The sequence below is a fragment of the Streptomyces sp. NPDC002309 genome, from assembly GCF_053593375.1.
Map to the genome: position 1 here is coordinate 1 of NZ_JBSFCI010000025.1, position 57,193 is coordinate 57,193.

The window sequence follows — 57,193 nt, forward strand, 5'->3', positions numbered from 1 at the left end:
GCCCGACCGCCCGGCGGGCCGACGACGCCCCGGCCCCGGCGCCCACCCGGCACGCGGGCCCGGCCGGCCTCGTCCGGACGCCCCGCGCGCGCTCCGGCTCGGCAGTCCGCGCCCCCGACTGCGTCTGATCGGCTTCGCGCTGACCCTCGTCATGCTGGTCTTCGTGGTCCGGCTGCTCCAGGTGCAGGCCGTCGACGCGAGCGCCTACGCCGCCAAGGCCCAGCAGAACCGGTACGTCGTGCACACCCTCGCCGCCCAGCGCGGCGAGATCACCGACCGCACCGGCGTGGCCCTGGCGACCAGCGTCGACGCGTACGACATCACCGCCGACCCCACGCTGTTCACCCGCGAGCAGCTCAAGATCGGCGACGCCCCCGAGCAGGCGGCGGCGCTCCTCGCGCCGATCCTCGGCAAGGACCAGGACGAGCTCACCGGCAAGCTCCGCCCGAAGGACAAGAAGCTCCGCTACGTCAGGCTCGCCACGCGGCAGACCCCGCAGGTCTGGAAGCAGATCAAGGACCTGAGGACCGCGCTGGCCGCCAAGGCGGAGACCGACAGGAGCACCGTCAACGTCCTCGGCGGCGTCCTGGCCGAGCCCAGCAGCAAGCGCGTGTACCCCAACGGCGACCTGGCCGCCGGGATACTGGGCTGGGTCAACGCCGAGGGCAAGGGCGGCGGCGGCGTCGAGCAGCAGCTCGACGAGGAACTGGCCGGCGAGGACGGCAAGATCCGCTACGCCCAGTCCGGCGGCCTCCAGGTGCCGACCGCCGGCTCCAACGAGACGCCCGCGGTGCCCGGCTCGGACATCGAGCTGACCATCGACCGCGACATCCAGTGGGCCGCCCAGAACGCCATCGCGGAGCAGGTGGAGGAGTCCGACGCGGACCGCGGCTACGTGATCGTGCAGGACACCCGCACCGGCGAGATCCTCGCCATGGCCAACTCGCCCGGCTTCGACCCCAACGACCTGACGAAGGCCGACGCGGCCGCGATGGGCAACGCGGCCCTCCAGGACGCGTTCGAGCCCGGCTCCACCGCCAAGATCGTCTCGATGGCCGCGGTGCTGGAGGAGAACGTGGCCACGCCCCGGACCCATGTGGTGGTGCCCAACCGGCTGCACCGGGGCGACCGGCTCTTCCAGGACGACATCGACCACCCGACCTGGTACCTGACGCTCAACGGCGTGCTGGCCAAGTCCAGCAACATCGGCACCATCCTGGCCACCGGGCAGCTCGGCAGGACCCAGTCCGAGGCCAACCGGGTGCTCCACAGGTACCTGCGCGCGTTCGGCATCGGCGGCTACACCGGGCTGGGCTTCCCCGGCGAGACCAAGGGCATCCTCGCGCCGCCCGACCAGTGGTCGACCTCGCAGCAGTACACGATTCCTTTCGGCCAGGGCGTGTCCATCAACGCGATGCAGGCGGCCTCCGTGTACTCGACCATCGCCAACGGAGGCATGCGCGTCGACCCCACGCTCGTCCGCGGCACCAAGGGACCGGACGGACGCTTCACGCCCGCCCCGAAGCCGGACAGGACACGGGTCGTGAGCGAGAAGACGGCCACGACGCTCGCCCGGATGCTGGAGTCCGTCGTCGACGACGAGGAGGGCACCGGCACCAAGGCGCGCATCCCCGGCTACCGGGTCGCGGGCAAGACCGGCACCGCCAACCGCGTGGATCCGGACACCGGCAAGTACCGCGGCTACACCTCCTCGTTCGCCGGATTCGCGCCCGCGGACAAGCCCCGCGTCACCGTCTACTGCGCGATCCAGAACGCCAAGAAGGGCAGCTACTTCGGCGGACAGATCTGCGGACCCGTCTACAAGCGGGTGATGGAGTTCGCCCTGAAGACCCTGCAGGTCCCGCCGACGGGAGCCGGGCCCGCAAGGCTCCCGGTCACCTTCAAACCCTGATCAGCACCGAGCCCCCAGGAACCATCCGTGACGACGATCACCCCCGATCCCGGGAACCGGCGCGGCCCCCGCACCTCGCCCACCCGCCACCCACGACCCTCGACGGACCGCGCGGCGGGCGGGCAGCCCTCATTTAGCTCCGGAGCGGGTGCGCCCGGTACGCTCACCGCCGTGCCACACCCTGATCAGTCCCAAACCACCCAGAAGGACGTTCCCGTGACCTACCCGGGACCGCCGAGGCCGGAACGGGTCTCCGCCACACCCCTCGCGGAGCTCGCCGATCAGCTGGGTGTCGCCGCCCCGGAAGCGGCCGCCACGGTCACGGGCATCACCCATGACTCGCGCGCCGTCCGCCCCGGCGACCTGTACGCCGCGCTGCCCGGCGCCCGCGTGCACGGCGCCGACTTCGTCACGCAGGCCCTCGGTCTCGGCGCCGCCGCGGTGCTGACCGACCCGGCCGGCGCCGAGCGCGCCGCGGCCACCGGACTGCCGGTGCTCACCGTCGACGACCCGCGCGCGGAGATGGGCGAGCTGGCGGCGACGATCTACGGTCACCCGGGCCGCGAGCTGCTCCAGATCGGCATCACCGGCACCTCCGGCAAGACCACCACCGCCTACCTCGTCGAGGGCGGCATCAGGACGGGCCGTTCCGCCGGCCTGATCGGCACGGTCGAGACCCGGATCGGCGACGAGCGCATCAAGTCCGAGCGCACCACGCCCGAAGCCACCGACCTCCAGGCCCTGTTCGCCGTGATGCGCGAACGCGGGGTCGACGCGGTCGCCATGGAGGTCTCCAGCCACGCGCTGGTGCTCGGCAGGGTCGACGGCTGCGTCTTCGACGTCGCGGTCTTCACCAACCTCAGCCCGGAGCACATGGAGTTCCACTCCGACATGGAGGACTACTTCCGGGCCAAGGCGCAGCTGTTCACCCCGGAACGCAGCAGGCTCGGCGTGGTCAACATCGACGACGAGTACGGCAGGCGGCTCGCCCGCGAGGCCGGCGTGCCGGTCGTCACCTACTCCGCCGAGGGGCACCCGGACGCCGACTGGCGCGCCGAGGGCGTCGAGGTCGGCCCGATGGACTCGTCGTTCACGGTGGTCGGCCCGGACGGGGAGCGGATCGCCGCCAGGTCGCCGCTGCCGGGCCCGTTCAACGTCGCGAACAGCCTGGCCGCGATCGTCTCGCTGGCCGCCGCCGGCTTCGACCCGCAAACCGCCGCCGACGGCGTCGCCGCCGTGCCGGGGGTGCCGGGCCGTCTGGAGCGGGTGGACGCCGGCCAGGACTACCTCGCAGTCGTCGACTACGCCCACAAGACGGACGCCGTCGAGTCGGTCCTGAAGGCGCTGCGCAAGATCACCAAGGGCCGGGTGCACGTCGTGCTCGGCTGCGGAGGTGACCGGGACACCACCAAGCGGGAACCGATGGGCGCCGCCGTGGCCCGGCTCTCCGACACGGCAGTGCTGACCTCCGACAACCCCCGCTCCGAGGATCCCCTCGCGATCCTCGCCACCATGCTTCAGGGCGCGGCGACGGTGCCCGCGCACGAACGCGGAGAGGTGCTGCTGTTCGAGGACCGGGCCGCCGCCATCGCCGCCGCCGTCGGCAGGGCGCAGCCGGGGGACACCGTGCTGGTCGCGGGCAAGGGCCATGAGCAGGGCCAGGACATCGCCGGGGTGGTCCGTCCCTTCGACGACCGCCAGGTGCTGCGCGAAGCAATCCAGAAAACCCAGGGATGAAAATCCAGAAGACCCAGGGGATGAACTTGTGATCGCCCTCTCCCTCGCCGAGATCGCAGAAGTCGTCGGCGGGCAGACGCACGACATACCGGATCCGTCGGCACAGGTGACCGGACCGGTCGTCCGGGACTCCCGCGAGGTCGTGCCCGGCAGCCTGTTCGCCGCCTTCGTCGGCGAACGCGTGGACGGCCACGACTTCGCGGCACAGGTCGTCGGGGCGGGCGCGGTCGCGGTGCTCGCGTCGCGCCCCGTCGGCGTGCCCGCGATCGTCGTGGACGACGTCCAGACGGCCCTCGGCGCCCTCGCCCGGCACGTCGTGCGCGCGCTCGGCACCACCCTCGTCGCGCTCACCGGCTCCGCGGGCAAGACCAGCACCAAGGACCTGATCGCGCAGGTGCTCCAGCGCAAGGCACCGACGGTGTGGACCCCCGGATCGTTCAACAACGAGATCGGGCTGCCGCTCACCGCACTCACCGCCACCGAGGAAACCCGGTTCCTGGTACTGGAGATGGGCGCGCGGGGCATCGGCCACATCCGGTACCTCACCGGCCTCACGCCACCGCGGATCGGCCTGGTGCTCAACGTCGGCACCGCCCACATCGGCGAGTTCGGCGGCCGCGAGCAGATCGCCCAGGCCAAGGGTGAACTCGTGGAGGCACTGCCGCCGGCGGAGGACGGCGGTGCCGCGATCCTCAACGCCGACGATCCCCTCGTCCGCGCCATGGCCTCGCGCACCAAGGCGAAGGTGGTCCTCTTCGGAGAGACAGACGAAGCGGACGTACGCGCCGAGAACGTGCGTCTGACGGACTCCGGCCAGCCCTCTTTCACCCTTCACACACCCTCCGGGTGCAGCGATGTGACCATGCGCCTGTACGGTGAGCACCACGTGTCGAACGCGCTCGCCGCGGCCGCCGTCGCCCATGAGCTGGGCATGTCCGCGGACGAGATCGCCACCGCGCTCTCCGAGGCAGACTCCCTCTCCCGCTGGCGTATGGAGGTCACCGAGCGCCAGGACGGCGTGACGGTCGTCAACGACGCCTACAACGCGAACCCCGAGTCCATGCGAGCCGCCCTGCGCGCCTTGGCGGCCATGGGCAAGGGGCGTCGTACGTGGGCGGTGCTCGGCAAGATGGCCGAGCTCGGGGACGAGGCGCTCGCCGAGCACGACGCGGTCGGGCGGCTCGCCGTCCGGCTCAACGTCAGCAAGCTCGTCGCGGTCGGGGGCAGGGAAGCCGCCTGGCTGCAACTGGGCGCATATAACGAGGGTTCGTGGGGTGAGGAGTCGGTGCACGTGTCCGACGCACAGGCGGCGGTCGACCTGTTGCGCAGCGAGTTGCGCCCGGGGGACGTCGTCCTCGTGAAGGCGTCCCGTTCGGTCGGCCTGGAGAGCGTCGCGGAGGCGCTGCTCGCCACGGGTGCCGAGGGTGAGGTCGCGGCCCGATGATGAATCAGATCCTGTTCGCGGGCGTCATCGGCCTGTTCCTGACACTGGTCGGCACGCCGCTGCTGATCAAGCTGCTGGCCCGCAAGGGCTACGGTCAGTACATCCGCGACGACGGTCCGCGTGAGCACGCCAGCAAGCGCGGTACGCCCACCATGGGTGGTATCGCCTTCATCCTGGCCACGATCGCCGCGTACTTCCTGTCGAAGGTGATCACCGGCAAGCCGCCGACCTTCTCCGGTCTGCTGGTGCTCGGCCTGATGGCCGGCATGGGTCTGGTCGGTTTCCTGGACGACTACATCAAGATCGTCAAGCGGCGTTCGCTGGGTCTGCGGGCCAAGGCGAAGATGGCCGGCCAGCTGATCGTCGGTATCGCCTTCGCGGTGCTGTCGCTCCAGTTCGCCGACAACCGCGGCAACACCCCGGCCTCCACCAAGCTGTCGTTCATCACCGACTTCGGCTGGACGATCGGCCCGGTGCTGTTCGTCATCTGGGCGCTGTTCATGATCCTCGCGATGTCGAACGGCGTGAACCTCACCGACGGCCTCGACGGCCTCGCCACCGGCGCCTCCGTACTGGTCTTCGGCGCCTACACGTTCATCGGCGTCTGGCAGTTCCAGGAGTCCTGCGCCAACGCGGGCACCCTGACGAACCCGGGCGCCTGCTACGAGGTGCGCGACCCGCTCGACCTCGCCGTGGTCGCCTCGGCCCTGATGGGCGCCTGTCTGGGCTTCCTGTGGTGGAACACCTCGCCGGCCAAGATCTTCATGGGTGACACCGGCTCCCTGGCGCTCGGCGGTGTCCTCGCCGGTCTGGCCATCTGCTCCCGCACGGAGCTGCTGCTGGCCATCCTCGGCGGTCTGTTCGTGCTGATCACCATGTCGGTGGTCATCCAGGTCGGCTCGTTCCGCCTCACCGGCAAGCGCGTCTTCCGGATGGCGCCACTCCAGCACCACTTCGAACTCAAGGGCTGGTCCGAAGTCCTTGTCGTGGTCCGCTTCTGGATCATTCAGGGCATCTGTGTGATTGTCGGACTGGGCCTCTTCTATGCGGGATGGGCAGCGGAAAAGTGACCTCCTCGGAGCTCAAGGGCAAGCACGTCACCGTCGCCGGGCTCGGCGTCTCCGGCGTCCCGGCGGCCAAGGTCCTGCACGGCCTCGGCGCGCACGTCACCGTCGTCAACGACGGCGACGACGAGCGCGTCCGGGCGCAGGCCGCCGAGCTGGAGACGCTCGGCGTCACCGTTCGCCTCGGCGACGGCGCGACCCTGCCCGAGGGCACCGAGCTGATCGTCACCGCGCCGGGCTGGAAGCCCGACAAGCCGCTGTTCACGGCGGCGGCCGAGGCGGGCGTCCCGGTCTGGGGCGACGTCGAGCTCGCCTGGCGGCTGCGGGGCCCCGACGCGGCCCCCTGGCTCGCCGTCACCGGCACCAACGGCAAGACCACCACCGTCCAGATGCTCGCCTCGATCCTGCGGGCGGCCGGGCTGCGCACCGCCGCCGTCGGCAACATCGGCGTCTCGCTGCTGGACGCGGTGCTCGGCGAGGAGCGCTACGACGTCCTCGCCGTCGAGCTGTCCAGCTACCAGCTGCACTGGGCGCCCTCGCTGCGCGCCCACTCGGCCACGGTGCTGAACCTCGCCCCCGACCACCTCGACTGGCACGGCTCCATGGAGGCCTACGCCGCCGACAAGGGCCGCGTCTACGAGGGGAACCGGGTCGCCTGCGTCTACAACGCGGCCGACAAGGCCACTGAGGACCTGGTGCGCGCCGCGGACGTCGAGGAGGGCTGCAGGGCCGTCGGCTTCACGCTGGGCACCCCGGCGCCGTCCCAACTCGGCGTCGTGGAGGGCATCCTGGTCGACCGCGCCTTCGTCGAGGACCGGCACAAGAACGCCCAGGAGCTGGCCGAGGTCTCCGACGTGAACCCGCCGGCCCCGCACAACATCGCCAACGCCCTCGCGGCGGCGGCCCTCGCGCGCGCCTACGGCGTGCCCGCCCGCGCCGTGCGGGACGGCCTGCGCGCCTTCACCCCGGACGCCCACCGCATCGCACACGTCGCCGACGTGGACGGGGTGGCCTATGTCGACGATTCCAAGGCCACCAACACCCATGCCGCCGAGGCCTCGTTGGCGGCGTACGAGTCGATCGTGTGGATCGCCGGCGGACTGGCCAAGGGCGCCACCTTCGACGAGCTGGTCGCCAGGTCGGCGAAGCGGCTTCGCGGGGCCGTGCTCATCGGCGCCGATCGCGCCCTGATCCGGGAAGCCCTGGCGCGACACGCCCCGGAGGTACCCGTCGTCGACCTCGACCGGACCGACACTGGGGCGATGCTCGCGGCCGTCCGGGAGGCGCGGCACCTCGCCGTCACCGGAGACACGGTGCTTCTGGCACCCGCCTGTGCCTCCATGGACATGTTCGCCGACTACAACAAGCGAGGAGACGCGTTCGCGGAGGCGGTTCGCGAACTCGGCGCGGGCGCCTGACGGCGGGTCTCGGCCACAGCGGGCGCTGTGGGGACCCTTGAAGGGACAGGTGACTCGGATGAGGCTCGCGTTCGGCCGGCTTCGGCTCCCCGCCGGTGGGAGCCGCTGATGCCGGGCAGCCGCACCGGACGTCCTCCGGTCCGACGAACCGTCCGTGCGCCCGCCGCCGGCCGTCAGCCGCGCGAGAACCGGGCCGTGCGGGCCTACATCCGCGTGCGCCGGGCCTGGGACCGGCCGCTCACGGCGTACTACGTCATCCTCGGCGGCAGTCTGCTGATCACCGTGCTGGGTCTGGTGATGGTCTACTCGGCGTCCCAGATCACCGCGCTGCAGAATTCCCTGTCGGGGTCGCACTTCTTCCGCAAGCAGATGCTGGCCGCCGTCATCGGCGCGGTGCTGCTCTACGTCGCCTCCCGGATGCCGGTGAAGCTGCACCGGGCGCTCGCCTACCCGATCGTCGCCGGCGCGGTCTTCCTGATGGCCCTGGTGCAGGTGCCGGGGATAGGGGTGGCGGTCAACGGCAACCAGAACTGGATCTCCCTCGGCGGCTCCTTCCAGCTCCAGCCCAGCGAGTTCGGCAAGCTGGCCCTGGTGCTGTGGGGTGCGGACCTGCTCGCCCGCAAGCAGGACAAGAACCTGCTCGCCCAGTGGAAGCACATGCTGGTGCCGCTGGTGCCGGTAGCGTTCCTGCTGCTCGGCCTGATCATGCTCGGCGGCGACATGGGCACCGCGATCATCCTGACGGCGATCCTGTTCGGCCTGCTGTGGCTGGCGGGCGCTCCGACCCGGCTGTTCGTCGGCGTGCTGGGGGTCGCCGCGGTGCTCGGCGCGATCCTCATCCAGAGCAGTCCCAACCGGCTGGACCGGTTCCGCTGCATCGGCGCGACGGAGATGGGCCCCGACGGCTCCTGCTGGCAGGCCGTGCACGGCATCTACGCCCTCGCGTCCGGCGGGATCTTCGGTTCCGGACTGGGTGCGAGTGTGGAGAAATGGGGGCAACTCCCCGAAGCGCACACCGACTTCATCTTCGCCGTCACCGGTGAGGAACTGGGCCTGGCGGGGACGCTGTCGGTGCTCGCCCTCTTCGCCGCTCTAGGCTATGCGGGTATCCGCGTGGCCGGGAGCACGGAGGACCCCTTCGTCAGGTATGCCGCGGGAGGTGTGACCACCTGGATCACGGCCCAGGCCGTGATCAACATCGGTGCGGTGCTCGGCCTGCTGCCGATCGCCGGAGTCCCCCTCCCGCTGTTCTCCTACGGGGGGTCCGCCCTGCTGCCGACCATGTTCGCCATCGGGTTGCTGATCGCCTTCGCGCGCGACGAGCCCGCTGCGCGGGCGGCGCTTGCGATGCGGCAACCCCGCTTTGGTAGAAAGCGGGGGGCAGGGGAAACCGGTTCGAACCGGAGCCCCCGGAGATGGAACACGATGCGACGGCGCGCCACGGCGCGCTCGTCCGGAGAGCGGTGAATTTCGGTGCATGTCGTACTCGCTGGTGGGGGGACCGCCGGCCACATCGAGCCCGCGCTCGCCCTCGCGGACGCCCTGCGCAGGCAGGACCCGACGGTGGGGATCACCGCCCTCGGCACGGAGCGCGGCCTGGAGACCCGGCTCGTCCCGGAACGCGGCTACGATCTGGCGCTGATCCCGGCCGTCCCGCTGCCGCGCAAGCCCACTCCCGAGCTGATCACCGTCCCGGGCCGGCTGCGCGGCACCATCAAGGCGGCCGAGCAGATCCTGGAACGCACCAAGGCGGACGCCGTGGTCGGCTTCGGCGGCTATGTCGCCCTGCCCGGCTATCTGGCCGCCAAGCGGCTCGGCGTGCCGATCGTGATCCACGAGGCGAACGCCCGCCCCGGCCTCGCCAACAAGATCGGCTCCCGGTACGCCGCCCAGGTCGCCGTCTCCACCCCTGACAGCAAGCTGCGCGACGCCCGCTACATCGGCATCCCGCTGCGCCGCTCCATCGCCACCCTGGACCGGGCCGCCGCCCGCCCGGAGGCCCGCGCGATGTTCGGCCTCGACCCCAACCTGCCCACGCTGCTGGTCACCGGCGGCTCGCAGGGCGCCCGGCGGCTCAACGAGGTGGTCCAGCAGGTCGCCCCGTGGCTCCAGCAGGCCGGGATCCAGATCCTGCACGCGGTCGGCCCGAAGAACGAACTGCCGCAGGTCCACCAGATGCCGGGGATGCCCCCGTACATCCCGGTAAGTTACCTGGACCGGATGGACCTCGCGTACGCCGCGGCCGACATGATGCTCTGCCGCGCCGGCGCGATGACCGTCGCCGAACTCTCCGCCGTCGGACTGCCGGCCGCCTACGTCCCGCTGCCCATCGGCAACGGCGAACAGCGGCTGAACGCCCAGCCGGTGGTCAAGGCGGGCGGCGGCCTGCTGGTCGACGACGCGGAACTCACCCCGGAGTGGGTGCAGCAGAACATCCTGCCCGTGCTCGCCGACCCGCACCGGCTGTACGAGATGTCCCGTGCCGCCGGTGAGTTCGGCCGCCGGGACGCCGACGAACTCCTCGTCGGCATGGTGTACGAGGCGATCGCCGCCCGCCGTGCACAACGTTAGGCACATGTGAACGGAAGGCAGGGAGCGTGGCCGGACCGACCACCGCCGAGCGCGGTGCACGCCAGCAGGAGACGTCCGGCCCGCCCCCTGTCCGGAGGTCGCGGCCGCCCAAGCTTCGTATGATGATCATTCTTGGGCTTGTCGTGATTCTCCTCGGCGCCGGTACCGGCTGGCTGTTGTACGGCTCCCAGTGGACGCGTGTGGAGCGCGTGACCGTCTCCGGGACCGACGTCCTGACGCCCGCCCAGGTGCGCGAGGCCGCCGACGTACCGCGCGGCGCCCGGCTGATTTCCGTCGACACCGATCGGATCGAGACGCGACTACGGCGAAAATTGCCCCGGATCGAAGAGGTTCGGGTGGTCCGCTCCTGGCCGCACGGGATCAGTCTGAAAGTCGTCGAGCGGACCCCGGCCCTGCTCATCGAAAAGGGCCGCGAGTTCATCGAAGTGGACGACGAAGGTGTCCGTTTCGCCACGGTTTCTGAGGCGCCAAAAGGTGTTCCCCTGCTGGAATTGACGATCTCCCGGTCGGGTTCGGCCGCGCCCAGCCACCGCCGTTTCGGAGAGCTCCGACTGGTGCGCGAGGCGGTCCGCGTGGTCGGCGCCATTCCCGCCGCCGTCGCCCGGGACGCGCGGGTCGTCAAGGTCCGCTCCTTCGACGAGATCTCACTGGAGTTGACCGGCGGACGCACCGTCGTGTGGGGGAGCGGCGAGAAGGGCCGGGCGAAGGCCCGTACTCTCACGGCTCTGATGAAAGCCGCCTCGGGCGCCCGGCACTTCGACGTCAGCGTTCCCACGGCCCCCGCGTCATCAGGCAGTTGACGCGCATCAGTGCAGGCCAGCACCCTGGTTGGGCAGCGCTACGGCTGATCACATAGGGTGAAAAGAAAAACGGGAGGTTCGGCGTGTTCGTTGAACGCGCGCCACTTGTCGACTTAGTGTCCTGTTCAGAAGACTCCAGGGAACAGACACACTGGTAACCCTAAACTTCAGCGTTAGGGTTCGGGTCGGCGTTACGGACCGTCCCATTCGGCATCAGTCGTCGGACCGCGGGCACCGCGAGACGACGGCACGTAATTCGAGGCGAGAGGCCTTCGACGTGGCAGCACCGCAGAACTACCTCGCAGTCATCAAGGTCATCGGTGTCGGCGGCGGTGGTGTCAATGCCATCAACCGGATGATCGAGGTCGGTCTCAAGGGTGTCGAGTTCATCGCCATCAACACCGACGCACAGGCACTGTTGATGAGCGACGCCGACGTCAAGCTCGACGTCGGCCGGGAACTCACCCGCGGACTCGGCGCCGGCGCCAACCCGGCCGTCGGCCGCAAGGCCGCCGAGGACCACCGCGAGGAGATCGAGGAGGTCCTCAAGGGGGCCGACATGGTCTTCGTGACCGCCGGTGAAGGCGGCGGCACCGGCACCGGCGGCGCGCCCGTCGTGGCCAACATCGCCCGCTCGCTGGGCGCCCTCACCATCGGCGTCGTCACGCGCCCGTTCACCTTCGAGGGACGGCGCCGCGCCAACCAGGCGGAGGACGGTATCGCCGAGCTCCGCGAAGAGGTCGACACCCTCATCGTCATCCCGAACGACCGGCTGCTGTCCATCTCGGACCGCCAGGTCTCGGTCCTCGACGCCTTCAAGTCGGCCGACCAGGTCCTCCTTTCCGGCGTCCAGGGCATCACCGACCTCATCACCACCCCCGGCCTCATCAACCTCGACTTCGCCGACGTCAAGTCGGTCATGTCGGAGGCCGGTTCGGCCCTCATGGGCATCGGCTCGGCCCGCGGCGACGACCGCGCGGTGGCCGCGGCCGAGATGGCGATCTCCTCGCCGCTCCTGGAGGCGTCCATCGACGGCGCCCGGGGTGTGCTGCTCTCCATCTCCGGCGGCTCCGACCTCGGACTGTTCGAGATCAACGAGGCCGCCCAGCTGGTCAGCGAGGCCGCCCACCCCGAGGCCAACATCATCTTCGGCGCGGTCATCGACGACGCTCTCGGCGACGAGGTCCGGGTCACCGTGATCGCGGCCGGCTTCGACGGGGGCCAGCCCCCCGCCCGCCGGGACAACGTCCTCGGTTCGACCGCCCCCAAGCGCGAGGAGCCGGCTCCGGTACGGCAGACCGAGAGCCGCCCGTCGTTCGGCGCCCTCGGCAGCGTCAAGCCGAAGGAGGAGCCGGAGCCCGCGCCCGAGCCGGTGAGCGAGATCCAGGCGCCGCCGCCGGTGCCGCCGTCGCGCAGCTACACGGACAGCGCGGCCGAGGAGCTGGACGTTCCGGACTTCCTGAAGTGATAGGACAGCGCGACACCGTGAACGGCGCGCACTTCGCTTTCACCGACAGGTGGGGCGGGGTGAGCGCCGTTCCGTACGAGGAGCTCAACCTCGGCGGGGCCGTCGGGGACGACCCCGAGGCGGTACGGACCAATCGTGAGCTGGCCGCCAAGTCGCTCGGGCTCGACGCCGACCGGGTCGTCTGGATGAACCAGGTGCACGGCGACGACGTGGCCGTGGTCGACGGACCCTGGGGTGCCGCGGCCACGATCCCGTCGGTCGACGCGATCGTGACCCGGCAGCGTGGCCTGGCCCTCGCCGTCCTCACCGCCGACTGCGTACCCGTCCTGCTCGCCGACCCCGTCGCCGGGGTCGCCGCGGCGGCCCACGCGGGCCGCCCCGGCATGATCGCCGGGGTCGTCCCGGCCGCGCTACGCGCGATGATCGAACTGGGTGCCGAGCCGGAGCGGATCGTGGTCCGCACCGGACCCTCCGTCTGTGGCCGGTGCTACGAGGTGCCGGAGGCGATGCGCGCAGAGGTGGCCGCCGTCGAGCCGGAGGCGTACGCCGAAACGAGCTGGGGCACGCCCGCGGTCGATGTGGCCGCCGGGGTGCACGCCCAGCTCACCCGGCTCGGGGTGCGCGACCGGGAGCAGTCGCCGGTGTGCACGCTGGAGTCGGGGGATCACTTCTCGTACCGCCGCGACCGCACCACCGGTCGGCTCGCGGGCTACGTGTGGCTGGACTGATGGGACATGACGGACCGTAAGGACGAACTCGCCGTAAATCTGGCGAATGTGGAAGAGCGCATCGCCGCCGCGTGCGCGGCCGCCGGACGGCGGCGCGAGGAGGTGACCCTGATCGTGGTCACCAAGACCTACCCCGCGACCGATGTGCGGATTCTGGCCGAGCTCGGTGTACGCCATGTCGCCGAGAACCGGGACCAGGACGCGGCACCCAAGGCCGCGGATTGCTCGGATCTGCCCCTTACTTGGCATTTCGTCGGCCAGTTGCAGACCAACAAGGTGCGGTCCGTGGTCGGTTACGCGGGCGTCGTACAGTCCGTTGATCGTTCCAGGCTTGTCACGGCTCTGTCCAAGGAGGCCGTGCGCGCCGGACGCGAGCTGGGGTGCCTGATCCAGGTCGCGCTCGACGCGGGCGAGAGCGCGCGGGGGGAGCGGGGCGGAGTGGCTCCCGGCGGGATCGCGGAGTTGGCCGATCTGATGGCCGGGGCGCCGGGGTTGCGGCTCGACGGGCTGATGACCGTCGCGCCGCTCACCGGCCGGCTCGCGGGACACGAACTGGCGGCGTTCGAGCGGATGATGGATTTGTCGACTGACATGCGCCGGACCCATCCGGCTGCCACCATGGTCTCGGCAGGGATGAGTGCGGACCTCGAACAGGCCGTGGCCGCCGGGGCGACACATGTGCGCGTCGGCACTGCGGTACTCGGAGTCCGACCCAGGCTCGGGTAACGTCGCCAAGAAGTCGGACCACAGCAGAAAATATGGTCATTTCCGCCGCAGGGCGGGTGTAACGACCTCGTGGATCGCGGGCACTTGGCAGTCGTCAGCCGATCCACCACAGAGCGGAGGACTCAGAGCATGGCCGGCGCGATGCGCAAGATGGCGGTCTACCTCGGCCTCGTGGAGGACGATGGGTACGACGGCCGGGGATTCGACCCCGACGACGACTTCGAACCCGAACTCGACCCGGAGCCCGAGCGGGACCACCGGCGCCACGAGTCGTCACACCAGTCTCACGGTGCACATCAGTCCCAAAGGGATGAACCGATGCGAATGGTGCAGCCTCCGGCGCCTCGCGAGCCGGTCGCCCACGCCGCTTCGCTAGCCGCGGAATCCGGACGTCCGGCGCGCATCGCGCCCGTGGCATCCATCACACAAGAACGTCAGAGCCTGGAGAAGAACGCGCCGGTGATCATGCCCAAGGTCGTGTCGGAACGAGAGCCGTACCGGATCACCACGCTCCACCCGCGGACGTACAACGAAGCCCGTACCATCGGGGAACACTTCCGTGAGGGCACCCCGGTGATCATGAACTTGACTGAGATGGATGACACAGATGCCAAGCGACTTGTCGACTTTGCGGCGGGTTTGGTGTTTGGTCTTCACGGCAGTATCGAGCGGGTGACGCAGAAGGTGTTCCTGTTGTCTCCTGCTAACGTCGACGTCACGGCGGAGGACAAGGCCCGCATCGCAGAGGGCGGGTTCTTCAACCAGAGCTGAGACGTACGACCGGAAACATCAGTACAAGCATCACCGAGCAGTACCCAGAGCATGGATCAGGGGAGAGGGAAGCAAGGGTCATGAGCGTGGTCCTGGATGTCGTCTACATCGCGCTGATGTGCTTCCTCATCGTGCTCATCTTCCGGTTGGTCATGGACTACGTCTTCCAGTTCGCCCGCTCATGGCAACCCGGCAAGGCGATGGTGGTCGTTCTGGAGGCCACCTACACTGTCACTGATCCACCGCTCAAGCTTCTGCGGCGGTTCATTCCGCCGCTGCGTCTCGGGGGCGTGGCGCTCGACCTGTCCTTCTTCGTACTGATGATCATCGTCTACATCCTGCTCTCGATCGTGAGTCGGCTGTGAGCGATGTGAACTACGGTCTTGCCGAATGCCGACGACTACGTTGAGGTGAAGAGATGCCGTTGACCCCCGAGGATGTGCGGAACAAGCAGTTCACGACCGTCCGCCTCCGAGAAGGCTATGACGAGGACGAGGTCGATGCCTTCCTCGATGAGGTCGAAGCCGAGCTGACCCGTCTCCTGCGTGAGAACGAGGATCTGCGCGCCAAGCTGGCCGCGGCCACCCGCGCCGCCGCGCAGAACCAGCAGAACATGCGCAAGCCCCCGGAGGGGCCGGACCAGCAGCAGGGGATGCCTCAGCAGGGGATGCCGCAGCAGGGCATGCCCCCGCAGGGGATGCCGCAGCAGGGCATGCGCGGTCCCGGCGCTCCTGTGCCCGCCGGCATATCGGGCCCGCCGCAGCAGCAGATGGGTGGCCCCATGGGTGGCCCGCCCCAGCTGCCGAGCGGTGCCCCGCAGCTGCCCGCCGGCCCCGGCGGGCAGGGTCCGCAGGGTCCTGGCCCCATGGGTCAGGGGCCGATGGGCCAGGGCCCCATGGGTCAGGGGCCGATGGGCCAGGGTCCGATGGGTCAGGGCCCCATGGGTCAGGGGCCGATGGGCCAGGGTCCGATGGGTCAGGGCCCCATGGGCCAGGGTCCGATGGGTCAGGGTCCGATGCCGGGTCAGATGGGCCCGGGTCCCATGGGCGGCCCGATGGGCGGCCCCGGTATGCCCGGTCAGGGCCCCGGTGGTGACAGCGCCGCCCGCGTTCTGTCGCTTGCCCAGCAGACCGCCGACCAGGCGATCGCGGAGGCCCGTTCCGAGGCCAACAAGATCGTCGGAGAGGCTCGTTCGCGTGCCGAGGGCCTGGAGCGGGACGCCCGCGCCAAGGCCGACGCGCTGGAGCGGGACGCCCAGGAGAAGCACCGCGTCGCGATGGGCTCGCTGGAGTCCGCCCGCGCCACGCTGGAGCGCAAGGTCGAGGACCTGCGCGGCTTCGAGCGGGAGTACCGCACGCGTCTGAAGTCCTACCTGGAGTCGCAGCTGCGTCAGCTGGAGACCCAGGCGGACGACTCGCTCGCCCCGCCGCGGACTCCCGCGACCGCGTCCCTCCCGCCGTCCCCGGCGCCCTCGATGGCTCCGGCCGGCGCGGGTGCCCCGTCCTACGGTGGCAACCAGACGATGGGTGGCGGCCCCTCGCCGGCCGGCCCGTCCTACGGTGGCCAGCCGCAGATGTCCCCGGCGATGACCCAGCCGATGGCTCCGGTGCGGCCGCAGGGCCCGTCGCCGATGGGCCAGGCCCCCTCGCCGATGCGCGGGTTCCTGATCGACGAGGACGACAACTGACGGTCGGTAGTACGGCGTAGACGTCGGCAGCGTTCATAGGGCGGGGCCCCGGATTCCGATCCGGGGCCCCGCCCTTGTGCTACGCGTGTTCACGGTATATGCCGTGTCTGTTCGGATATGGGTGCACTTGTGTGGGTGCACACCATGCCGAAGGCCCGGGCCCACCAGGATGCTTCGGTGGGCCCGGGCCTTCGTCGTGGGCGTTACGCCTTGCGCAGGCGGAACGTGAGCGTCAGCGGCTCGTCCGAGAACGGGGCGCCGTAGCTGTCGTCCGCCTCGCCCTGCGCGAAGTCCGTCGCCAGGACCTCGTCGGCGATCAGCGCGGCGTGGTCGCCGAGGGCGGCGATCAGCGCCGGGTCCGTCCCGGTCCAGCGCAGCGCGATGCGGTCGGCGACGTCGAGGCCGCTGTTCTTGCGGGCCTCCTGGATCAGGCGGATCGCGTCACGGGCGAGGCCCGCGCGGCGCAGCTCCTCCGTGATCTCCAGGTCGAGGGCGACCGTGGCACCCGAGTCGGAGGCCACCGACCAGCCCTCGCGCGGGGTCTCCGTGATGATGACCTCGTCCGGGGCCAGGGTGATGGTCTCGCCGTCGACCTCCACCGACGCCGTGCCCTCGCGCAGTGCGAGGGACAGCGCGGCCGCGTCGGCGTTCGCCACGGCCTTGGCCACGTCCTGGACCCGCTTGCCGAACCGCTTGCCCAGCGCGCGGAAGTTGGCCTTGGCGGTCGTGTCGACCAGGGAGCCGCCGACCTCGCTCAGGGACGCGAGCGACTCGACGTTCAGCTCCTCCGTGATCTGCGTGTGCAGTTCGGGGGAGAGGGCGTCGAAGCCCGTCGCGGCGATCAGGGCGCGCCGCAGCGGCTGACGCGTCTTGACGCCCGACTCGGCGCGCGTGGCCCGTCCCAGCTCCACCAGGCGGCGCACCAGAACCATCTGCTGGGACAGCTCCGGATCGATGGCGGTCAGATCGGCCTCCGGCCAGGAGGACAGGTGCACCGACTCCGGTGCCCCGGGGGTGACCGGCACGATCAGGTCCTGCCAGACCCGCTCGGTGATGAACGGGGTCAGCGGTGCCATCAGCTTCGTGACCGTCTCGACGACCTCGTGCAGGGTGCGCAGGGCCGCCTTGTCGCCCTGCCAGAAGCGGCGACGGGAGCGGCGCACGTACCAGTTCGACAGGTCGTCGACGAACGCCGACAGCAGCTTGCCGGCGCGCTGGGTGTCGTACGCCTCCAGGGACCGGGTCACCTGGTCGTTCAGGGCGTGCAGTTCGGACAGCAGCCAGCGGTCGAGGAGCGGGCGGTCGGCCGGGGCCGGGTCGGCCGCGGACGGGGCCCAGTTCGACGTGCGGGCGTACAGGGCCTGGAAGGCGACCGTGTTCCAGTAGGTCAGGAGCGTCTTGCGGACGACCTCCTGGATGGTGCCGTGACCGACGCGCCGGGCCGCCCACGGGGAACCGCCGGCCGCCATGAACCAGCGGACCGCGTCCGCGCCGTGCTGGTCCATGAGCGGGATCGGCTGCAGGATGTTGCCCAGGTGCTTGGACATCTTGCGGCCGTCCTCGGCGAGGATGTGGCCGAGGCAGACGACGTTCTCGTACGAGGACTTGTCGAAGACCAGGGTGCCGATCGCCATCAGCGTGTAGAACCAGCCGCGTGTCTGGTCGATGGCCTCGCTGATGAACTGCGCCGGGTAGCGGGACTCGAAGAGTTCCTTGTTCTTGTACGGGTAGCCCCACTGCGCGAACGGCATCGAACCTGAGTCGTACCAGGCGTCGATGACCTCCGGCACGCGCGTGGCCGTCTTCTCGCAACTCGGGCAAGCGAAGGTGACGTCGTCGATGAACGGGCGGTGCGGGTCGAGGCCCGACTGGTCGGTGCCGGTCAGCTCGGTGAGCTCGGCGCGGGAGCCCACGACCGTGAGGTGGTCGTCCTCGCAGCGCCAGATCGGCAGCGGGGTGCCCCAGTAGCGGTTGCGGGACAGCGCCCAGTCGATGTTGTTGTTCAGCCAGTCGCCGTACCGGCCGTGCTTGACCGTGTCCGGGTACCAGTTGGTCCGTTCGTTCTCCTCCAGGAGGCGGTCCTTGACGGCCGTCGTGCGGATGTACCAGGACGGCTGCGCGTAGTAGAGCAGCGCGGTGTGGCAGCGCCAGCAGTGCGGGTAGCTGTGCTCGTAGGGCAGGTGCCGGAAGAGGAGGCCGCGCTCGCCGAGGTCCTCGGTGAGCTTCTCGTCGGCCTTCTTGAAGAACTGGCCGCCGACGAGGGGGAGGTCCTCCTCGAAGGTGCCGTCCGGGCGGACCGGGTTCACGACGGGCAGGCCGTAGGCACGGCAGACCTTGAGGTCGTCCTCACCGAAGGCGGGGGACTGGTGGACCAGGCCGGTGCCGTCCTCGGTGGTGACGTACTCGGCGTTGACGACGTAGTGGGCCTCGCTCGGGAATTCCACCAGCTCGAAGGGGCGCCGGTAGGTCCAGCGCTCCATCTCGGCGCCGGTGAAGCTCTGTCCGGTGGTCACCCATCCCTCGCCGAGGGCCTTCTCGACCAGCGGCTGCGCGACGACGAGTTTCTCCTCGCCGTCGGTCGCGACGACGTAGGTGACCTCGGGGTGGGCGGCCACGGCGGTGTTGGAGACGAGGGTCCACGGGGTGGTCGTCCACACGAGGAGCGCGGCCTCGCCGGCGAGGGGGCCGGAGGTGAGCGGGAAGCGGACGTAGACCGAGGGGTCGACGACCGTCTCGTAGCCCTGGGCCAGCTCGTGGTCGGACAGGCCGGTGCCGCAGCGGGGGCACCAGGGGGCGACGCGGTGGTCCTGGACGAGGAGGCCCTTGTTGAAGATCTCCTTCAGCGACCACCAGACGGATTCGATGTACTCGGGCTCCATGGTCACGTACGCCTCGTCGAGGTCGACCCAGTAGCCCATGCGGGTCGTCAGCTCGGAGAAGGCGTCGGTGTGGCGGAGCACGGAGTCGCGGCACTTGTCGTTGAACTCGGCGATGCCGTACGCCTCGATGTCCTTCTTGCCGGAGAAGCCCAACTCCTTCTCCACCGCGAGCTCCACCGGCAGGCCGTGGCAGTCCCAGCCGGCCTTGCGTGCCACGTGGTAGCCGCGCATGGTGCGGAAACGAGGGAAGACGTCCTTGAAGACGCGGGCCTCGATGTGGTGGGCGCCCGGCATGCCGTTCGCGGTGGGGGGACCTTCGTAGAACACCCACTCGGGGCGGCCCTCGGACTGCTCCAGGCTCTTGGCGAAGATCTTCTGCTCGTGCCAGAAGTCGAGCACGGCGTGCTCGAGGGCGGGCAGGTCGACCTGGGCGGGCACCTGGCGGTACGTCGGCGTTGTCATCAGCGGGCTTCCTCCGGCGGACTTGCTGCCTTCCGTCCGGAGGGACGAGAGCTACGACTTTCCTACGCCGCTTTGGCGCGCTCCCGCGGTACCACCCTCCTTGGCTCGCCGGCGCGGGGTGTGCGTCGGTGAGCCCCCTCATTGGGGCAGCGACACCGGTTCTACCGGCCCCGGCTCCTGGGCGGGGCTTTCTTCCGGCGGCTCCGGGGTGATCTTCACGTCGCGCTCGCCACCGGGCTTCCACCGTCCCCGGGTCGCTCTGGGCTGCGTACGCCGCTACTCGTCCCCATCCATGCCTTTCGCTCCGCCCAGTGTACGGCGCCGGGTGGTCCCTGACCGACCGCATTTCCGGTGACGATACCCAGGGTGTATTTTGACCCGATTGGTCGATTATGTGAATTCAGATCCTGCGATGTCCGGTCCGGCGGATTACCGGGCGGGGAGCTGGGCACAACGCATGCATGCCGGGCGCGTGGGCGCCGCGGGGCGGCGCTCCGGGTGGCGTGCCCCGTTGCCGCGGGCGTCGAGTCGATTTAACGTCCCAGCACGATTCGCGTGCAAGATCACAATATGTGAAGGGGCCGCGGCCATGGTGGTGAAGAAGACCGCCGCAGAGCAGTCGGCGTCCGGCAGGTCCAGGCACACCCACACGTCCGGTGGGGAGGCGAAGGGCGCGAGCGGCAAGAAAAGCGCGCAGGGCGGCATGGCGTCGGCCGCGAAGCGCGCGGTGGACAGGGCCGTGGAGAGCGTGATGCGGGTTCGGGGGGCGGCTGCGGCGGGGCTGGGCGGGAAGCCGTCGCCGGACGGGGAGGGGACGCGACCTGCCGGTGAGGTCTCGGCGGCGCGGGCTGCCCGGAGCGGGAAGGCGTCCGCGCGGGAGCCGGCGGTCGGGGCGTCCGTGGCCGAGGAAACGCCGGCCGTGAGGGCGTCCTCCGAGGAGGCCCCGGCGGTGAGCGGTGCGGGCAAGAAGGCGATCGGGATGAACGCGACCGGCAAGAAGGCGACCGGGAAGAACGTGACCGGGAAGAAGGCGACCGGGAAGAACGTGACCGGGAAGAAGGCTGCCGCCGAGAACGCCGCTGTCGCGCCCGAGGAGGCTGCCGTACCCGGGAAGGCCGCGGCCAGGGAGGCTGCCGCGCCCGGAAGGGGGGCTGCCAGGAAGGCTGTCGCGCACGAGAAGGGCGTGGCGCCCACGGAGGCCGTCGTGCACGAGACGGGGGCCGCGCCCACGGAGGCCGTCGTGCACGAGAAGGGCGTCGCGCCCGAGGAGACCGTCGCGCACGAGAAGGGGGCTGCCAGGAAGGGGGCCGCCAAGAAGGCCGGTCTGCACGAGGCGGCTGCCGGAGAGCGGGGCGCCGAGGGGGCGGTGGTCGAGGCGCGCGTCGCCGAGAAGGTGGTCGGGGGCGGAGCACCGGCTGAGAAGCGCGCCGCGAAGAAGGCTCCGCCGGGCAAGGCCGGGGCGTCGAAGAAGGGCACCGGGAAGGGGGCCGCGGCGGTTGAGGCGGTGGAGGCCGACGCGGCAGGGGCCGAGGGGGCGTCCGGGCCGGAGCGGGGCGCTGCGAAGAAGGCTGTCGCCAAGAGGAGCGCGGCCAAGAAGAGCGCGGCCGGCGGTGCCGCCAAGAAGAGCGTGGCCAAGAAGGGCGTCGCCGGGAAGGGTGCCGCCGACGAGCCGGCTGCCCGGGGAGCCGTCGGCGGGAAGACCTCGGTGACCACGCCGGCCATGACCGACGAGGCGGTCTCGGCGACGAAGTCGGTCTCGACGAAGGAGGCTGCCACCGAGAAGGTCGCCCCCCGCAAGAAGGCCGCGCGCGACAGTGCGGCCCCCGGTAAGGAGGCCGCGGTGGCCGGTGAGGAGGCCGTGGGTGAGAAGGCTGTGTCCGGAAAGGAGGCCGCGCGCGGGAAGGCGGGGTCCGAGAAGACGGGTCGGGCCCGCAAGGGTGCCGCTTCCGCGCGCGCGGAGGACGAGGAGGCAAGCGTCGCGAAGGTGACGGCGTCCGGGCACGGGACCGGGACCGGGGAGGAGCACGCCCTGGACGGGGCGCGCGGGCGGGGCAAGGGCAAGAAGGCGGGCGCGGCGCGGGCCGCGAAGCAGACGGGAGCCACGACGGTGGTTGCGAAGAAGACCCCTGGGAAGGCCGCGGCGGCGAAGACGGCCGTCCCCAAGGCGCGTGTCGCCGCGGCGGAGCCGGGCGAGCTCGCGGTGCGTCCCGGTGAGGACCCCTGGACCCCGGAAGAGGTCGAGGGGGCCCGCGCGGAACTGACGTCGGAGATGGAGCGGCTCGGCGCGGAGATCGCCAACGCAGAGTCGTCCCTGGTCGGCCTGATGCGCGACTCGGGCGACGGCGCGGGTGACGACCAGGCCGACACCGGCGCCAAGAACATCACCCGTGAGCACGAGCTGTCCCTGGCCGCGAACGCGCACGAGATGCTGACCCAGACCGAGCACGCCCTGCAACGCCTCGACGCGGGCACGTACGGCCTGTGCGAGAACTGCGGCAACCCCATCGGAAAGGCCCGTATGCAGGCATTTCCCCGGGCCACCCTGTGCGTCGAGTGCAAGCAGAAGCAGGAGCGGCGCTACTGATCCGCCGATCGCCCCCCGGATGCCTCCTGGGCACGTGCGCCGTCAGCGGCGTGCCGTACCCTCGTGCTCAGTCAGGCACCTAGGTTGAGGGACTCACGTGGCAGAGGCGGAGCGCATCATCGGTACGCCGGGCACCCCGGACGCGGCGCGGACCGAGCAGGAGCGGCCCGGCGACGACGCCGCGCCGCACGAGCGGTCCGGTGCCGAGGCGGCCCAGACCCCCGCCGGCGGGGCCGGCGGCGACCAGGGCGACTCCCCGGCCGAGCGGCCCCGGGGCAGGCGCCGTGTCGCGGTGCTCTTCGCGGTCGCCGGGTTCGCGTACGCCCTCGACCTGATCAGCAAGATGATCGTGGTCGCCAAGCTGGAGCACCACCAGCCGATCGAGGTCATCGGGGACTGGCTGCGCTTCGAGGCGATCCGCAACGCGGGCGCGGCCTTCGGCTTCGGTGAGGCCTTCACCGTGATCTTCACGGTGATCGCGGCGGCCGTCATCGTGGTGATCGTCCGGCTCGCCCGCAAGCTGTACAGCCTGCCCTGGGCGATCGCGCTCGGCCTGCTGCTCGGCGGCGCGCTCGGCAACCTCACCGACCGGATCTTCCGCTCGCCGGGCGTCTTCAAGGGCGCGGTCGTCGACTTCATCGCACCCAAGCACTTCGCCGTCTTCAACCTCGCCGACTCGGCGATCGTGTGCGGCGGCATCCTGATCGTGCTGCTGTCCTTCAAGGGCCTCGACCCGGACGGCACCGTCCACAAGGACTGAACAAGGACTGAGCCCCGGACGGCCTCCGGCGGGCTGGCGTACGGCGTTGTCGGACCCGTCCGGCATACTCGACGGGTGAGCACGATTCCCGAGATCCGTACCCTGCCCGTGCCGGACGGCCTGGAGGGCGAGCGCGTCGACGCCGCCCTCTCGCGCATGTTCGGCTTCTCCCGTACCAAGGCCGCGGAGCTCGCCGCGGCGGGCAAGGTGCTGGTCGACGGCACGGCGGTCGGCAAGTCCGAGCGGGTGCACGGCGGCGCCTGGATGGAGGTCGAGATGCCGCAGGCGGCCCCGCCGGTGCAGGTGGTGGCCGAGCCCGTCGAGGGCATGGAGATCGTCCACGACGACGAGGACGTGGTCGTCGTCGTCAAGCCGGTCGGCGTGGCCGCGCACCCGAGCCCGGGCTGGACCGGCCCGACGGTCATCGGCGGTCTGGCCGCCGCCGGGTACCGGATCTCCACCTCCGGTGCCGCCGAGCGGCAGGGCATCGTGCACCGCCTCGACGTCGGCACGTCCGGACTGATGACGGTCGCCAAGTCCGAGCGCGCGTACACCTCGCTCAAGAGGCAGTTCAAGGAGCGCACGGTCGACAAGCGGTACCACACCCTCGTCCAGGGGCACCCCGACCCCACGAGCGGCACCATCGACGCGCCCATCGGCCGCCACCCCCAGCACGACTACAAGTGGGCGGTCACGGCCGAGGGCAAGCCGTCCGTGACCCACTACGACCTGATCGAGGCCTTCCGCGCCGCCTCCCTGCTGGACGTGAAGCTGGAGACGGGCCGCACCCACCAGATCCGCGTCCACATGGCCGCCCACCGGCACCCCTGCGCCGGCGACCTGACCTACGGCGCCGACCCGACGCTCGCCAAGCGGCTCGGGCTGACCCGGCAGTGGCTGCACGCCGTGAGGCTGGGCTTCGAGCACCCCGGGGACGGCGAGTGGGTGGAGTTCGCCTGCGACTACCCCGAGGACCTGCGGAACGCGTTGGACAAGGTGCGCGAGGAGACCTACGGATGAGCGCCGGGTACGTCGTGCGGGTCGCGGAGGAGCCGGCCGACCGCGAGGCGTGTTTCGCCGTGCGCAAGGAGGTCTTCGTCGCCGAGCAGGGCGTGCCGGAGGACGTGGAGTACGACGCGGACGACCCCGGCGCGCTGCATGTGCTGGCCGTGCGCGAGGACGGCGTCCCGCTCGGGACCGGGCGGCTGCTGTACGGCGCCGCGGCGGCCGGCAAGACCGGGGGCGACCCGTCGGTGGGCTCGCTCGGGCGGCTCGCGGTGACGCGGGAGGCCCGTGGACTCGGCGTCGGCGCCGCGTTGGTGCGGGCCATCGAGGACGCGGCCCGCGCGCGGGGACTGGCAGCCGTCGATCTGCACGCGCAGACGCACGCCATGGGGTTCTACGAGCGGCTCGGTTACGTGGCGTACGGCCCCGAGTTCCCCGACGCGGGGATACCGCACCGCTCCATGCGGCGTCCGCTCTAGCGTCACGGCACGGCTCGGCCGCGCGACGCGGAGCCCGACCGTTCGGCGGGGGGTTTCGTCCGTTCTGAGCCCGGGGAGCTGACCGTGGATCAGTTGGCCCTGCTGTTCCTGCTGTTGCTCGGCGCCGCCGTGAGCGTCCCGGTCGGCGACCGGCTGCGGTTGCCGGCGCCGGTGCTGATGACCCGGGGAGATGCTGAGCGCGGCGCGGCACGAGGTGCTGGCCGCGCGCGGTGAGGCGGGGGCCGATCCGGAGGTGGTGGACCGGGTGTTGCGGCAGCTGGACGTGCGGAGTCTGCGGTGAGCGCGGGTGGTGGCGCGTGGGGGTCTTCTCTTGGCGCGTGAGGGTCCCCCACTGATGCGTGGGGGCTCTCCCACTGGTGCGTGGTGATTTCCCACCCACGCGCCATGCCGCCCGTTTCCGGTCGGAGAGCCGTGAGCGACGCCCGTGGGCGGTCAGCGCCGACGGCTCTCCGCCGTGGGTTCTCAGCCGCGGTCCGGCCTCGGGGTATCCACCGCCCGGCGGGACGGGCCGTCCGGCGAGCGGCGGTGGCCGTTGGGGCCCGGGGGCAGGCTCGCGTCCGCGGTGTTGACGCGGGGAAGGGCGTACTGGTGCTCCTGGATCAGCCAGGCGATCATCCGCTCGCGGACGGTGACCCGCACCGTCCAGACGTCGTCGGCGTCCTTCGCCGTCACCAGCGCCCGTACCTCCATGGTGTTGGGCGTGGTGTCCGTCACGTCCAGACCGTAGCTGCGGCCGTCCCAGGCGGGGCACTCGCGCAGGATGTCGCGGAGCTTCTCGCGCATCGCGGCCACCGGCGCGGTGTGGTCGAGGTGCCAGTAGACGATGCCGGTCATCTGCGGCGTGCCGCGCGACCAGTTCTCGAAGGGCTTGGACGTGAAGTACGACACCGGCATGGTGATCCGGCGCTCGTCCCAGGTGCGGACCGTGAGGTAGGTCAGCGTGATCTCCTCGACGGTGCCCCATTCGCCGTCCACCACGACCGTGTCGCCGATGCGCACCATGTCGCCGAACGCGATCTGCAGCCCCGCGAACATGTTGCTCAGCGTGGACTGCGCCGCCACACCGGCGACGATGCCGAGGATACCGGCGGAGGCCAGCAGCGAGGCACCGGCCGCGCGCATCGCCGGGAACGTCAGCAGCATCGAGGCGACGGCGACCACACCGACGACCGCCGCGACCACCCGCGTGATCAGCGTCACCTGGGTGCGCACCCGGCGGAGCCGCGCCGGGTCGCGCCGGGCGCGGGAGTTGGCGTAGCGCGAGTACGAGGTCTCGACGACCGCCGCCGCGATCCGGATCACCAGCCAGGCCGCCGACCCGATCAGGACCAGTGTGAGCGCCTGCCCGATGCCGACCCGGTGGTCCTCCAGCAGTCGCGCCTCGTCGTACGAGCCTCTCAGCGCGGCGGCGCACAGCACGAGCTGGAAGGGGATGCGGCCACGGCGCAGCAGACCCCACAGCGGGGTCTCCGGGTGCCGCCCGTCGGCCTTGCGCAGCAGCAGGTCGGTGGCCCACCCGATGAGCAGGCCGAGCACGACCGAGCCGCCGACGACTATGAGGGGGCGGAGCAGGTTCTCCATGTCTTCGAACGTAACCGCTCCCGCGGGGCGGTGAACATGTGACTTCCCGGCGGATCGGGGTACTGCCCCGGACCTGCCCGTCGTACCCGGCTGGCACCATGGCCTCATGAACATCATGCTGTTCCACTCGACCTACGGCCTCGGACCCGCGGTGCGCGCCGCGGCGGACCGGCTGCGTGCGGCCGGCCACGAGGTGTGGACGCCGGACCTCTTCGAGGGGCGCACGTTCGGGACGGCCGAGGAGGGCATGGCGTTCAAGGAGGAGGTCGGCAAGGACGAGTTGCTGAGGCGGGCCGTGCTGGCCGCCGCGCCGTACTCGGAACGCGGCCTGGTCTACGCCGGGTTCTCGCTCGGCGCCTCGGTGGCGCAGACCCTCGCGCTGGGCGACGAGCGGGCGCGCGGGCTGCTGCTCCTGCACGGCACCTCGGATCTCGCCCCCCACACCTCGGTGGACGACCTTCCGGTGCAGTTGCACGTCGCGGAGCCGGACCCGTTCGAGACGGACGACTGGCTGAGCGCCTGGTATCTCCAGATGCGGCGCGCCGGGGCGGACGTGGAGGTCTACCGGTACGCCGGAGCCGGGCACCTCTACACCGATCCCGAGCTGCCGGACTACGACGAGGAGGCCGCCGAGGCCACCTGGCGGGTGGCTCTCGGCTTCCTCGGAAGTCTCTAGGACCCGGGCTCGGCCCGTCGGTCACACCGGGTCGTACGTGCGCTCCACCTTCTGCGTGCCGCTGCGGGTGCGGTACGAACGGCTCCAGGAGGACGCCGTGTCGGCCTTGGTGCGGTCGGCGAGGACGTAGTAGTCCATCTGCGCGCGCTCGGCGGTGATGTCCAGGACGCCGTAGCCGTGGCGGTCGGTGTCGACCCAGTGGACGTGCCGGTTGGCGGCGCGGATGAGCGGCGAGGCGAGGGCGGAGACGGTGCCCTCGGGGACCTTCACCATGTCGTCGAGGTTGTCGGAGGTGACCGAGGTGACCACGAACTCCGTGGCGGCCGACGCCGACAGGGGGTAGGTGCCGGCGTTCACCGGCACGTCGTTGGCCCACGCCATGTGGATGTCGCCGGTCAGGAAGACCGTGTTGCGGATCGCGTTCGCGCGCAGATGGGCGAGGACCTCGCGGCGGTCGTCGGTGTAGCCGTCCCACTGGTCGGTGTTGATGGCCAGGCCCTCCTGCGGCAGGCCCAGCAGCTTGGCCAGCGGCTTGAGGAGCTCGGCGGAGAGCGAGCCGACGGCGAACGGAGCGATCATCACCGAGTTGCCGACCAGCCGCCAGGTGGTGTCGGAGGACTTCAGGCCCGCCTTCAGCCAGTCGAGCTGGGCGCGCCCGGTGAGCGTGCGCTCCGGGTCGTCGACGTCACCGTTGCCGAGCCCCACCTGCTGCGAGCGGAAGGAGCGCAGGTCGAGCAGGGAGAGGTCGGCGAGCTTGCCGAAACGCAGCCGGCGGTAGGTGGTGCCGGCGATCGCCGGGCGGACCGGCATCCACTCGAAGTAGGCCTGCTTGGCGGCGGCCGTGCGGGCGGCCCAGGTGCCCTCGGCGCCCTCGGTGTGGTTCTCGGCGCCGCCGGACCAGGCGTCGTTGGCGAGCTCGTGGTCGTCCCAGATGGCCACCACGGGGGCGGCCGCGTGCAGCGCCTGGAGGTCCGGGTCTGTCTTGTAACGGCCGTGCCGTATGCGGTAGTCGGCGAGGGTGGTGATCTCGTGAGCGGGGGCGTGCGCGCGGACGGAGGTGCCCCGGGTGCCGTACTCGCCCGCCGGGTACTCGTAGATGTAGTCGCCGAGGTGCAGCCAGGCGTCCAGGTCGCCGCGGACGGCGAGATGGCGGTAGGCGGCGAACCAGCCGGCCTCCCAGTTGGCGCAGGAGACCACGCCGAAGCGGAGGTTCGCGACCGCCGCGTCGCCGGCGGGGGCGGTGCGGGCACGGCCGGCCGGGGAGTCGGTGCCGCCGGCCGAGAAGCGGAACCAGTAGTCGGTGGCCGGCGAGAGGCCGCGGATGTCCGCCTTGACCGTGTGGTCGGAGGCGGCCGTCGCGGTGACGGACCCCGTGGCGACGACGTTCGAGAACGCCCTGTCGGTGGCCACGGTCCAGCTGACCGGGGTGTCCGGGCCGAGACCCGAGCCGGGCGTCGCCTCGGCGGTGGGGGTCACGCGGGTCCACAGCAGGATGCCGTCCGGGAGCGGGTCACCGGAGGCGATGCCGTGCAGGAAAGCGGGGGTCGCGGCGGTCGCGAGGGCGGGCAGGGCGACGGCGAGCGGGGCGGCGAGAACGGCTCCCGCGGCGGCCGCCTTGACGACCGTACGGCGGCGCGGAGCAGATGAGTTGAGGCCCGTGTCGGGTCTTTTTCGACTGGTCACGGGCGATCAGATTACTGACCGGTAGGGCTTTAGGTAAGGCGCGGGCACGCGAAGAGCGGGCGAACCGCGAAGAGTTCGCCCGCTCGTTCTTCACGCTTCCGTGAGGCGTTACCGCCTGACGTCGTGTTACTTGGTGACGCCCGCGTCCTTGAGCGCCTTCTCCCACTCGGCGACCGTGCCCGGGTTCTCGATCACCTTGTCGTTGATCTTGATGGTCGGGGTCGACTCGACGTCCTTCGTGTTGTCGAAGGAGTCGCTCATCCGCACCGCCCAGGCGTCGTACGTGCCCTTCTCGACGGCGTCCTGGAACTTCTTGTTGTTCTTCAGGGCGTCCACCGTGTCCGCCACCTTGATCAGGTAGCTGTCCTTGGCGAACTCGTCCGTGGACTCCTGAGGGTGGTGCTCGGCCGAGTACAGCGCGGCCTTGTAGTCGATGAATGCCTCGGGGCTGACGTTCAGCGCGGCACCGAGCGCGCTCAGGGCGTTCTTGGAGCCCTCGCCGCCGAGGTTGCCGTCCAGGAAGGTGCCGAGGGTGAGGGAGAGCTTGTAGGTGCCGTCCTCCATGCCCTTGTTGACGGTCTCGCCCACGGTCTGCTCGAAGGAGGCGCAGGCCGGGCAGCGCGGGTCCTCGTAGAGGTGGACCACGTTGTCGGACGTGGAGGCGCCGACGAGGACCGTGGTGCCGTCCTTGCCGGAGGTGTTGGCCGGGGCGACGACCTTGGCGTCGGCCGCCGCCTCCCACTTGGTCGGCTGGTTGTTCTGGACGACGGCGTAGCCGATGCCGCCGGCCGCGGCGAGGACGCCGACGACCGAGCAGGCGACGATGATCTGCCGCTTGACCTTGGAGCGCTTGGCCTCGCGCTCACGCTCGATGCGCAGCCGCTCCCGGGCCGCCGACTTCTGCGCCTGGCTGTTCCGCTTGCTCATGGTGGTGTTCTCCGTGGGGGACGCGCACGGATCGCGTGCGCTGGCTCGGTGGGGACTGGATGTGTGCGTCGCTCGACGCGGTGCGTGTTCGCCGTGACGTCGCCGTGGAGTGTCGCGCGGGGCCGGCCGGGGGCCGGTTCGTCGTGTGCGCGCGTGCCTCGTGGCTTGTCGCGCGGTTCCCGCACCCCTCGGGGCGCGCCCCGGTGCGGGCCGGGGTGTCCGTCAGGCGAAGGCGGCGACGGGCGGCGGGCCACGCCGTCCCAGGGAGTGGGCGAGGAGCAGGTCGCGCGCGGGGGCCGTACGGCGCGTGGCGCGGGGGAGCCGCGGGGCCGGTGCGGCGGCGGGCCGGACCGTCCGGGCGGCGGCCGCCAGCAGCAGCGGCCGGAACGTCGTCGCGGCCATGGCGCCCAGCACCTGTGCCAGGGCCCGCTCGCCGCGGTGCAGCCAGGCGGCCGCCACCAGGCCCACGCCGACATGGGCGCCGAGCAGCAGCCAGGCGGTCTCGGGGTGCGCGTGCGCCAGGACGGAGGCGACCTGGTCGCCGCCCGTGGTGCCGGCCATGCGCGCGAGCGGCGAGCCCACCTCGCCGGCGCAGAGCACATCCAGGCCGAACGTGCGCAGCGGGCCCGCGACCGGGCCGCCCGCCCGGCCGTAGCAGGCGTGCTGGCCCGCGGTGAACACCGTGTCGGCGGCCAGCTCCAGCGGGACCAGCAGCGCGGCGATCCGGCCGAAGCCGCGCTCGCGGCCGGCCAGGGCGTACGTGAGGAGGAACACGGTGGCGGCGATCGCCGCCACCGTGCCCAGCGGCAGCGGGGCCCGGGACAGCAGCACGTGCGACGCGGCGCTGAGCGTCACGACGACCGCCGTGAACAGCGCCGCGCGTACGGCTCTGAGATGTGTCCCGGATATGTCCATTGAGGGGAGAGTGTGTCACGGACTCCCGTAAGGGACTCCTAAGGGTCCCTGTGAGTCCTGGCGGCCGGTGGGTCAGAGGCCGGGGATGCGGCCGTTGCGGAAGAGGTCGACGAAGATCTGGTGGTCGGCACGGGCGCGGGCGCCGTAGGTGTGCGCGAAGTCGACCAGGAGCGGGGCGAGGCCGTCCTCGTCGCCCGCGAGGGCCGCGTCGATGGCCCGCTCCGTGGAGAACGGCACCAGGTCGGAGTGGCCCGAGTCGTCGTCGGCGGCCGCGTGCATGGTGGCCGTGGACCGGCCCAGGTCGGCGACGACCGCGGCGATCTCCTCCGGATCGTCGATGTCGTCCCAGTCCAGGTCGACGGCGTACGGCGACACCTCGGCGACCAGCTGGCCGGCCCCGTCCAGCTCGGTCCAGCCGAGCCACGGGTCGGCGTGCGCCTGCAGGGCGCGCTGGGAGATCACCGTGCGGTGGCCCTCGTGCCGGAAGTACTCGCGGATCGCCGGGTCGGTGATGTGCCGGGAGACGGCCGGGGTCTGGGCCTGCTTGACGTAGATCACCACGTCGTTCTCCAGGGCGTCGCTGTTGCCCTCCAGCAGGATGTTGTACGACGGCAGGCCGGCCGAGCCGATGCCGATGCCGCGGCGGCCGACGACGTCCTTCACCCGGTAGGAGTCCGGGCGGGCCAGCGAGGACTCGGGGAGGGTCTCCAGGTAGCCGTCGAAGGCCGCGAGCACCTTGTAGCGCGTGGCCGCGTCCAGCTCGACGGAGCCGCCGCCCGGGGCGAACCGGCGTTCGAAGTCGCGGATCTCGGTCATCGAGTCGAGCAGCCCGAACCGGGTCAGCGAGCGGGCGACCCGCAGGGCGTCGAGGAGCGGGCCCTCGGCGGTGTCGAGGGTGAACGGCGGGATCTCGTCGCTCTTGGCGCCGGTGGCCAGCGCGCGCATCCGCTCGCGGTACGCCGCCGCGTAGATCGTCACCAGTTCGGTGATCTGCTCGTCGCTGAGCGCCTTGGCGTACCCGATGAGGGCGATGGACGCGGCGAAGCGCTTCAGGTCCCAGGTGAAGGGGCCGACGTACGCTTCGTCGAAGTCGTTGACGTTGAAGATCAGCCGGCCGTTGGAGTCCATGTACGTGCCGAAGTTCTCCGCGTGCAGGTCGCCGTGGATCCACACGCGGGAGGTGCGCTCGTCCAGGAACGGCCCGGTGTATATGCCGCCGGCGCCGCGCGCGGCGCCCTCGGCGTCCAGGTCGTGGTAGAAGAGGCCGGCCGTGCCCCGGTAGAAGGCGAACGCCGAGGCGGCCATCTTCCGGAACTTCACCCGGAACGCGGCCGGGTCGGCGGCGAGCAGCTCGCCGAAGGCGGTGTCGAAGACGGCGAGGATCTCCTCACCGCGGTGCTCGTCGTCGAGCTGCGGGAACGACATCGCTGGGTGCCTCCTGGTGCGGGTCGCGAATGACCTGTGGGACGGATGGCGCGCGCCCGGAGACGCGGTCGGTCCGTCACGTTCCAACGCTCGAAGGTACGCGGGAGTGCCCGTCGATTGTCAGAGCCGGGGCATAGACTTCGACGCTGTCCCCAGACTGTCCGCAGCCTGTCGGACCCCCGTCGACGTATGTTTTCCTTGGAGGCCGCAGCCGTGTCGAAGCCGCCGTTCACGCACCTGCACGTCCACACCCAGTACTCGCTGCTGGACGGTGCCGCGCGGCTCAAGGACATGTTCGACGCGTGCAACGAGATGGGCATGACGCACATCGCGATGTCCGACCACGGCAACCTGCACGGGGCCTACGACTTCTTCCACACGGCCAAGAAGGCGGGCGTCACCCCGATCATCGGCATCGAGGCGTACGTCGCTCCCGAGTCCCGGCGCAACAAGCGCAAGATCCAGTGGGGCCAGCCGCACCAGAAGCGGGACGACGTCTCCGGTTCCGGTGGTTACACCCACAAGACGATGTGGGCCGTGAACAGGACGGGCCTGCACAACCTCTTCCGGCTCTCCTCGGACGCGTACGCCGAGGGCTGGCTGCAGAAGTGGCCCCGGATGGACAAGGAGACGATCTCCCAGTGGTCCGAGGGGATCGTCGCCTCCACCGGCTGCCCCTCCGGCGAGCTCCAGACCCGGCTGCGCCTCGGCCAGTACGACGAGGCCCTGAAGGCGGCCGCCGACTACCAGGACATCTTCGGCAAGGACCGCTACTTCCTGGAGCTGATGGACCACGGCATCGAGATCGAGCACCGCGTCCGCGACGGCCTCCTGGAGATCGGCAAAAAGCTCGGCATCCCCCCGCTGGTCACCAACGACTCCCACTACACGTACGCGCACGAGGCGACCGCCCACGACGCCCTGCTGTGCATCCAGACCGGCAAGAACCTCTCCGACCCCGACCGCTTCAAGTTCGACGGCACCGGCTACTACCTGAAGTCCACGGACGAGATGTACGCCATCGACTCCTCGGACGCCTGGCAGGAGGGGTGCGCCAACACGCTCCTGGTGGCCGAGATGGTCGACACCGACGGCATGTTCGTCGAGAAGAACCTCATGCCGAAGTTCGACATCCCGGACGGCTACACGGAGATCACCTGGTTCAAGGAGGAGGTCCGCCGCGGGATGGAGCGCCGCTTCCCGGGCGGCATCCCGGACGACCGGCAGAAGCAGGTCGAGTACGAGATGGACGTCATCATCAAGATGGGGTTCCCGGGCTACTTCCTCGTCGTCGCCGACTTCATCATGTGGGCGAAGAACCAGGGCATCGCGGTCGGCCCCGGCCGTGGTTCCGCCGCCGGTTCGATCGTCGCGTACGCCATGGGCATCACCGACCTCGACCCGATCCCGCACGGCCTGATCTTCGAGCGGTTCCTCAACCCCGAGCGCATCTCGATGCCCGACGTCGACATCGACTTCGACGAGCGCAGGCGCGTCGAGGTGATCCGGTACGTGACGGAGAAGTACGGCTCCGACAAGGTCGCCATGATCGGCACCTACGGCAAGATCAAGGCCAAGAACGCGATCAAGGACTCCGCGCGCGTGCTGGGCTACCCGTACGCGATGGGTGACCGCCTCACCAAGGCGATGCCCGCCGACGTCCTCGGCAAGGGCATCGACCTCGACGGCATCACCAACCCCACGCACCCGCGCTACGGCGAGGCGGGCGAGATCCGCGGGATGTACGAGAACGAGCCGGACGTCAAGAAGGTCATCGACACCGCCAAGGGCGTCGAGGGACTGGTCCGGCAGATGGGTGTGCACGCCGCCGGCGTCATCATGTCCAGCGAGCCCATCGTCGACCACGCCCCGATCTGGGTGCGGCACACGGACGGCGTGACCATCACGCAGTGGGACTACCCGCAGTGCGAGTCGCTCGGCCTGCTGAAGATGGACTTCCTCGGCCTGCGCAACCTGACGATCATGGACGACGCCAACAAGATGGTGAAGTCCAACAAGGGCATCGACCTCGACCTGCTCTCCCTGCCGCTCGACGATCCGACGACCTTCGAGCTCCTCCAGCGCGGTGACACCCTCGGCGTCTTCCAGTTCGACGGCGGCCCCATGCGCTCGCTGCTGCGGCTGATGAAGCCCGACAACTTCGAGGACATCTCCGCCGTCTCGGCGCTCTACCGTCCGGGCCCGATGGGCATGGACTCGCACACCAACTACGCCCTGCGCAAGAACAAGCTCCAGGAGATCACCCCGATCCACAAGGAGCTGGAGGAGCCGCTCCAAGAGGTCCTGGCCGTCACCTACGGCCTGATCGTCTACCAGGAGCAGGTGCAGAAGGCCGCGCAGATCATCGCCGGGTACTCCCTGGGCGAGGCCGACATCCTGCGCCGCGTCATGGGCAAGAAGAAGCCCGACGAACTGGCCAAGAACTTCGTGCTCTTCCAGAAGGGCGCCCGCGACAAGGGCTACAGCGACGAGGCAATCCAGGCCCTGTGGGACGTGCTGGTCCCGTTCGCCGGCTACGCGTTCAACAAGGCGCACTCCGCCGCGTACGGCCTGGTGTCGTACTGGACCGCCTACCTCAAGGCGAACCACCCCGCCGAGTACATGGCGGCCCTGCTGACCTCGGTCAAGGACGACAAGGACAAGTCGGCCGTCTATCTCAACGAGTGCCGCCGCATGGGCATCAGGGTGCTCCCGCCGAACGTCAACGAGTCGGTGCACAACTTCGCCGCCCAGGGCGACGACGTGATCCTCTTCGGCCTGGAGGCCGTGCGCAACGTCGGTACGAACGTCGTCGAGTCGATCATCAAGAGCCGCAAGGCCAAGGGCAGGTACGGGTCCTTCCCCGACTACCTCGACAAGGTCGACGCGACCGCGTGTAACAAGCGCACCACGGAGTCCCTGATCAAGGCGGGCGCCTTCGACAGCCTGGGGCACACCCGCAAGGGTCTGACCGCGCACTTCGAGCCGATGATCGACAATGTGGTCGCGGTCAAGCGCAAGGAGGCCGAGGGGCAGTTCGACCTCTTCGGCGGCATGGGCGAGGAGGAGACCGACGAGCCCGGCTTCGGACTCGACGTCGTCTTCACCGACGAGGAGTGGGACAAGACCTATCTGCTCGCCCAGGAGCGGGAGATGCTCGGTCTCTACGTCTCCGACCACCCGCTCTTCGGTCTGGAGCACGTGCTGTCGGACAAGGCCGACGCGGGCATCGCCCAACTCACCGGCGGCGAGCACGCGGACGGCGCGGTGGTCACCATCGGCGGCATCATCTCGGGCCTCCAGCGCAAGATGACCAAGCAGGGCAACGCCTGGGCCATCGCCACCGTCGAGGACCTCGCGGGTTCCATCGAGTGCATGTTCTTCCCGGCGACCTACCAGTTGGTGTCGACCCAACTGGTCGAGGACGCGGTCGTGTTCGTCAAGGGCCGCCTCGACAAGCGCGAGGACGTGCCGCGGCTGGTCGCGATGGAGCTCCAGGTCCCCGACCTGTCGAACGCGGGCACCAACGCGCCGGTGATCCTCACCATCCCGGCCACCAGGGTCACTCCGCCGATGGTCAGCCGCCTCGGCGAGATCCTCAGCCACCACAAGGGCGAGAGCGAGGTCCGCATCAGGCTCCAGGGCCCGACCAGGACGACGCTGCTGCGGCTGGACCGCCACCGGGTGAAGCCCGACCCGGCGTTGTTCGGCGATCTGAAGGTGCTGCTCGGGCCGTCCTGCCTGGCGGGCTGAGGCCGCCCCGCCCGACATGCGCGAGGGGCGCATCCGATGCCGGATGCGCCCCTCGTCATGTGCCCGGGCCGCAACGACCCGCTGTGCCGGTGTCAGTTGTGGCCGAAACGCCTCTGCCGGCCCTTGTGGGCCGTGTCTATCGGCGAAGGCTGCGCGGCCTGCTGCTCCGACATCGGCTCGGCCGACTGCTGCTCCGGCTGCCGGGTGGCACGGCCGGTCTGCTGCTGCTTACGGTCACGGTTCTTGTTCTTGGCCATGGTGATCTGCCTCCTGAGGGGGATCTAGGGGCCAGGGCCTGAACCAGATTCACATATGCCGATAACGATCGCATGTCGGACAATTACCGTGTGTGACAGGGTTTGTCGGCGCGAGCCGGGAGCGTGAATCCCCGAAACGCCACGCCGAAGATCGAGTTCGGGCCGTTAACCCCCGCGCGGTCGGGCAGACTCGAAGGAAGCCGGAAGCAAACCTCCCGGGAAGAGGGTGAGTCGCGTGGACCGCTGCGTCGTCCTGGTGGACGCCGGGTATTTGCTGGGGGCCGCCGCCAGCCTCCTCGCCGGGGAGCCCTCGCGGTCCCGTATCACCGTCGATCACACCGCCCTCATCCAGGGGCTGCGCGAACGGGCCGAGTCCGACACGGAGCGGCCGCTGCTGCGCATCTACTGGTTCGACGGCGCCCCCGACCGCGTTCCGCAGCCCGAGCACCGCCGGCTGCGCGTGATGCCCCGGGTCACGGTCCGGCTGGGCGCGCTCACCCGCAGCGACGGCCGGTGGAACCAGAAGGGCGTCGACGCCGCGATGCACGCCGAGCTCACCGAGCTGGCCCGCAACCGCGCCTGCTCCGACATCGTCCTGGTGACCGGCGACGGCGATCTGCTGCCGGGCATGATGGCCGCCAAGGAGCACGGGGTCGCCGTGCATCTGTGGGCCGTGCAGGCCGCCGACGGCGACTACAACCAGTCCGAGGACCTGGTCGCCGAGGCCGACGAGCGGCGCGTGCTGGACCGGACGTGGATCACCAAGGCCGTACGCGCCAAGGAGCTCGGAGGGATCTGCGCGCCGCCGCCCGCGCCCCGGCCGGAGATCGCCGCGATCCTCTCCGCGCCGCTGCCCGAGTCCACACTCGCCCCGTCCGCCGAGCGGCCGCCCGTCGAGCCGGAGCGGACCGCCCCGGCCGGCGCGCAGAACGGCGCGCAGGAACGGGTCCCGGTGGCCAAGGGGGTCCCGACGCCCAAGGACCTGGCCGGGCTGCGCGCACCCGGCCCGCAGCCCCCGCAGCCCGCCACCGCGACGCTGCGCTGGTCCTCCGACAAGGGCTGGGTGGACCGCCCCGGCGCCGCCCCGGAACCCTCCGACGTCGCCTCGATGCCGACGCTGGCGCAGCTGACCACCGCGGAGCAGCGGTGGGCCGACCGGGAGGAGGACATCACGACCGTCGGCGGGGACCCGTACGAGGTAGGACAGGTGTTCGCCCGGCGGTGGATGTCCCGGCTCGGCGACCAGGCCCGTCCGCAGAAGCTGTCGGGTATGTACCCCCGCATCCCGCACCGGATCGACGGGGAACTGCTGCGCTACGCCGCCCGTTTCGGGCTGCTCGCCCACAAGGACGACCAGATCGACGAGCACGACCGCTACGCGATCCGGGCCGGGTTCTGGCGCGAGATCGACGTCCGTACGGCGGCGGAACCGGCCCCCGCCGCGGAACAGTGAGCGGTGCCCCGGCGGCCCCGGTGCCGCCCGATGACTCCGTGCCGGTGTGCCGTTGCGGTGGATTCATGCTCAGAGGCGGTTTTCGTGGCGCGGGCCGACCCGGGAGCGTGCCGGGGGTGTGGACCCCGTAGGCTCGTCCCTTGTGAGTACGCGCGCGGCACAGGCCTTCCGGGACAGTGGTGAGGTCGTGTGCGTGGTGCGTGGGCTCACCAAGACCTATCCGGCGGTACGGGGCCGGCGCGGGACGCCCGGCTCCCCCGAGGTCCGGGCCACCGACGACGTGGGGCTCGAAGTGCGCCGGGGCGAGATCTTCGGGCTGCTCGGGCCGAACGGGGCCGGCAAGTCCACCCTCGTCCGCCAGCTGACCGGGCTGATGCGGCCCGACCGGGGCAGTGTCGAGATCCTCGGCCACGACATCGTCCGCCACCCCGAGCGCGCCTCACGCATCCTCGCCTACCTCGGGCAGGAGTCCACCGCGCTCGACGAGCTGACCGTCGCCCTCGCCGCCGAGACCACCGCGCGGCTGCGCGGACTGGACGCGCGGTCGGCGCGTGGCGAGCGGGACGCGGTGCTGGAGGAGCTGGGGCTCACCGCGATCGCCGGGCGCCCGCTGAAGAAGCTCTCAGGTGGCCAGCGGCGGCTGGCCTGCGTCGCCGCGGCGCTGGTGGGGGAGCGGCCGCTGCTCGTACTGGACGAGCCGACCGCCGCGATGGACCCGGTGGCGCGGCGGGCCGTGTGGTCCGCGGTGGACCGGCGCCGGGCCGAGCGCGGCACGACCGTCGTGCTGGTCACCCACAACGTCATCGAGGCGGAGACCGTGCTCGACCGGGTCGCCGTCCTGGAGCGGGGGCGTGTGATCGCCTGCGACTCGCCCGCCGGGCTGAAGGAGCAGGTCGCCGGCGAGGTGCGCGTCGACCTCGTGTGGCGTGAGCGGGCCCCGCTGGACGTGCCCGAGGTGGCCGCGCTGCGGGACCGGGTCGTGGAGTCCGGGCGGCGCTGGACGCTGCGCCTCGCGCCGGAGGAGGCCCGCGCCGTCGTCTCGACGGTCACGGGCGGCACCGCCTTCGCCGCGCTGGACGACTTCACCCTGACGACGCCGAGCCTGGAGGACGTGTACATGGCGCTCGGCGGGGCGGCGCGGCAGGGGCTGGTCAAGGCATGAGCGTGAGTCGACGAGCCGTCGCCTCCGTACGCAACGGGGGAAACGCCGGAGTGAAACCGGGGAAGGGGAGCAGCGCGACGTGAGTGTGGTACCCGCAGAAGTGCTGCCGGGCAGTGTCCTGGCTGCCGACGGAGCGGCCCGGGGCGCGGCCGAACTCGCGCCGCCCGCGCGGCTGTGGCCGTCCCTCGCGGCCGTCTACCGGGCGCAGCTGTCCCGGGCGCGGGTGGCACGGATTCCGCTGCTGTTCGTGGCGACCTTCCAGTCCGTCGGCATCATGATCATGATGCGGGGTGTCGTGGACGGGGCTGGCGAGGCGCGGTTCGTCGTCGCGGGGTCGTCGATCGTGGTCGTCGCGTTCGTGGCGCTGAACCTTCTCGCGCAGTACTTCGGGCAGCTCAGGGCCACCGGCGGGCTCGACCACTACGCCACGCTGCCGGTGCCGCCGGCCGCGGTGGTGCTGGGAGCCGCGGGGGCGTACGCGTCCTTCACGGTGCCGGGGACGCTGGTGACCGCGCTCTTCGGCTGCGTGCTGTTCGGGCTGCCGGTGGCCAACCTCTGGGTCCTGCTGGCGGTGATCCCGCTGGCGGGCGCCGCGCTGGCCGGGCTGGGAGCCGCCCTCGGGCTGCTCGCGCGGCGGCCGGAGACGGCCACGCTGCTGGGGCAGCTCGGCATGTCGGCGGCGCTGCTGCTGGGCGTGCTGCCGCCGGACCGGATGCCGGAGATCGTGCGGCTGGCCCGGGACCTGCTGCCGTCGACCTACGGGGTGGAGGCGTACGCGCGGACCTTCGCCGAGCATCCCGACTGGGCCCGGGTCGGCGCGGACCTCGCCGTGTGCGCCGGGGTCGGGGTGATCTCGCTGGCCGCCGCCACCTGGGCGTACCGCCGGGCCGCCGTCCGGTGACGCAGGCCACGCACGGGCCTGGCACGATGTCAGGGTGACAGCACCGTTGACGCCACCTCCGCCGCCGCATGAACAGTCCTCGCGCCATGCGTGGCCCCCGGCCGGGGCCGGGCACGGGGCGGGTGCGCACGCTCACGCCGTCGCTCACGGGAGCGCCCACGGACACGCCCAGGCAGCCGAGGGTGAGGACGGGCCCGGGATGAAGACCGAGGTACGGGAGGCCGCCGTGATCACGGTGGTCCTGGCGCTGTGCGGGGTGCCGTTCGGGGTGCTGTGGAACTGGCTGGCGCCGCGTGTGCCGCTGGTCGGCGACGTGGTGAGCGGGACGTGGGCCGTCTACCTCAAGGACAGCGAGGGGGAGCAGTCGATCGGCGTCGACGGAACGTTCACTCTGCTCGCGCTGGCGTTCGGTGCGGTGAGCGCGCTCGTCGTTTTCCTGGTGCGTCGGCGCGGGGGCGTGCCGCTCGTGGTCGGGCTGGCTCTCGGAGGGCTGCTCGGCTCGCTGCTCGCGTGGCGGCTGGGCATATGGCTCGGGCCCGGGCAGGACGTGCTGGCGCACGCCAAGGACGTGGGCAAGGGGGTGACGTTCCCGGCCCCGCTGGAGCTGGCGGCGAAGGGGGCGCTGCTGGCCTGGTCGTTCTCCGGGCTGCTGGTGCATCTGGGGCTGACGGCGCTGTTCGGACCCCGCGATCCCGAGCCGCCGGGGTACGGGCCGCACGGACAGCCCCGGTAGCACCCACCGGCCGGGACATCGGCTCCGGCGGTCTCGCGACGGGCGCCGCAGCCGCCATGACGGACGCCGACCGCCACGACGACGGCCGGCGGACACCGGTTCTCAGGACGGACGCCGGCCGTGGTTGGCCCGGCGTTTGCGAATGCGCCACTTGCGTTTGCGGGTTCTCTTCGACATGTCCTGTCTCCTTAGCCGAGAAAGGACACCCCGTCGAGAGGTCACGCACGCCCGATGGGGGCCAGGGTCGCCCCGGTGAGGCCGGACAGGTCCTTCGGCGACAGCTCCACCTCCAGGCCCCGGCGGCCCGCCGAGACGCAGATCGTGGCGTGGGCGGAGGCCGAGTCGTCCAGGACGGTGGCGAGTTTCTTGCGCTGCCCGAGGGGTGAGATGCCGCCCCGGACGTAGCCCGTGGTGCGCTCCGCGAGGGCAGGGTCGGCCATGGCCGCCTTCTTGCCGCCCACCGCCGCCGCCAGCGCCTTCAGATCCAGCGTGCCCGCCACCGGGACCACCGCGACCGTCAGGGTGCCGTCGACGTCCGCGACCAGGGTCTTGAAGACGCGGTCCGGCGACACGCCCATCGCCTGTGCCGCCTCCTCGCCGTAGGAGGGGTGGGACGGGTCGTGGTCGTAGGAGTGGATCGTGAAGTCCACGCCCGCCGCCGTCAGCGCCACCGTCGCGGGCGTGCCGCCGGACTGCTGGTTCTTCTTCGGCTTCTTCGCCATCCGGGCTGTTCCCCAGGTCGTTCGCAGGTCAGTTCAGGCTCGTCGGCGCCCGCGTCAGCTCCGCCGCGGGCAGTGACGGCAGCGTACGGATGATGGCCGTCTCGGAGCGAAGGAGTTTCAGCTCGTCGCGCAGCCGGGACGCGGTGTCGGGCGCCTGCAGCAGCCGCTGCTTGGTGGGGACGTCCAGCATCATCGCCGCCGCCACCAGGTACGACACCACCGACGGCTCGTCCGGCAGGTCGCCGTTCGTCGACAGAGTGCGCTCCCGGGCCCCCGCCAGCCGCTTCTGGTACTGCCGGAACGCCCGCAGCACCCCCTCGGCCAGGGCCCCCGCCTCGTCGCCCGGGTCCTCCGGCAGTTCCTCCAGCTCCGCCGTCAGGAACGGCCCCGACGCGTCCACCGACAGCAGCCGCACCCGGGTCGTCCCGGTCGCCAGCACCTCGAAGGTGCCGTCGGCCCGCTCCCGGATCGTCGCGGCGTCGGCCACGCAGCCCACACCGTGGAACGCCTTGAGGGGATCGGCGCCGAAGCCGGCCGCCGAGCCCCGCTCGGGCACCGCCGTCGGGTCCGGCAGGCCGGGCTCGCTCGCCGCGACCTCGAGGCCGTCGCGGATCGTCACGACGGCGAAGCGGCGCGATTCGTCCTCGGGGGTCTTCAGGAGCGTGCGCATCATGGCGCGGTAGCGCTCCTCGAAGATGTTCAAGGGGAGCACCAGCCCCGGGAACAGCACGGTGTTCAGGGGGAAGAGCGGCAGCCGGACGGTGGTCACGACGCTAGAGCCTAATGGTCGCCGGACCGTACCCGTCCGCCCCGCCCACTCCCCGGACGGCGCGGAGCGTCCCGGGGCGTGTCCCGGGAGTCCCGTCCGCCCTGCGGGCGGGACGACGCCTGCGTCCGCGAACACGCCCTAATCGCGGCGCAGCAGCCGTGTCGCACCGGCCGCGACCGTCGTGGCGAGGATCCAGCCGAGCAGGACCAGCGCGGCCGCGAGCCACTGCCAGCCGCCGTCCAGACGCCAGAAGCCCAGCTGGCCCAGGTCGATCACCGGAAGCAGCAGGTCGAGGGCGAACAGGGCGGGGTTCCACGGCGGCTCGCCGGCGCCGGTCCCGGTCCGGGGCCGGCCGGCGGAGGCGAAGGCCAGTGAACCGGCCGCCCACAGCACCGCCATCCACACCGCGGCCCGCCCCGGCCGGTACCCGTAGGCCACCGCCAGGTCCTGTACGTACCCCCAGAGCTTCCCGGCCGGCGGCAGGGTCTCCCGGCGGCGCCGGTGCTTGGCGAGCAGCACCTCGCGCGCGTCCTCGTCCTCCCCGCTCGCGCGCAGCACGGCGGCGAGCCGCTCGTACGGCTCCGGGTGGTACTCGGCGGTCGCGGCCGCCACCCACGCCAGACGTTGTCCCAGCGGGAACGACCCTTGAGGCACCAGGTTCTCGTAGACGAATCCCCGCATGGCGAGAGCGCCGATGCCGGGCCAGCTGCTCGCCCGGTCCACCAGGCTGACCGTCCGCGCGCCGGACAGCACCACCTTCCCGCGCCGCGGCCGCTCCCCGAGGAAGCGCAGCTCGGGCGCCTGGACCCGGCGCAGCGACAGCTCCTGGCCGTCGGTGAAGGTGAACCGGGCGCGCTCCAGGTCCACCGCGTCCCCGAACCGGCCGTCGTCGAGACGCACCCCGCCCTGGCACTCGAACCGCTGGATACGGGTCCCGCGCGCGGGTGTGCGTCCGGCCAGCTGCGGGCCGCCGACGCCCGCCGGGGAGAGGTACAGCGTGCGCCCCACGGTCAGCTGCGGGGCGTTGAGCGCGTGCCGGGTGTACGGGTTGCGCAGCCGGGCGCCGCGCAGGCTGAGCGAGACGCCCACGTGCGCGCTGCGCAGGCTCAGCTCGCCGTGCGACTCCAGCATCTCGGCCTGGAGGTCCTGGCCGACGCTGATGCCGTCCGCGGCGATCGAGCGGCCGGTGCGGTCGCGGTGCACGACGGCCTGGTTGAGCAGCAGGTCCGTACCGATGTGCGCGTCGGTCAGCCGGACGCCGCTCAGGAACAGGCAGCGCGGCAGATGCAGATCGCCCTCGGTGTGCACGCGGGCGGCCTCCAGCCGCGGTACCGAGCAGTTCACCAGCCGTACCGTCCTGAACCGCGCCTCCGGCATGGATATCTCCCGCTCGAAGCGGCAGCTCCGCAGTTCGACGTACGGCACCACAGTGCCGCCCGCGAGGTCGAGACCGCCGCTGATCTGCAGGCCGGTGAGCTTCAGCGCGGCCACCCGGCCCGCCAGTGCGGGCGGCCCGTCCAGGAGCAGCCAGCACACGATGCGCGCCCGCACGGTCCGCTCGGGACCCCAGGAGCGCCCGCCGTGCGGATCGTCCACCGCCGCGTCCCCGCTGCTCAGGTCGTACACGCTGCCGTTGCGGAAGGCCTGCCACATCCCGGCCTCGGCGGCGTTCAGATCGTCCGGCAGGTCGCCGTCCCGGAAGCCGGCCCCCTCGTTCACGGTGGTCCCTCCCTCCCCTGCTACCCACGGGTTTCGTACTGCCGTTCATGCCCGCTGGGTGACGCGCCGAACACGCCAGGTGAAGGTGATCTTCCGTGGGGTGGCACGGAGCGTGAACGGGGTCTCGTATCAGCCACTGATACGCGCGGACGGCGCCGCGTCCGGGTCTGCGAGAATTGGGTGTGTGATCTCCCGAATCGATCTGCGCGGCGACGCCCTCCCGGAGGGTCCCGCCCTGCGCGACCTGCTGCCCCGAGCCGACTTCGACGTCGCGGCCGCCCTGGAGAAGGTGCGTCCCATCTGCGAGGCCGTGCATCATCGGGGCGACGCGGCGCTGATCGACTTCGCCGAGAGGTTCGACGGCGTCAGGCTCGACCGGGTGCGGGTGCCCGCGGCGGCGCTCACCCGGGCGCTGGAGGAGCTCGATCCGGCCGTGCGCGCGGCCCTGGAGGAGTCCATCAGGCGGGCCCGCCTCGTCCACCGCGAGCAGCGCCGCACCAGCCGCACCACCCAGGTCGTGCCCGGCGGCTCGGTCACCGAGAAGTGGGTGCCGGTCGACCGGGTCGGCCTCTACGCGCCCGGTGGCCGCTCGGTCTATCCGTCGTCCGTGGTCATGAACGTCGTGCCCGCCCAGGAGGCCGGCGTCGGGTCGATCGCGCTCGCCTCCCCCGCGCAGGCCGAGTTCGGCGGGCTGCCGCACCCCACGATCCTCGCCGCCTGCGCCCTGCTGGGCGTCGACGAGGTGTACGCGGCCGGCGGCGCGACGGCCGTGGCGATGTTCGCGTACGGCACCGAGTCCTGCCCGCCCGTGAACATGGTCACCGGCCCGGGCAACATCTGGGTCGCCGCCGCCAAGCGCTTCTTCACCGGGAAGATCGGCATCGACGCCGAGGCCGGCCCGACCGAGATCGCCGTGCTGGCCGACGCCACCGCCGACCCGGCGCATGTCGCCGCCGACCTGATCAGCCAGGCCGAGCACGACCCGCTGGCGGCGGCCGTGCTGGTCACCGACTCCGTCGAGCTGGCCGACGCGGTGGAGCGGGAGCTGGAACCGCAGGTCGCGGCCACCAAGCACGTCGACGACCGGATCGTCCCCGCCCTCAAGGGCAGGCAGTCCGCGATCGTCCTGGTCGACGGCGTCGACGAGGGGCTGCGGGTGGTCGACGCGTACGGCGCCGAGCACCTGGAGATCCAGACGGCCGACGCGGCAGCGGTGGCCGACCGGGTCCGCAACGCCGGCGCGATCTTCATCGGCCCCTGGGCGCCGGTCTCGCTGGGCGACTACGCGGCCGGGTCCAACCACGTCCTGCCCACCGGCGGCTGCGCCTGCCACTCCTCGGGCCTGTCCGTGCAGTCCTTCCTGCGCGGCATCCACATCGTCGACTACACGCGCGACGCGCTGGCCGAGGTCGCGCACCATGTGGTGACGCTGGCGGAGGCGGAGGACCTGCCGGCGCACGGCGCGGCGATCAAAGCCAGGTTCGGGTGGAAGGTACCGGAGAGCAAGTGACGGGCATCGACGACCTCCCCGTACGGGACGAGCTGCGAGGCAAGTCCCCCTACGGCGCGCCCCAGTTGGACGTGCCCGTACGGCTGAACACCAATGAGAACCCCTACCCGCTGCCCGAGGCGCTGGTCGAACGGATCGCCGAGCGGGTTCGCGAGGCGGCCCGGAACCTCAACCGCTACCCCGACCGCGACGCGGTCGAACTGCGCACCCGGCTCGCCGCGTACCTGACCACGACCTCGGGTCACGAGGTCGGCCTCGCCAACGTCTGGGCGGCCAACGGCTCCAACGAGGTCATCCAGCAGCTGCTGCAGACCTTCGGCGGCCCGGGCCGCACGGCCCTCGGCTTCGAGCCGTCGTACTCGATGCACGGGCTCATCGCGCGCGGGACGGGCACCGGCTGGATCGCCGGTCCCCGGCGGGCCGACTTCTCCCTCGACGCCGAGGCCGCCGCGCGGGCGATCGCCGAGCACCGGCCCGACGTCGTCTTCGTCACCACCCCCAACAACCCCACCGGCAACGCGGTCCCGCGCGAGACGGTGGAAGCCCTCTACGAGGCCGCGCAGGCCGCGAAGCCGTCGATGGTGGTCGTGGACGAGGCGTACGTCGAGTTCAGCCACGGCCAGTCCCTGCTGCCGCTGCTGGAGGGCCGGCCGCACCTGGTGATCTCCCGGACGATGTCCAAGGCCTTCGGCGCGGCGGGCCTGCGCCTCGGCTATCTGGCCGCGGCCCCGGCCGTCGTCGACGCCGTGCAGCTCGTCCGGCTGCCGTACCACCTCTCGGCGGTCACCCAGGCGACCGCCCTGGCCGCCCTGGAGCACACCGGCACCCTGCTCGGCTACGTCGAGCAGCTGAAGGCCGAACGGGACCGGCTGGTCGCCGAACTGCGCGCGATCGGCTACGACGTCACCGAGTCGGACGCCAACTTCGTGCAGTTCGGCCGGTTCGCCGACGCCCACGAGGTCTGGCGGAGGATCCTCGACCGGGGCGTCCTGGTCCGGGACAACGGCGTACCGGGGTGGCTTCGGGTCACCACCGGGACCCCGGAGGAGAACGACGCGTTCCTCGACGCGGTCCGTGAGTTGAAGAAGGAGCAGAGTTCATGAGCCGCGTGGGACGCGTGCAGCGCACGACAAAGGAGACCTCGGTCCTCGTCGAGATCGATCTCGACGGCACCGGAAAGGTCGACGTGTCGACCGGGGTCGGCTTCTACGACCACATGCTCGACCAGCTCGGCCGGCACGGCCTGTTCGACCTGACCGTGAAGACCGAGGGCGACCTCCACATCGACTCGCACCACACCATCGAGGACACCGCGCTCGCGCTGGGCGCCGCCTTCAAGCAGGCGCTCGGCGACAAGGTGGGCATCTACCGCTTCGGCAACTGCACGGTCCCGCTGGACGAGTCCCTCGCCCAGGTCACCGTCGACCTGTCCGGCCGCCCCTACCTCGTGCACACCGAGCCCGAGAAGATGGCGCCGATGATCGGCGAGTACGACACGACGATGACCCGGCACATCCTGGAGTCCTTCGTCGCCCAGGCACAGATCGCGCTGCACGTGCACGTGCCCTACGGCCGCAACGCGCACCACATCGTGGAGTGCCAGTTCAAGGCGCTGGCCCGGGCCCTGCGCTACGCCTCCGAGCGCGACCCGCGCGCCGCCGGCATCCTCCCCTCCACGAAGGGCGCGCTGTGAACGGGACGTCCACCCTGCTGATCGTCGTCGGCCTCTTCCTGCTCGGCGGCATCATCTCGTTCGCCAAGCAGCAGATGCCCAAGAGCCTGATCGTGCTGCTCTCCATCGGCGCCGCGCTGTGCCTGTTCGCGGGCGTCCTGCGGCTGGAGGTGTGGAATTGAGCGCCGCCAAGAGCGTGGTCGTCTTCGACTACGGCTTCGGCAACGTGAGGTCGGCCGAGCGCGCCCTCGCGCGCGTGGGTGCCGACGTCGAGATCACGCGTGACTTCGACAAGGCCATGAACGCGGACGGCCTGCTGGTGCCGGGCGTCGGCGCGTTCGCCGCCTGCATGACCGGACTGCGCGAGGCCCGCGGCGACTGGATCGTCGACCGGCGGCTGGCCGGCGGGCGCCCCGTGATGGGCATCTGCGTGGGCATGCAGATCCTGTTCGCCCGCGGCATCGAGCACGGCGTCGAGACCGAGGGCCTCGACGAGTGGCCCGGCGCGGTCGAGCCGCTGCAGGCCGACATCGTGCCGCACATGGGCTGGAACACCGTGGAGGCACCGGCCGGCTCCGAGCTGTTCGCCGGCCTGGACGCCGACGCCCGCTTCTACTTCGTGCACTCCTACGCCGTCCAGGACTGGACCTTTCAGACGGCGAACCCGGCGATGCGCGCACCGCTCGTCACCTGGTCCACGCACGGCAAGCCCTTCGTGGCCGCCGTGGAGAACGGCGCCCTGTGGGCCACGCAGTTCCACCCCGAGAAGTCCGGCGACGCCGGAGCGCAGCTGCTCACCAACTGGATCGGAACCCTGTAGAGACATGGCCAAGCTCGAACTGCTCCCCGCCGTCGACGTCCGCGACGGACAGGCCGTCCGCCTCGTGCACGGCGAGTCCGGCACGGAGACCTCGTACGGCTCCCCCCTGGAGGCCGCCCTGGCCTGGCAGCGGGCGGGCGCCGAGTGGCTGCACCTGGTCGACCTGGACGCCGCCTTCGGCACCGGCGACAACCGCGCGCTGATCGCCGAGGTCACCGGGGCGATGGACATCAAGGTGGAGCTGTCCGGCGGCATCCGCGACGACGACACCCTCGCCGCCGCACTCGCCACCGGCTGCACCCGCGTCAACCTCGGCACGGCGGCCCTGGAGACCCCCGAGTGGGTCGCCGAGGTCATCGCCCGGCACGGCGACAAGATCGCGGTCGGTCTGGACGTACGCGGCACGACGCTGCGCGGACGCGGCTGGACCCGCGACGGCGGCGACCTCTACGAGACGCTGGAGCGCCTCGACAAGGAGGGCTGCGCGCGGTACGTCGTCACCGACATCGCCAAGGACGGCACGCTCCAGGGTCCGAACCTGGAGCTGCTGAAGAACGTCTGCGCGGTGACCGACCGCCCGGTCGTGGCCTCCGGCGGTGTGTCCTCGCTGCAGGACCTGCGGGCCATCGCCGCGCTCGTGCCCCTCGGTGTCGAGGGCTCCATCGTCGGGAAGGCGCTGTACGCCAAGGCGTTCACCCTGGAAGAGGCACTGGAGGCTGTGTCGTCATGAGCGAAGCCGTACGGCGTGTGCAGAGCGGCAGTCCCTGGGAGGAGTCGTTCGGGTTCGCGCGCGCGGTCGTCGCGGGCGACCGGGTGCTGGTCGGGGGCACGACGTCCTTCAAGGGCGACGTGCTGTACGGCGAGGGCGACCCGTACGAACAGGCCAAGGTGGCCTTCGCCGGCACGATCGAGGCGATCGGCGAGTTCGGGCTCGGCGTGGAGTCCGTGATCCGCACCCGGATGTACCTGACGCACGCGCGGGACGTGGACGAGGCGGGCCGCGCCCACCGGGAGATCTTCGACGCGGTACGGCCGGTGTCCACCCTCCTCGTGGTGGAGGGCTTCGTGGACCCGCGCATCCTGGTCGAGGTCGAAGTAGAGGCATACCGAGGAGCCGAGCGGTCATGACCCTGGCGGTCCGAGTCATCCCCTGCCTGGACGTGGACGGCGGCCGGGTCGTCAAGGGCGTCAACTTCCAGAACCTGCGCGACGCGGGCGACCCCGTCGAGATGGCCAAGGTGTACGACGCCGAGGGCGCCGACGAGCTGACCTTCCTGGACATCACCGCGTCCTCCGGCAACCGGGAGACGACCTACGACGTGGTGCGCCGCACCGCCGAGCAGGTCTTCATCCCGCTGACGGTCGGCGGCGGGGTGCGCACGGCCGAGGACGTGGACAAGCTGCTGCGGGCGGGCGCCGACAAGGTGGGCGTCAACACGGCGGCCATCGCGCGGCCCGACCTGATCCGCGAGATCGCCGAGCGCTTCGGCCGCCAGGTCCTGGTGCTCTCGGTCGACGCCCGCCGCACCGACTCCGGCTCCTTCGAGGTCACCACCCACGGCGGCCGCAAGGGCACCGGCATCGACGCCGTCGAGTGGGCGCACCGGGCCGCCGAGCTGGGCGCCGGCGAGATCCTGCTCAACTCGATGGACGCGGACGGCACCAAGGACGGCTACGACCTGGAGATGATCGCCGCGGTGCGGGGGCACGTCACCGTGCCGGTGATCGCCTCCGGCGGCGCGGGCCGGCTGGCCCACTTCCCGCCGGCCGTCGCCGCGGGCGCGGACGCCGTCCTCGCCGCCTCGGTGTTCCACTTCGGCGATCTGCGGATCGGCGAGGTCAAGGAGACGCTGCGGACGGCGGGCCACCCCGTCCGGTGAGCCCGGCCGCCGCTGACGCGTCTCAGATGCCGAGCTGCCTGCTCTCCTCCAGCCGCGTGATCGCGTCCGCGTCGCCGTCGACGTCCACCTTCGCGGCGCCCTGCCGGCCGTAGACGAACAGCAGCAGCTCGGACGGCTCACCGGTCACCGTGACGACCGGGGTGCCGCGGTGGGCGACCGCCGTCTGGCCGTCGGGACGGCGCAGCACCAGGCCCGTGGGGACCCCGCGGCCCATCAGGCGGGCGGTGCGTTCCAGCCGGGACCACAGGGCGTCCTGGAAGACCGGGTCGAGCTCGCGGGTCGTCCAGTCGGGCTGGGCGCGGCGGACGTCCTCGGTGTGGACGTAGAACTCGATGGTGTTCGACATCTCGTCGATCTGCTTGAGCTGGAAGGGTGAGAAGCGCGGCGGGCCGGAGCGGATGAGCTGGATCAGCTCCTCGTACGGCTTGTCCGCGTATTCCTCCATCACCTTCTCCAGACGGGGCGCGAGCTGCTTGATCAGCAGGCCGCCGGCCGCGTCCGGGCGGCGCTCGCGCACGACCACGTGCGCGGCCAGGTCCCGGGTCAGCCAGCCCTCGCACAGGGTGGTGGCGTCCGGACCGGCGGTCTCCAGGAGGTCGGCGAGGAGAAGCCGTTCACGCTGGGCAAAGGTCGACATGCGGTCAGCCTACGACCGCGTATGCGTACCGCCCAGTGGACGGCGGCCCGGGACTGTCGGTGCGGCGCGGCACAATGGCACCCATGACCAGTACGCCGCCCGCCCGTCACCCGGCCACCGCCCCTCATCGAGGCGCTGCGCGCCGCGGCGCTCCATCCAGTGGCCTCGACCCGGAGGTCGCCGCGCGTCTCAAGCGCAGCGCGGACGGGCTCCTGCCCGCCATCGCCCAGCAGTACGACACCGGTGAGGTGCTGATGCTGGGCTGGATGGACGACGAGGCCCTGCACCGCACGCTGACGACGGGCCGCTGCACGTACTGGTCGCGCAGCCGCGGGGAGTACTGGGTCAAGGGCGACACCTCCGGCCACTTCCAGTGGGTGAAGTCCGTCGCTCTCGACTGCGACGCCGACACCGTGCTCGTCCAGGTCGACCAGGTCGGCGCCGCCTGCCACACCGGCGCGCGCACCTGCTTCGACGCCGACGTGCTGCTGGGGGACGCCGACCGCGGCGTGCCCGCCCGCGATCAGTAGGGTCGGCCGCCATGGACCTCGAGACCTTCCGCAAGCTGGCCTCCGACCGCCGCGTCGTCCCCGTCACCCGCAAGCTCCTCGCCGACGGCGACACCCCGGTCGGGCTCTACCGCAAGCTCGCCGCCGAGCGCCCCGGCACGTTCCTGCTGGAGTCCGCGGAGAACGGGCGCTCCTGGTCGCGCTACTCGTTCGTCGGCGTCCGCAGCGCCGCGACGCTCACCGAGCGGGACGGCCGGGTGCACTGGCTCGGCGATCCCCCCGTGGGCGTGCCCGTCGAAGGCGACCCACTGGCCGCCCTGCGCGCCACCATCGAAGCGCTGCACACGCCCCACCAGGAGGGCCTGCCGCCCTTCACCGGCGGCATGGTCGGCTACCTCGGCTACGACATCGTCCGCCGCCTGGAGAAGATCGGCCCCGGTGAGCGGGACGACCTGAAGCTGCCCGAGCTGACCATGCTGCTCACCAGCGACCTCGCGGTCATGGACCACTGGGAGGGCTCGGTCCTGCTGATCGCCAACGCGATCAACCACAACGACCTGGACACCGGCGTCGACGAGGCGTACGCGGACGCCGTGGCCCGCCTCGACGCCATGGAGGCCGACCTGACGCGTGCGGTGGCCCAGCCCCCGGCCGTGCTGCCGCCCTCCGAGCTGCCGGAGTACAGCGCGCTGTGGGGCGGACCCGACTTCCACACGGCCGTCGAGGACATCAAGGAGCGCATCCGGGCCGGCGAGGCGTTCCAGGTCGTGCCGTCGCAGCGGTTCGAGACGCCGTGCACCGCGAGCGCGCTGGACGTCTACCGGGTGCTCAGGGCGACCAACCCCTCGCCCTACATGTACCTGCTGCGCTTCGAGGGCTTCGACGTCGTCGGCTCCTCGCCCGAGGCACTGGTCAAGGTCGAGGAAGGGCGGGCGATGGTGCACCCCATCGCCGGCACCCGGCCGCGCGGCGCCACCCCGCAGGAGGACCAGGCCCTCGCCGAGGAACTGCTCGCCGACCCCAAGGAGCGCGCGGAGCACCTCATGCTGGTCGACCTCGGCCGCAACGACCTCGGCAGGGTCTGCGAACCCGGCTCGGTGGAGGTCGTCGACTTCATGTCCGTCGAGCGCTACTCGCACGTGATGCACATCGTCTCCACGGTCACGGGCCGGGTCGCCGCCGGCCGCACCGCCTTCGACGTGCTGACGGCCTGCTTCCCGGCGGGCACCCTCTCCGGCGCGCCCAAGCCGCGCGCGATGCAGATCATCGACGAACTGGAGCCGTCCCGCCGCGGGCTGTACGGCGGCTGCGTCGGCTACCTCGACTTCGCCGGCGATTCGGACACCGCCATCGCCATCCGCACGGCCCTGCTGCGCGACGGCACCGCGTACGTGCAGGCGGGAGCGGGCATCGTCGCGGACTCCGACCCGATCGCCGAGGACACGGAGTGCCGCAACAAGGCGGCGGCGGTCCTGCGCGCGGTCCACACGGCGAACCGGCTCGCACCATAGGGCGCTTCTCACGTGAACCCCGGGTGACACCGCACGGTCCGGGCAGGCGATAGTGGAGTACGTGACTGCTGTTCCTCACCCCCGTACCGAAGTCCCCGGCGACGCGCGTCCCGGGCGCCGGAGTCTTGCCCTCGCCCTGCTGAGCGGTGCGCTCGGCGCGGCCGTGGCGCTGCTGGCCACCCGTCAGCAGTGGTCGGAGGGCACCGCGTCGGTGGCCGGTGGCGCCTTCCCGCTGACCGCCCGGGGCAGTGACGTCACCGGCGTCCCGGCGGCCCTCGCCATAGTGGGCCTCGCCGCGCTGGTCGCCGTCTTCGCCGTCCGCCGCGCCGGACGCTTCCTGGTGGCCGGGCTGCTCGCGCTCTGCGGCGCCGGAACGGTCGCCGCCGCCCTGTACGGCGCCTCCGACAGCTCCGCGCTCGACGAGAAGGCGGCGCAGGCGTCCGGGGACACCTCCGCCACCGTCCAGGCCCTGACCCACACGGCGTGGCCGTACGCCGCGGCGGTGGGCGGTGCCCTCCTCCTGCTCGCCGGGCTGCTCGCCCTGCGCTACGGCCGCCTGTGGCCCGCGATGTCCGGCCGCTACGAGCGCGGCGGCGCCCCCCGTCCCCGCCGCAGCGCCCCGGCCGTCGACCCCGACCGTCCCGAGGACCTCTGGAAGGCCCTGGACCGCGGCGAGGACCCGACCGGTACCGGAGCGGCCTAACCTGCGGGGCAGCCGTCCCGGTGTGGCGAATCAGACGCACCCGGGACGAGCCCCGGAGGCCCGGTCGGCGCGCGCGTACGGGACAATGGACCGCGAGCGTCACGCTCACACACGCACACAGCAACGAGGAGCAAGCAATGGCGGAAAGCAGCCACGGGCACGGTCACACCCCCGCCGCCTGGACCGGCACCATGATCATCTTCATCGGTTTCTGCGTCGCGGGTGCCTTCATGGTCCGCAACATCCCGCTCGGCTTCTGGGGCGGCATGGCGATCGTGATCCTGGGCGGTGTCGTCGGCGGGATCATGCGCTCGATGGGCCTCGGCGCGCCCAAGGCACAGCCCCTGCGGATGGTCTCCGGCGCCACGCAGCCCGTGGGCACCGTGAACCCGCGCCGGCCGGTCGCCGTCGAGAGCTGACCCTTTCCGTACGGCCTTCCTCCGCCGTCATGACCTCGTCGAGGGGCGGCCCCGCACCGCGCGGGGCCGCCCCTCGCGCGCCTTTGCCGCCCTCGCGGGGCACAATGCGGGGCATGAACGCCGACAGCCGCAGCATCCGCGCCGGACGGTCGGCCGCTCCCGTCGGCGTCCTGGCGGCCGTCGTGGCCGCCTTCGCCTATGTGGGCGCCGTGGACCCCAACGAACCCGGCCACTACCCGGTGTGCCCGCTGCTGCGTGTGACCGGCCTGTACTGCCCCGGCTGCGGCGGCCTGCGCAGCGCGCACGCCTTCGTGCACGGCGACCTCGCGGCGGCGCTGCACGCCAACGCCGTGGCGGTCGCCGGCTATCTGCTCTTCGCCGTGCTGTGGACCGTCTGGATGGTCCGTGCCGCGCGCGGGCGTCCCGTGCGGCTCGATCCACGGCCCGCCGTCATGTGGACCGCGGGCGCGTTGCTGCTGCTCTTCACGGTTGTCCGGAACCTGCCCTTCGGTGGCTGGCTCCACCCTTGATCATCTGGCGGAGCTCCAGGTAGAGGGCGCCGCCCGCCCGAACCGTGCGAAGCTGGTCCGAGAGTGCGGGAGGGACCGCCGTCAACCGGATGCGAGGCATACGCCCGGCTCCGGATACCATCGCAATGACCACCGGTTTTCCTTTTCGGTGCCGCTTCGACAGTCAACCGTCTGGAAGGGGGCCACTCGCGTGAGTGTGCTCGACGAGATCATCGACGGAGTCCGTGCCGACCTCGCGGAGCGGCAGGCGCGTGTGAGCCTCGACGAGCTCAAGGAGCGCGCGGCGAAGGCCCCCACGGCCAAGGACGGACTGGCCGCCCTGCGTGGCGAGGGCGTCAAGGTCATCTGCGAGGTCAAGCGGTCCAGCCCCTCCAAGGGCGCGCTGGCCGCCATCGCGGACCCGGCCGGCCTCGCGGCGGACTACGAGGCGGGCGGCGCGGCCGTCATCTCCGTCCTCACCGAACAGCGCCGTTTCGGCGGCTCCCTCGCCGACCTGGAGGCGGTCCGCGCGCGCGTGGACATCCCCGTCCTGCGCAAGGACTTCATCGTCACCTCCTACCAGCTGTGGGAGGCACGGGCCTACGGTGCCGACCTCGCCCTGCTGATCGTCGCCGCCCTCGACCAGCCCGCCCTGGAGTCCCTGATCGAGCGGGCGGTGTCCATCGGGCTCACCCCCCTGGTCGAGGTGCACGACGAGGACGAGGTCGACCGCGCGGTCGACGCGGGCGCCAAGCTCATCGGCGTCAACGCGCGCAACCTCAAGACGCTGGAGGTCGACCGGGGCACCTTCGAGCGGGTCGCCCCGGAGATCCCGGAGAGCGTCGTCAAGGTCGCCGAGTCCGGCATCCGCGGCCCGCACGACCTCATCGCCTACGCCAACGCGGGCGCCGACGCCGTGCTCGTCGGCGAGTCCCTGGTCACCGGCAAGGACCCGAAGACGGCGGTGTCCGACCTGGTGGCGGCGGGTGCCCACCCCGCGTTGCGGCACGGCCGGGGCTGACCCGCCGGTAGGCTTGGCGACGATGACGACCACGACGACCCCGGACCGGCACGCCCGCCTCGCGCGCGGCTGCCGCCCCCGGGGCTGCCGCGCCCCCGCCCGCCGGGTGCACGGCCGCCGTGTCCGCTACGTCATCGGTGCCGAACCCGGCCAGGTCAACGGCCGTCGATGGCAGCAGGCCTCTTAGGGGCGCGGGGAACTGCGCGAGGGGCCACAGCGCACCCGCAGTCGAATCGAACCACACCCGCCCCCACGGCGCTCAGTGCCCTTTCCGCACACTCACCGTGAGGCTCACGCATGTCCAGCACCTTCTTCATCCCCGACCCACAGGGTCAACTCCCCACCCCCGAGGGCTACTTCGGAGCCTTCGGCGGTAAGTTCATCCCCGAGGCCCTCGTCGCCGCCGTCGACGAGGTCGCCGTCGAGTACGACAAGGCCAAGCACGACCCCGAGTTCGCCCGCGAACTCGACGACCTGCTCGCCCACTACACCGGTCGCCCGAGCGCCCTCACCGAGGTGCCCCGGTTCGCCGAGCACGCCGGTGGCGCCCGGGTCTTCCTCAAGCGCGAGGACCTGAACCACACCGGCTCGCACAAGATCAACAATGTGCTGGGCCAGGCCCTGCTGACCCGGCGGATGGGCAAGACCCGAGTCATCGCCGAGACCGGCGCCGGGCAGCACGGCGTCGCCACGGCCACCGCGTGCGCCCTCTTCGGCCTCGACTGCACGATCTACATGGGCGAGGTCGACACCCGGCGCCAGGCCCTGAACGTGGCCCGGATGCGCATGCTCGGCGCCGAGGTCATCGCCGTGAAGTCCGGCAGCCGCACGCTCAAGGACGCCATCAACGAGGCGTTCCGCGACTGGGTCGCCAACGTCGACCACACCCACTACCTGTTCGGCACGGTGGCGGGTCCGCACCCCTTCCCCGCCATGGTCCGCGACTTCCACCGGGTCATCGGCGTCGAGGCCCGGCGCCAGCTCCTGGAGCGCGCCGGCCGGCTGCCCGACGCGGCCGTCGCCTGCGTCGGCGGCGGGTCCAACGCCATCGGCCTGTTCCACGCCTTCATCCCGGACACGGACGTACGCCTCATCGGCTGCGAGCCCGCCGGGCACGGCGTGGAGACCGGTGAGCACGCGGCCACGCTGACCGCGGGCGAGCCCGGCATCCTGCACGGTTCGCGTTCCTACGTCCTCCAGGACGACGAGGGCCAGATCACCGAGCCGTACTCGATCTCCGCCGGACTCGACTACCCCGGCATCGGCCCCGAGCACTCCTACCTCAGGGACAGCGGCCGGGGCGAGTACCGCGCGGTCACCGACGACGCCGCGATGCAGGCACTGCGGCTGCTGTCGCGCACCGAGGGGATCATCCCGGCCATCGAGAGCGCCCACGCGCTGGCCGGAGCCCTGGACGTCGGCCGGGAGCTGGGCGAGGACGGGCTGATCCTGATCAACCTGTCCGGCCGCGGCGACAAGGACATGGACACCGCCGCCCGGTACTTCGGGCTCTACGACACGGACGCGGAGGTCGCCGAGGACGCCGCCGGCACCGCCGAGATCGAGGGGGACGCCAAGTGAGCGGGAACATCCGGCTGCTGAGCGACACCCTCGCCGCGGCGAGGTCCGAGGGGCGTGCCGCCCTCATCGCCTACCTCCCGGCCGGGTTCCCGACCGTGGACGGCGGCATCGCGGCGATCAAGGCCGCGCTCGACGGCGGCGCCGACGTCGTGGAGGTCGGCCTGCCGCACAGCGACCCCGTGCTCGACGGCCCCGTCATCCAGACCGCCGACGACATCGCCCTGCGCGGCGGGGTGAGGATCGCGGACGTCCTGCGCACCGTCCGTGAGGCGCACGAGGCCACCGGCAAGCCGATCCTCGTCATGACCTACTGGAACCCCGTCGACCGCTACGGCGTCGAGCGCTTCACCGCCGAGCTCGCCGAGGCGGGCGGCGCCGGCTGCATCCTGCCCGACCTGCCGGTGCAGGAGTCGGCGCTGTGGCGCGAGCACGCCGAGAAGCACGGCCTGGCGACGGTGTTCGTCGTCGCGCCCAGCAGCAAGGACGAGCGGCTCGCGCAGATCACCGCGGCGGGCAGCGGCTTCGTGTACGCCGCCTCGCTGATGGGCGTCACGGGCACCCGTGAGTCGGTCGGGACGCAGGCGGAGAACCTGGTGCGACGCACCCGGGACACCGGCACCGACCTGCCGGTGTGCGTCGGGCTCGGCGTCTCCGACGCCAGGCAGGCCGCCGAGGTGGCCGGCTTCGCCGACGGGGTGATCGTCGGCTCGGCGTTCGTCAAGCGGATGCTGGAGGCGCCGGACGACGCGGCCGGCGTCGAGGCGGTCCGCGCGCTCGCGGGCGACCTGGCGAAGGGCGTGCGCGGACAGGCTTAGCAGCCGGTCCGCGTTCCTCCGGGCACGGAGCGGCACGTCGTAGGAGTCCCTCGTACGGGTGGACCTGGGACCGGGGAGGCGCGGTGCGCCTCCCCGGTTCGTTCTGCGGGTGTGAGCGAGAAGAACCGTGACGGAAAGCGCACCGCCCGCGAGCGGCTGGCGGTCGAGCGTGACAAGCAGAGGGCCGCGGACAGGCGCAGGCGGACGCTGATCGTCAGTGCGGCGGTCGTCGGCGTCCTGGGCCTGGCCGCGGTGATCGGCGTGGTCGCCGCGAACGCCGGCAAGGACACCGGGGACAGCGCGGGCCCGGTCGTGGCCCCCTCGGGGGCGAACGGCGAGGACAACCTCGCCATCCCCGTCGGCAAGGGCGAC

At 71.5% G+C, this 57,193-nt stretch carries 54 protein-coding genes (1 of these 54 cut by a window edge); 43 read left to right on the forward strand and 11 right to left on the reverse strand.

Translation table 11 applies throughout. From position 1 onward, the window contains the following. The 14 genes from ACWCPM_RS21355 to ACWCPM_RS21420 all read left to right on the forward strand — a co-directional run. Positions 1–1,912: peptidoglycan D,D-transpeptidase FtsI family protein (locus ACWCPM_RS21355; RefSeq protein ID WP_450977801.1), on the forward strand; the 1,912-nt coding region annotated here is incomplete at its 5' end. A 216-nt stretch (positions 1,913–2,128) separates the two neighbouring features. Continuing rightward, on the forward strand, positions 2,129–3,649 hold the full coding sequence (locus ACWCPM_RS21360) for a UDP-N-acetylmuramoyl-L-alanyl-D-glutamate--2,6-diaminopimelate ligase (RefSeq protein ID WP_450977802.1): 1,521 nt from the start codon (positions 2,129–2,131) through the stop codon (positions 3,647–3,649). Positions 3,650–3,677: 28 nt separating this feature from the next. Next, positions 3,678–5,093: a UDP-N-acetylmuramoyl-tripeptide--D-alanyl-D-alanine ligase gene (locus ACWCPM_RS21365; RefSeq protein ID WP_450977803.1), complete on the forward strand. Its 1,416-nt coding sequence runs from the start codon at positions 3,678–3,680 to the stop codon at positions 5,091–5,093. Continuing rightward, positions 5,090–6,163, forward strand: coding sequence for a phospho-N-acetylmuramoyl-pentapeptide-transferase (mraY, locus tag ACWCPM_RS21370; protein ID WP_450977804.1), 1,074 nt, complete (start codon positions 5,090–5,092; stop codon positions 6,161–6,163). The genes ACWCPM_RS21365 and mraY overlap by 4 nt, the downstream gene beginning before the upstream one ends. Continuing rightward, the gene (murD, locus tag ACWCPM_RS21375) at positions 6,145–7,575 is read left to right on the forward strand and encodes a UDP-N-acetylmuramoyl-L-alanine--D-glutamate ligase (protein WP_450977805.1); all 1,431 of its coding nucleotides are present in this window, start codon (positions 6,145–6,147) and stop codon (positions 7,573–7,575) included. The genes mraY and murD overlap by 19 nt, the downstream gene beginning before the upstream one ends. Before the next feature lie 108 nt (positions 7,576–7,683). Next, positions 7,684–9,042, forward strand: a complete 1,359-nt coding sequence (gene ftsW / locus ACWCPM_RS21380; protein ID WP_450977806.1) for a putative lipid II flippase FtsW — start codon at positions 7,684–7,686, stop codon at positions 9,040–9,042. A 6-nt stretch (positions 9,043–9,048) separates the two neighbouring features. Further along, a complete protein-coding gene (gene murG, locus ACWCPM_RS21385) occupies positions 9,049–10,146 on the forward strand; it encodes an undecaprenyldiphospho-muramoylpentapeptide beta-N-acetylglucosaminyltransferase (RefSeq protein WP_450977807.1) in 1,098 nt (365 codons plus the stop codon). Positions 10,147–10,172: 26 nt separating this feature from the next. After that, positions 10,173–10,967 carry a cell division protein FtsQ/DivIB gene (locus ACWCPM_RS21390; RefSeq protein WP_450977808.1) on the forward strand — a complete coding sequence of 265 codons (795 nt, stop codon included), beginning with the start codon at positions 10,173–10,175 and terminating at the stop codon, positions 10,965–10,967. A 277-nt stretch (positions 10,968–11,244) separates the two neighbouring features. After that, positions 11,245–12,435 (forward strand): cell division protein FtsZ, encoded by a 1,191-nt coding sequence (gene ftsZ / locus ACWCPM_RS21395; RefSeq protein WP_450977809.1) that lies wholly within the window; start codon positions 11,245–11,247, stop codon positions 12,433–12,435. Continuing rightward, a complete protein-coding gene (pgeF, locus tag ACWCPM_RS21400; protein WP_450977810.1) occupies positions 12,432–13,163 on the forward strand; it encodes a peptidoglycan editing factor PgeF in 732 nt (243 codons plus the stop codon). Before ftsZ ends, pgeF begins: the two co-directional genes overlap by 4 nt. Positions 13,164–13,169: 6 nt before the next feature. Further along, positions 13,170–13,889 (forward strand): YggS family pyridoxal phosphate-dependent enzyme, encoded by a 720-nt coding sequence (locus ACWCPM_RS21405; protein ID WP_450977811.1) that lies wholly within the window; start codon positions 13,170–13,172, stop codon positions 13,887–13,889. A 129-nt stretch (positions 13,890–14,018) separates the two neighbouring features. Further along, complete coding sequence (locus tag ACWCPM_RS21410) at positions 14,019–14,660, forward strand: cell division protein SepF (protein WP_450977812.1); 642 nt, start codon at positions 14,019–14,021, stop codon at positions 14,658–14,660. Between the two features lie 80 nt (positions 14,661–14,740). Then, positions 14,741–15,025, forward strand: a complete 285-nt coding sequence (locus tag ACWCPM_RS21415; RefSeq protein WP_450977813.1) for a YggT family protein — start codon at positions 14,741–14,743, stop codon at positions 15,023–15,025. Between the two features lie 53 nt (positions 15,026–15,078). Beyond that, the gene (locus ACWCPM_RS21420) at positions 15,079–16,347 is read left to right on the forward strand and encodes a DivIVA domain-containing protein (RefSeq protein WP_450977814.1); all 1,269 of its coding nucleotides are present in this window, start codon (positions 15,079–15,081) and stop codon (positions 16,345–16,347) included. Positions 16,348–16,550: 203 nt separating this feature from the next. On the opposite strand, the gene ileS is transcribed toward ACWCPM_RS21420, so the two are convergent. After that, complete coding sequence (gene ileS / locus ACWCPM_RS21425; RefSeq protein ID WP_450977815.1) at positions 16,551–19,688, reverse strand: isoleucine--tRNA ligase; 3,138 nt, start codon at positions 19,686–19,688, stop codon at positions 16,551–16,553. Positions 19,689–20,277: 589 nt separating this feature from the next. Here ileS and ACWCPM_RS21430 point away from each other — a divergent pair. The 5 genes from ACWCPM_RS21430 to ACWCPM_RS21450 all read left to right on the forward strand — a co-directional run bounded on the left by ACWCPM_RS21430 (position 20,278) and on the right by ACWCPM_RS21450 (position 24,750). Further along, positions 20,278–22,272, forward strand: a complete 1,995-nt coding sequence (locus ACWCPM_RS21430; protein WP_450977816.1) for a TraR/DksA C4-type zinc finger protein — start codon at positions 20,278–20,280, stop codon at positions 22,270–22,272. Between the two features lie 97 nt (positions 22,273–22,369). Continuing rightward, positions 22,370–23,032 (forward strand): signal peptidase II, encoded by a 663-nt coding sequence (gene lspA, locus ACWCPM_RS21435; protein ID WP_450977817.1) that lies wholly within the window; start codon positions 22,370–22,372, stop codon positions 23,030–23,032. Positions 23,033–23,107: 75 nt separating this feature from the next. Next, positions 23,108–24,052: an RluA family pseudouridine synthase gene (locus ACWCPM_RS21440; RefSeq protein WP_450977818.1), complete on the forward strand. Its 945-nt coding sequence runs from the start codon at positions 23,108–23,110 to the stop codon at positions 24,050–24,052. Next, on the forward strand, positions 24,049–24,516 hold the full coding sequence (locus tag ACWCPM_RS21445; RefSeq protein ID WP_450977819.1) for a GNAT family N-acetyltransferase: 468 nt from the start codon (positions 24,049–24,051) through the stop codon (positions 24,514–24,516). The genes ACWCPM_RS21440 and ACWCPM_RS21445 overlap by 4 nt, the downstream gene beginning before the upstream one ends. 84 nt (positions 24,517–24,600) lie before the next feature. After that, positions 24,601–24,750: a hypothetical protein gene (locus tag ACWCPM_RS21450; protein WP_450977820.1), complete on the forward strand. Its 150-nt coding sequence runs from the start codon at positions 24,601–24,603 to the stop codon at positions 24,748–24,750. Positions 24,751–24,999: 249 nt separating this feature from the next. On the opposite strand, the gene ACWCPM_RS21455 is transcribed toward ACWCPM_RS21450, so the two are convergent. Next, complete coding sequence (locus tag ACWCPM_RS21455; RefSeq protein WP_450977821.1) at positions 25,000–26,118, reverse strand: mechanosensitive ion channel family protein; 1,119 nt, start codon at positions 26,116–26,118, stop codon at positions 25,000–25,002. Between the two features lie 106 nt (positions 26,119–26,224). Here ACWCPM_RS21455 and ACWCPM_RS21460 point away from each other — a divergent pair, with 106 nt between their 5' ends. After that, positions 26,225–26,794: a dienelactone hydrolase family protein gene (locus ACWCPM_RS21460; RefSeq protein WP_450977822.1), complete on the forward strand. Its 570-nt coding sequence runs from the start codon at positions 26,225–26,227 to the stop codon at positions 26,792–26,794. A 21-nt stretch (positions 26,795–26,815) separates the two neighbouring features. Here ACWCPM_RS21460 and ACWCPM_RS21465 read toward each other — a convergent pair whose 3' ends face one another. The 4 genes from ACWCPM_RS21465 to ACWCPM_RS21480 all read right to left on the reverse strand — a co-directional run bounded on the left by ACWCPM_RS21465 (position 26,816) and on the right by ACWCPM_RS21480 (position 31,744). Further along, positions 26,816–28,477, reverse strand: coding sequence for an alkaline phosphatase D family protein (locus tag ACWCPM_RS21465; RefSeq protein WP_450977823.1), 1,662 nt, complete (start codon positions 28,475–28,477; stop codon positions 26,816–26,818). Positions 28,478–28,603: 126 nt separating this feature from the next. Beyond that, a complete protein-coding gene (locus tag ACWCPM_RS21470) occupies positions 28,604–29,404 on the reverse strand; it encodes a DsbA family protein (RefSeq protein ID WP_450977824.1) in 801 nt (266 codons plus the stop codon). Between the two features lie 222 nt (positions 29,405–29,626). Continuing rightward, positions 29,627–30,319, reverse strand: a complete 693-nt coding sequence (locus ACWCPM_RS21475) for a hypothetical protein (protein WP_450977825.1) — start codon at positions 30,317–30,319, stop codon at positions 29,627–29,629. 72 nt (positions 30,320–30,391) lie between these two features. Continuing rightward, complete coding sequence (locus tag ACWCPM_RS21480; RefSeq protein ID WP_450977826.1) at positions 30,392–31,744, reverse strand: DUF2252 domain-containing protein; 1,353 nt, start codon at positions 31,742–31,744, stop codon at positions 30,392–30,394. A gap of 213 nt (positions 31,745–31,957) precedes the next feature. On the opposite strand from ACWCPM_RS21480, the gene dnaE reads away from it, so the two are divergent. Then, positions 31,958–35,497 carry a DNA polymerase III subunit alpha gene (gene dnaE / locus ACWCPM_RS21485; RefSeq protein ID WP_450977827.1) on the forward strand — a complete coding sequence of 1,180 codons (3,540 nt, stop codon included), beginning with the start codon at positions 31,958–31,960 and terminating at the stop codon, positions 35,495–35,497. Between the two features lie 92 nt (positions 35,498–35,589). Here dnaE and ACWCPM_RS21490 read toward each other — a convergent pair whose 3' ends face one another. Further along, positions 35,590–35,754, reverse strand: coding sequence for a hypothetical protein (locus ACWCPM_RS21490; RefSeq protein ID WP_450977828.1), 165 nt, complete (start codon positions 35,752–35,754; stop codon positions 35,590–35,592). 235 nt (positions 35,755–35,989) lie between these two features. Between ACWCPM_RS21490 and ACWCPM_RS21495 the strand changes: the two genes are divergently transcribed. The 4 genes from ACWCPM_RS21495 (at position 35,990) to ACWCPM_RS21510 (ending at position 40,003) form a co-directional block, all read left to right on the forward strand. Continuing rightward, positions 35,990–37,207, forward strand: a complete 1,218-nt coding sequence (locus ACWCPM_RS21495; RefSeq protein ID WP_450977829.1) for an NYN domain-containing protein — start codon at positions 35,990–35,992, stop codon at positions 37,205–37,207. A 187-nt stretch (positions 37,208–37,394) separates the two neighbouring features. After that, the gene (locus ACWCPM_RS21500) at positions 37,395–38,369 is read left to right on the forward strand and encodes an ABC transporter ATP-binding protein (protein ID WP_450977915.1); all 975 of its coding nucleotides are present in this window, start codon (positions 37,395–37,397) and stop codon (positions 38,367–38,369) included. Positions 38,370–38,448: 79 nt separating this feature from the next. Then, complete coding sequence (locus ACWCPM_RS21505; protein ID WP_450977830.1) at positions 38,449–39,270, forward strand: ABC transporter permease; 822 nt, start codon at positions 38,449–38,451, stop codon at positions 39,268–39,270. A 34-nt stretch (positions 39,271–39,304) separates the two neighbouring features. Further along, positions 39,305–40,003, forward strand: a complete 699-nt coding sequence (locus ACWCPM_RS21510; protein WP_450977831.1) for an AAA family ATPase — start codon at positions 39,305–39,307, stop codon at positions 40,001–40,003. Between the two features lie 218 nt (positions 40,004–40,221). Here the strand turns inward: ACWCPM_RS21510 and ybaK are convergent, their stop codons facing one another. The 3 genes from ybaK to ACWCPM_RS21525 all read right to left on the reverse strand — a co-directional run bounded on the left by ybaK (position 40,222) and on the right by ACWCPM_RS21525 (position 43,213). Next, positions 40,222–40,725, reverse strand: coding sequence for a Cys-tRNA(Pro) deacylase (ybaK, locus tag ACWCPM_RS21515; protein ID WP_450977832.1), 504 nt, complete (start codon positions 40,723–40,725; stop codon positions 40,222–40,224). Between the two features lie 28 nt (positions 40,726–40,753). Beyond that, a complete protein-coding gene (locus tag ACWCPM_RS21520) occupies positions 40,754–41,494 on the reverse strand; it encodes an LON peptidase substrate-binding domain-containing protein (RefSeq protein WP_450977833.1) in 741 nt (246 codons plus the stop codon). A gap of 138 nt (positions 41,495–41,632) precedes the next feature. Beyond that, positions 41,633–43,213, reverse strand: coding sequence for an oxidoreductase (locus ACWCPM_RS21525; protein WP_450977834.1), 1,581 nt, complete (start codon positions 43,211–43,213; stop codon positions 41,633–41,635). A gap of 184 nt (positions 43,214–43,397) precedes the next feature. Between ACWCPM_RS21525 and hisD the strand changes: the two genes are divergently transcribed. Genes hisD through hisF form a run of 8 tightly spaced genes read left to right on the forward strand, consistent with a single transcriptional unit; the run spans position 43,398 to position 49,095 of the window. Continuing rightward, on the forward strand, positions 43,398–44,723 hold the full coding sequence (gene hisD / locus ACWCPM_RS21530) for a histidinol dehydrogenase (protein WP_450977835.1): 1,326 nt from the start codon (positions 43,398–43,400) through the stop codon (positions 44,721–44,723). Continuing rightward, positions 44,720–45,826, forward strand: coding sequence for a histidinol-phosphate transaminase (locus ACWCPM_RS21535; RefSeq protein ID WP_450977836.1), 1,107 nt, complete (start codon positions 44,720–44,722; stop codon positions 45,824–45,826). The genes hisD and ACWCPM_RS21535 overlap by 4 nt, the downstream gene beginning before the upstream one ends. Further along, complete coding sequence (gene hisB, locus ACWCPM_RS21540; protein ID WP_362992372.1) at positions 45,823–46,416, forward strand: imidazoleglycerol-phosphate dehydratase HisB; 594 nt, start codon at positions 45,823–45,825, stop codon at positions 46,414–46,416. Before ACWCPM_RS21535 ends, hisB begins: the two co-directional genes overlap by 4 nt. Beyond that, positions 46,413–46,577 carry a hypothetical protein gene (locus ACWCPM_RS21545; protein WP_450977837.1) on the forward strand — a complete coding sequence of 55 codons (165 nt, stop codon included), beginning with the start codon at positions 46,413–46,415 and terminating at the stop codon, positions 46,575–46,577. The genes hisB and ACWCPM_RS21545 overlap by 4 nt, the downstream gene beginning before the upstream one ends. Further along, entirely contained in the window at positions 46,568–47,215 is a 648-nt protein-coding gene (gene hisH, locus ACWCPM_RS21550) for an imidazole glycerol phosphate synthase subunit HisH (protein WP_450977838.1), read from the forward strand. Before ACWCPM_RS21545 ends, hisH begins: the two co-directional genes overlap by 10 nt. A 4-nt stretch (positions 47,216–47,219) precedes the next feature. Further along, a complete protein-coding gene (gene priA, locus ACWCPM_RS21555; RefSeq protein WP_450977839.1) occupies positions 47,220–47,945 on the forward strand; it encodes a bifunctional 1-(5-phosphoribosyl)-5-((5-phosphoribosylamino)methylideneamino)imidazole-4-carboxamide isomerase/phosphoribosylanthranilate isomerase PriA in 726 nt (241 codons plus the stop codon). Then, positions 47,942–48,343 carry a RidA family protein gene (locus ACWCPM_RS21560; protein WP_450977840.1) on the forward strand — a complete coding sequence of 134 codons (402 nt, stop codon included), beginning with the start codon at positions 47,942–47,944 and terminating at the stop codon, positions 48,341–48,343. The genes priA and ACWCPM_RS21560 overlap by 4 nt, the downstream gene beginning before the upstream one ends. After that, positions 48,340–49,095, forward strand: coding sequence for an imidazole glycerol phosphate synthase subunit HisF (gene hisF / locus ACWCPM_RS21565; RefSeq protein WP_450977841.1), 756 nt, complete (start codon positions 48,340–48,342; stop codon positions 49,093–49,095). The genes ACWCPM_RS21560 and hisF overlap by 4 nt, the downstream gene beginning before the upstream one ends. 22 nt (positions 49,096–49,117) lie before the next feature. Here hisF and ACWCPM_RS21570 read toward each other — a convergent pair whose 3' ends face one another. Further along, positions 49,118–49,753, reverse strand: a complete 636-nt coding sequence (locus ACWCPM_RS21570) for a TIGR03085 family metal-binding protein (RefSeq protein WP_450977842.1) — start codon at positions 49,751–49,753, stop codon at positions 49,118–49,120. Between the two features lie 83 nt (positions 49,754–49,836). On the opposite strand from ACWCPM_RS21570, the gene hisI reads away from it, so the two are divergent. The 10 genes from hisI to ACWCPM_RS21620 all read left to right on the forward strand — a co-directional run. Next, positions 49,837–50,283, forward strand: coding sequence for a phosphoribosyl-AMP cyclohydrolase (hisI, locus tag ACWCPM_RS21575; RefSeq protein ID WP_450977843.1), 447 nt, complete (start codon positions 49,837–49,839; stop codon positions 50,281–50,283). An 11-nt stretch (positions 50,284–50,294) separates the two neighbouring features. After that, on the forward strand, positions 50,295–51,773 hold the full coding sequence (locus ACWCPM_RS21580; RefSeq protein WP_450977844.1) for an anthranilate synthase component I: 1,479 nt from the start codon (positions 50,295–50,297) through the stop codon (positions 51,771–51,773). Positions 51,774–51,825: 52 nt separating this feature from the next. After that, positions 51,826–52,476, forward strand: a complete 651-nt coding sequence (locus ACWCPM_RS21585) for a TIGR02234 family membrane protein (protein ID WP_450977845.1) — start codon at positions 51,826–51,828, stop codon at positions 52,474–52,476. Between the two features lie 137 nt (positions 52,477–52,613). Beyond that, positions 52,614–52,895: an HGxxPAAW family protein gene (locus ACWCPM_RS21590; RefSeq protein ID WP_450977846.1), complete on the forward strand. Its 282-nt coding sequence runs from the start codon at positions 52,614–52,616 to the stop codon at positions 52,893–52,895. Between the two features lie 104 nt (positions 52,896–52,999). Then, complete coding sequence (locus ACWCPM_RS21595) at positions 53,000–53,425, forward strand: DUF2752 domain-containing protein (protein ID WP_450977847.1); 426 nt, start codon at positions 53,000–53,002, stop codon at positions 53,423–53,425. Positions 53,426–53,615: 190 nt separating this feature from the next. Next, on the forward strand, positions 53,616–54,425 hold the full coding sequence (gene trpC, locus ACWCPM_RS21600) for an indole-3-glycerol phosphate synthase TrpC (protein WP_450977848.1): 810 nt from the start codon (positions 53,616–53,618) through the stop codon (positions 54,423–54,425). A gap of 22 nt (positions 54,426–54,447) precedes the next feature. Continuing rightward, on the forward strand, positions 54,448–54,612 hold the full coding sequence (trpM, locus tag ACWCPM_RS21605) for a tryptophan biosynthesis modulator TrpM (protein WP_450977849.1): 165 nt from the start codon (positions 54,448–54,450) through the stop codon (positions 54,610–54,612). 110 nt (positions 54,613–54,722) lie between these two features. Further along, complete coding sequence (trpB, locus tag ACWCPM_RS21610; protein WP_450977850.1) at positions 54,723–56,006, forward strand: tryptophan synthase subunit beta; 1,284 nt, start codon at positions 54,723–54,725, stop codon at positions 56,004–56,006. Beyond that, positions 56,003–56,821, forward strand: coding sequence for a tryptophan synthase subunit alpha (trpA, locus tag ACWCPM_RS21615; RefSeq protein WP_450977851.1), 819 nt, complete (start codon positions 56,003–56,005; stop codon positions 56,819–56,821). The genes trpB and trpA overlap by 4 nt, the downstream gene beginning before the upstream one ends. Before the next feature lie 111 nt (positions 56,822–56,932). Next, positions 56,933–57,193 carry the beginning of a DsbA family protein gene (locus tag ACWCPM_RS21620; protein ID WP_450977852.1) on the forward strand. 513 nt of this gene lie beyond the right edge of the window, so the window shows 261 of its 774 coding nt (coding positions 1–261); the start codon lies at positions 56,933–56,935; its stop codon lies off the right edge, out of view.

What these genes read in the sequence shown, in the direction of transcription:
- mraY (WP_450977804.1), top strand. Translation starts at nt 5,090, where the DNA reads ATGATGAATCAGATCCTGTTCGCGGGCGTCATCGGCCTGTTCCTGACA.
- murD (WP_450977805.1), top strand. Translation starts at nt 6,145, where the DNA reads ATGGGCAGCGGAAAAGTGACCTCCTCGGAGCTCAAGGGCAAGCACGTC.
- ftsW (WP_450977806.1), top strand. Translation starts at nt 7,684, where the DNA reads ATGCCGGGCAGCCGCACCGGACGTCCTCCGGTCCGACGAACCGTCCGT.
- ACWCPM_RS21405 (WP_450977811.1), top strand. Translation starts at nt 13,170, where the DNA reads ATGACGGACCGTAAGGACGAACTCGCCGTAAATCTGGCGAATGTGGAA.
- ACWCPM_RS21410 (WP_450977812.1), top strand. Translation starts at nt 14,019, where the DNA reads ATGGCCGGCGCGATGCGCAAGATGGCGGTCTACCTCGGCCTCGTGGAG.
- ACWCPM_RS21415 (WP_450977813.1), top strand. Translation starts at nt 14,741, where the DNA reads ATGAGCGTGGTCCTGGATGTCGTCTACATCGCGCTGATGTGCTTCCTC.
- ACWCPM_RS21420 (WP_450977814.1), top strand. Translation starts at nt 15,079, where the DNA reads ATGCCGTTGACCCCCGAGGATGTGCGGAACAAGCAGTTCACGACCGTC.
- ileS (WP_450977815.1), bottom strand. Translation starts at nt 19,688, where the DNA reads ATGACAACGCCGACGTACCGCCAGGTGCCCGCCCAGGTCGACCTGCCC.
- ACWCPM_RS21430 (WP_450977816.1), top strand. Translation starts at nt 20,278, where the DNA reads ATGGTGGTGAAGAAGACCGCCGCAGAGCAGTCGGCGTCCGGCAGGTCC.
- ACWCPM_RS21445 (WP_450977819.1), top strand. Translation starts at nt 24,049, where the DNA reads ATGAGCGCCGGGTACGTCGTGCGGGTCGCGGAGGAGCCGGCCGACCGC.
- ACWCPM_RS21455 (WP_450977821.1), bottom strand. Translation starts at nt 26,118, where the DNA reads ATGGAGAACCTGCTCCGCCCCCTCATAGTCGTCGGCGGCTCGGTCGTG.
- ACWCPM_RS21460 (WP_450977822.1), top strand. Translation starts at nt 26,225, where the DNA reads ATGAACATCATGCTGTTCCACTCGACCTACGGCCTCGGACCCGCGGTG.
- ACWCPM_RS21470 (WP_450977824.1), bottom strand. Translation starts at nt 29,404, where the DNA reads ATGAGCAAGCGGAACAGCCAGGCGCAGAAGTCGGCGGCCCGGGAGCGG.
- ACWCPM_RS21475 (WP_450977825.1), bottom strand. Translation starts at nt 30,319, where the DNA reads ATGGACATATCCGGGACACATCTCAGAGCCGTACGCGCGGCGCTGTTC.
- ACWCPM_RS21480 (WP_450977826.1), bottom strand. Translation starts at nt 31,744, where the DNA reads ATGTCGTTCCCGCAGCTCGACGACGAGCACCGCGGTGAGGAGATCCTC.
- ACWCPM_RS21490 (WP_450977828.1), bottom strand. Translation starts at nt 35,754, where the DNA reads ATGGCCAAGAACAAGAACCGTGACCGTAAGCAGCAGCAGACCGGCCGT.
- ybaK (WP_450977832.1), bottom strand. Translation starts at nt 40,725, where the DNA reads ATGGCGAAGAAGCCGAAGAAGAACCAGCAGTCCGGCGGCACGCCCGCG.
- hisB (WP_362992372.1), top strand. Translation starts at nt 45,823, where the DNA reads ATGAGCCGCGTGGGACGCGTGCAGCGCACGACAAAGGAGACCTCGGTC.
- priA (WP_450977839.1), top strand. Translation starts at nt 47,220, where the DNA reads ATGGCCAAGCTCGAACTGCTCCCCGCCGTCGACGTCCGCGACGGACAG.
- ACWCPM_RS21560 (WP_450977840.1), top strand. Translation starts at nt 47,942, where the DNA reads ATGAGCGAAGCCGTACGGCGTGTGCAGAGCGGCAGTCCCTGGGAGGAG.
- hisF (WP_450977841.1), top strand. Translation starts at nt 48,340, where the DNA reads ATGACCCTGGCGGTCCGAGTCATCCCCTGCCTGGACGTGGACGGCGGC.
- ACWCPM_RS21570 (WP_450977842.1), bottom strand. Translation starts at nt 49,753, where the DNA reads ATGTCGACCTTTGCCCAGCGTGAACGGCTTCTCCTCGCCGACCTCCTG.
- hisI (WP_450977843.1), top strand. Translation starts at nt 49,837, where the DNA reads ATGACCAGTACGCCGCCCGCCCGTCACCCGGCCACCGCCCCTCATCGA.
- ACWCPM_RS21580 (WP_450977844.1), top strand. Translation starts at nt 50,295, where the DNA reads ATGGACCTCGAGACCTTCCGCAAGCTGGCCTCCGACCGCCGCGTCGTC.
- ACWCPM_RS21590 (WP_450977846.1), top strand. Translation starts at nt 52,614, where the DNA reads ATGGCGGAAAGCAGCCACGGGCACGGTCACACCCCCGCCGCCTGGACC.
- ACWCPM_RS21595 (WP_450977847.1), top strand. Translation starts at nt 53,000, where the DNA reads ATGCGGGGCATGAACGCCGACAGCCGCAGCATCCGCGCCGGACGGTCG.
- trpM (WP_450977849.1), top strand. Translation starts at nt 54,448, where the DNA reads ATGACGACCACGACGACCCCGGACCGGCACGCCCGCCTCGCGCGCGGC.
- trpB (WP_450977850.1), top strand. Translation starts at nt 54,723, where the DNA reads ATGTCCAGCACCTTCTTCATCCCCGACCCACAGGGTCAACTCCCCACC.